This is a genomic window from Cellulophaga sp. BC115SP, assembly GCF_009905545.1.
In the GTDB taxonomy this organism is placed as follows: Bacteria; Bacteroidota; Bacteroidia; order Cytophagales; family Spirosomataceae; genus Flectobacillus; species Flectobacillus rivi.
The window spans coordinates 115,344-173,014 of sequence record NZ_JAAALB010000006.1 but is presented as its reverse complement, the minus strand read 5'-3'; the positions used below and the strand labels follow the sequence as shown (position 1 = coordinate 173,014).

The 57,671-nt window shown below is 36.9% G+C and carries 45 protein-coding genes (2 of these 45 cut by a window edge); 27 read left to right on the top strand and 18 right to left on the bottom strand.

Features of this window, described 5'->3' with window-relative positions:
• The 3 genes from GVN22_RS07165 to pheT form a co-directional block, all read left to right on the top strand.
• Positions 1-1,960 carry the 3' portion of a transglutaminase domain-containing protein gene (locus GVN22_RS07165; protein WP_166550357.1) on the top strand. Its footprint begins 5 nt before the window's first position, so the window shows 1,960 of its 1,965 coding nt (coding positions 6-1,965); the start codon falls outside the window, past its left edge; it ends in the stop codon at positions 1,958-1,960.
• Positions 1,961-1,964: 4 nt separating this feature from the next.
• Positions 1,965-3,881 (top strand): DUF3857 domain-containing protein, encoded by a 1,917-nt coding sequence (locus tag GVN22_RS07160; RefSeq protein WP_166550356.1) that lies wholly within the window; start codon positions 1,965-1,967, stop codon positions 3,879-3,881.
• A 231-nt stretch (positions 3,882-4,112) separates the two neighbouring features.
• Positions 4,113-6,536 (top strand): phenylalanine--tRNA ligase subunit beta, encoded by a 2,424-nt coding sequence (pheT, locus tag GVN22_RS07155; protein ID WP_166550355.1) that lies wholly within the window; start codon positions 4,113-4,115, stop codon positions 6,534-6,536.
• A gap of 491 nt (positions 6,537-7,027) precedes the next feature.
• Here the strand turns inward: pheT and GVN22_RS07150 are convergent, their stop codons facing one another.
• The 4 genes from GVN22_RS07150 to GVN22_RS07135 form a co-directional block, all read right to left on the bottom strand.
• A complete protein-coding gene (locus tag GVN22_RS07150; RefSeq protein WP_166550354.1) occupies positions 7,028-7,294 on the bottom strand; it encodes a hypothetical protein in 267 nt (88 codons plus the stop codon).
• Positions 7,295-7,392: 98 nt separating this feature from the next.
• A complete protein-coding gene (locus GVN22_RS07145; protein ID WP_166550353.1) occupies positions 7,393-8,334 on the bottom strand; it encodes a metallophosphoesterase in 942 nt (313 codons plus the stop codon).
• A 734-nt stretch (positions 8,335-9,068) separates the two neighbouring features.
• Entirely contained in the window at positions 9,069-9,884 is an 816-nt protein-coding gene (locus GVN22_RS07140) for an aldo/keto reductase (RefSeq protein ID WP_166550352.1), read from the bottom strand.
• Between the two features lie 98 nt (positions 9,885-9,982).
• Positions 9,983-10,963: a phytanoyl-CoA dioxygenase family protein gene (locus GVN22_RS07135; protein WP_166550351.1), complete on the bottom strand. Its 981-nt coding sequence runs from the start codon at positions 10,961-10,963 to the stop codon at positions 9,983-9,985.
• Between the two features lie 244 nt (positions 10,964-11,207).
• Here GVN22_RS07135 and GVN22_RS07130 point away from each other — a divergent pair, with 244 nt between their 5' ends.
• From GVN22_RS07130 to GVN22_RS07120, 3 genes are all read left to right on the top strand, one after another.
• Positions 11,208-12,053 carry an AraC family transcriptional regulator gene (locus GVN22_RS07130; protein WP_166550350.1) on the top strand — a complete coding sequence of 282 codons (846 nt, stop codon included), beginning with the start codon at positions 11,208-11,210 and terminating at the stop codon, positions 12,051-12,053.
• A gap of 41 nt (positions 12,054-12,094) precedes the next feature.
• Positions 12,095-13,573: an ATP-binding cassette domain-containing protein gene (locus GVN22_RS07125; RefSeq protein WP_166550349.1), complete on the top strand. Its 1,479-nt coding sequence runs from the start codon at positions 12,095-12,097 to the stop codon at positions 13,571-13,573.
• A gap of 123 nt (positions 13,574-13,696) precedes the next feature.
• Entirely contained in the window at positions 13,697-14,188 is a 492-nt protein-coding gene (locus GVN22_RS07120; RefSeq protein ID WP_166550348.1) for a MarR family winged helix-turn-helix transcriptional regulator, read from the top strand.
• A gap of 49 nt (positions 14,189-14,237) precedes the next feature.
• On the opposite strand, the gene GVN22_RS07115 is transcribed toward GVN22_RS07120, so the two are convergent.
• Both GVN22_RS07115 and GVN22_RS07110 read right to left on the bottom strand, forming a co-directional pair.
• Positions 14,238-14,666: a hypothetical protein gene (locus GVN22_RS07115; RefSeq protein ID WP_166550347.1), complete on the bottom strand. Its 429-nt coding sequence runs from the start codon at positions 14,664-14,666 to the stop codon at positions 14,238-14,240.
• Positions 14,667-14,825: 159 nt separating this feature from the next.
• Complete coding sequence (locus GVN22_RS07110) at positions 14,826-15,365, bottom strand: hypothetical protein (protein ID WP_166550346.1); 540 nt, start codon at positions 15,363-15,365, stop codon at positions 14,826-14,828.
• Between the two features lie 230 nt (positions 15,366-15,595).
• On the opposite strand from GVN22_RS07110, the gene GVN22_RS07105 reads away from it, so the two are divergent.
• Both GVN22_RS07105 and GVN22_RS07100 read left to right on the top strand, forming a co-directional pair.
• A complete protein-coding gene (locus tag GVN22_RS07105) occupies positions 15,596-16,381 on the top strand; it encodes a PhzF family phenazine biosynthesis protein (RefSeq protein WP_166550345.1) in 786 nt (261 codons plus the stop codon).
• A 247-nt stretch (positions 16,382-16,628) separates the two neighbouring features.
• The gene (locus GVN22_RS07100; protein ID WP_166550344.1) at positions 16,629-17,096 is read left to right on the top strand and encodes a GNAT family N-acetyltransferase; all 468 of its coding nucleotides are present in this window, start codon (positions 16,629-16,631) and stop codon (positions 17,094-17,096) included.
• Between the two features lie 175 nt (positions 17,097-17,271).
• On the opposite strand, the gene GVN22_RS07095 is transcribed toward GVN22_RS07100, so the two are convergent.
• Positions 17,272-18,717 carry a sulfatase gene (locus tag GVN22_RS07095; RefSeq protein WP_166550343.1) on the bottom strand — a complete coding sequence of 482 codons (1,446 nt, stop codon included), beginning with the start codon at positions 18,715-18,717 and terminating at the stop codon, positions 17,272-17,274.
• A gap of 232 nt (positions 18,718-18,949) precedes the next feature.
• On the opposite strand from GVN22_RS07095, the gene GVN22_RS07090 reads away from it, so the two are divergent.
• The 3 genes from GVN22_RS07090 to GVN22_RS07080 all read left to right on the top strand — a co-directional run bounded on the left by GVN22_RS07090 (position 18,950) and on the right by GVN22_RS07080 (position 22,002).
• Positions 18,950-19,855 carry an NUDIX hydrolase gene (locus tag GVN22_RS07090; RefSeq protein WP_166550342.1) on the top strand — a complete coding sequence of 302 codons (906 nt, stop codon included), beginning with the start codon at positions 18,950-18,952 and terminating at the stop codon, positions 19,853-19,855.
• 207 nt (positions 19,856-20,062) lie between these two features.
• Positions 20,063-21,433 (top strand): nicotinate phosphoribosyltransferase, encoded by a 1,371-nt coding sequence (locus GVN22_RS07085; RefSeq protein ID WP_166550341.1) that lies wholly within the window; start codon positions 20,063-20,065, stop codon positions 21,431-21,433.
• Positions 21,434-21,603: 170 nt separating this feature from the next.
• Positions 21,604-22,002 (top strand): NUDIX domain-containing protein, encoded by a 399-nt coding sequence (locus GVN22_RS07080; RefSeq protein ID WP_166550340.1) that lies wholly within the window; start codon positions 21,604-21,606, stop codon positions 22,000-22,002.
• Between the two features lie 79 nt (positions 22,003-22,081).
• On the opposite strand, the gene mgrA is transcribed toward GVN22_RS07080, so the two are convergent.
• From mgrA to GVN22_RS07055, 5 genes are all read right to left on the bottom strand, one after another.
• Positions 22,082-23,071: an L-glyceraldehyde 3-phosphate reductase gene (gene mgrA / locus GVN22_RS07075; RefSeq protein ID WP_166550339.1), complete on the bottom strand. Its 990-nt coding sequence runs from the start codon at positions 23,069-23,071 to the stop codon at positions 22,082-22,084.
• Between the two features lie 36 nt (positions 23,072-23,107).
• Positions 23,108-24,109: a Gfo/Idh/MocA family protein gene (locus GVN22_RS07070; protein ID WP_166550338.1), complete on the bottom strand. Its 1,002-nt coding sequence runs from the start codon at positions 24,107-24,109 to the stop codon at positions 23,108-23,110.
• Between the two features lie 446 nt (positions 24,110-24,555).
• Positions 24,556-25,638 carry an aminotransferase class V-fold PLP-dependent enzyme gene (locus GVN22_RS07065; RefSeq protein ID WP_166550337.1) on the bottom strand — a complete coding sequence of 361 codons (1,083 nt, stop codon included), beginning with the start codon at positions 25,636-25,638 and terminating at the stop codon, positions 24,556-24,558.
• A 198-nt stretch (positions 25,639-25,836) separates the two neighbouring features.
• On the bottom strand, positions 25,837-27,750 hold the full coding sequence (gene serA, locus GVN22_RS07060) for a phosphoglycerate dehydrogenase (protein WP_166550336.1): 1,914 nt from the start codon (positions 27,748-27,750) through the stop codon (positions 25,837-25,839).
• Between the two features lie 97 nt (positions 27,751-27,847).
• Positions 27,848-28,825 (bottom strand): YheT family hydrolase, encoded by a 978-nt coding sequence (locus tag GVN22_RS07055; RefSeq protein ID WP_166550335.1) that lies wholly within the window; start codon positions 28,823-28,825, stop codon positions 27,848-27,850.
• Between the two features lie 304 nt (positions 28,826-29,129).
• Between GVN22_RS07055 and GVN22_RS07050 the strand changes: the two genes are divergently transcribed.
• The gene (locus GVN22_RS07050; RefSeq protein ID WP_166550334.1) at positions 29,130-30,086 is read left to right on the top strand and encodes an Rpn family recombination-promoting nuclease/putative transposase; all 957 of its coding nucleotides are present in this window, start codon (positions 29,130-29,132) and stop codon (positions 30,084-30,086) included.
• Between the two features lie 74 nt (positions 30,087-30,160).
• On the opposite strand, the gene GVN22_RS07045 is transcribed toward GVN22_RS07050, so the two are convergent.
• Together GVN22_RS07045 and GVN22_RS07040 are read right to left on the bottom strand one after the other, a co-directional pair.
• Positions 30,161-31,513, bottom strand: coding sequence for a M20/M25/M40 family metallo-hydrolase (locus tag GVN22_RS07045; RefSeq protein ID WP_166550333.1), 1,353 nt, complete (start codon positions 31,511-31,513; stop codon positions 30,161-30,163).
• Positions 31,514-31,732: 219 nt separating this feature from the next.
• A complete protein-coding gene (locus GVN22_RS07040; protein WP_166550332.1) occupies positions 31,733-32,965 on the bottom strand; it encodes an isocitrate dehydrogenase (NADP(+)) in 1,233 nt (410 codons plus the stop codon).
• A 258-nt stretch (positions 32,966-33,223) separates the two neighbouring features.
• Here GVN22_RS07040 and GVN22_RS07035 point away from each other — a divergent pair, with 258 nt between their 5' ends.
• Positions 33,224-33,634, top strand: coding sequence for a GNAT family N-acetyltransferase (locus GVN22_RS07035; RefSeq protein ID WP_166550331.1), 411 nt, complete (start codon positions 33,224-33,226; stop codon positions 33,632-33,634).
• Between the two features lie 225 nt (positions 33,635-33,859).
• Complete coding sequence (purU, locus tag GVN22_RS07030) at positions 33,860-34,705, top strand: formyltetrahydrofolate deformylase (RefSeq protein ID WP_166550330.1); 846 nt, start codon at positions 33,860-33,862, stop codon at positions 34,703-34,705.
• 268 nt (positions 34,706-34,973) lie between these two features.
• Here purU and GVN22_RS07025 read toward each other — a convergent pair whose 3' ends face one another.
• Positions 34,974-35,429: a hypothetical protein gene (locus tag GVN22_RS07025; protein ID WP_166550329.1), complete on the bottom strand. Its 456-nt coding sequence runs from the start codon at positions 35,427-35,429 to the stop codon at positions 34,974-34,976.
• Positions 35,430-35,781: 352 nt separating this feature from the next.
• On the opposite strand from GVN22_RS07025, the gene ffh reads away from it, so the two are divergent.
• The 4 genes from ffh to GVN22_RS07005 all read left to right on the top strand — a co-directional run bounded on the left by ffh (position 35,782) and on the right by GVN22_RS07005 (position 40,662).
• Positions 35,782-37,107 (top strand): signal recognition particle protein, encoded by a 1,326-nt coding sequence (gene ffh / locus GVN22_RS07020; RefSeq protein ID WP_166550328.1) that lies wholly within the window; start codon positions 35,782-35,784, stop codon positions 37,105-37,107.
• Between the two features lie 224 nt (positions 37,108-37,331).
• The gene (locus tag GVN22_RS07015) at positions 37,332-38,258 is read left to right on the top strand and encodes an SMEK domain-containing protein (protein WP_166550327.1); all 927 of its coding nucleotides are present in this window, start codon (positions 37,332-37,334) and stop codon (positions 38,256-38,258) included.
• A 239-nt stretch (positions 38,259-38,497) separates the two neighbouring features.
• Positions 38,498-40,225 (top strand): DUF2326 domain-containing protein, encoded by a 1,728-nt coding sequence (locus tag GVN22_RS07010; protein ID WP_166550326.1) that lies wholly within the window; start codon positions 38,498-38,500, stop codon positions 40,223-40,225.
• Between the two features lie 77 nt (positions 40,226-40,302).
• Positions 40,303-40,662, top strand: a complete 360-nt coding sequence (locus GVN22_RS07005; RefSeq protein ID WP_095162051.1) for a VOC family protein — start codon at positions 40,303-40,305, stop codon at positions 40,660-40,662.
• A 53-nt stretch (positions 40,663-40,715) separates the two neighbouring features.
• Here GVN22_RS07005 and GVN22_RS27850 read toward each other — a convergent pair whose 3' ends face one another.
• The gene (locus GVN22_RS27850; RefSeq protein WP_166550325.1) at positions 40,716-41,231 is read right to left on the bottom strand and encodes a hypothetical protein; all 516 of its coding nucleotides are present in this window, start codon (positions 41,229-41,231) and stop codon (positions 40,716-40,718) included.
• Positions 41,232-41,795: 564 nt separating this feature from the next.
• On the opposite strand from GVN22_RS27850, the gene rhaT reads away from it, so the two are divergent.
• From rhaT to GVN22_RS06965, 7 genes are all read left to right on the top strand, one after another.
• Positions 41,796-42,848: an L-rhamnose/proton symporter RhaT gene (gene rhaT, locus GVN22_RS06995; RefSeq protein ID WP_095162058.1), complete on the top strand. Its 1,053-nt coding sequence runs from the start codon at positions 41,796-41,798 to the stop codon at positions 42,846-42,848.
• On the top strand, positions 42,845-43,876 hold the full coding sequence (locus GVN22_RS06990; protein ID WP_166550324.1) for a GntR family transcriptional regulator: 1,032 nt from the start codon (positions 42,845-42,847) through the stop codon (positions 43,874-43,876). Before rhaT ends, GVN22_RS06990 begins: the two co-directional genes overlap by 4 nt.
• A 219-nt stretch (positions 43,877-44,095) precedes the next feature.
• Positions 44,096-44,956 carry a LysR substrate-binding domain-containing protein gene (locus tag GVN22_RS06985; RefSeq protein WP_166550323.1) on the top strand — a complete coding sequence of 287 codons (861 nt, stop codon included), beginning with the start codon at positions 44,096-44,098 and terminating at the stop codon, positions 44,954-44,956.
• A gap of 271 nt (positions 44,957-45,227) precedes the next feature.
• Complete coding sequence (locus tag GVN22_RS06980; RefSeq protein ID WP_166550322.1) at positions 45,228-46,085, top strand: shikimate dehydrogenase; 858 nt, start codon at positions 45,228-45,230, stop codon at positions 46,083-46,085.
• A 166-nt stretch (positions 46,086-46,251) separates the two neighbouring features.
• Positions 46,252-47,508 carry an MFS transporter gene (locus GVN22_RS06975; protein ID WP_166550321.1) on the top strand — a complete coding sequence of 419 codons (1,257 nt, stop codon included), beginning with the start codon at positions 46,252-46,254 and terminating at the stop codon, positions 47,506-47,508.
• A gap of 123 nt (positions 47,509-47,631) precedes the next feature.
• On the top strand, positions 47,632-49,221 hold the full coding sequence (locus tag GVN22_RS06970; RefSeq protein ID WP_166550320.1) for an AAA family ATPase: 1,590 nt from the start codon (positions 47,632-47,634) through the stop codon (positions 49,219-49,221).
• 12 nt (positions 49,222-49,233) lie between these two features.
• Entirely contained in the window at positions 49,234-50,100 is an 867-nt protein-coding gene (locus GVN22_RS06965; RefSeq protein WP_166550319.1) for an HNH endonuclease, read from the top strand.
• Between the two features lie 148 nt (positions 50,101-50,248).
• On the opposite strand, the gene GVN22_RS06960 is transcribed toward GVN22_RS06965, so the two are convergent.
• Positions 50,249-52,168: a tetratricopeptide repeat protein gene (locus GVN22_RS06960; protein WP_166550318.1), complete on the bottom strand. Its 1,920-nt coding sequence runs from the start codon at positions 52,166-52,168 to the stop codon at positions 50,249-50,251.
• A gap of 488 nt (positions 52,169-52,656) precedes the next feature.
• Between GVN22_RS06960 and GVN22_RS06955 the strand changes: the two genes are divergently transcribed.
• Entirely contained in the window at positions 52,657-55,473 is a 2,817-nt protein-coding gene (locus GVN22_RS06955) for a TonB-dependent receptor (RefSeq protein WP_166550317.1), read from the top strand.
• A 180-nt stretch (positions 55,474-55,653) separates the two neighbouring features.
• Positions 55,654-56,976: a T9SS C-terminal target domain-containing protein gene (locus tag GVN22_RS06950; RefSeq protein ID WP_166550316.1), complete on the top strand. Its 1,323-nt coding sequence runs from the start codon at positions 55,654-55,656 to the stop codon at positions 56,974-56,976.
• Positions 56,977-57,430: 454 nt separating this feature from the next.
• Here GVN22_RS06950 and thiH read toward each other — a convergent pair whose 3' ends face one another.
• Positions 57,431-57,671 carry the 3' portion of a 2-iminoacetate synthase ThiH gene (gene thiH / locus GVN22_RS06945; RefSeq protein ID WP_166550315.1) on the bottom strand. It continues 872 nt past the right edge of the window, so the window shows 241 of its 1,113 coding nt (coding positions 873-1,113); its start codon lies off the right edge, out of view; it ends in the stop codon at positions 57,431-57,433.

Sequence of the window (57,671 nt, the reverse complement as noted above, 5' to 3'; positions counted from 1 at the left end):
AAAAGTAACTATTTTACTACTAATGCTTTCGATGGCTTTTATGGCCAATGCCCAACGAGAACTACCCACCTTTCCTGATGTAAAAGTAGAGGATTTGAAGAAAAAAGAATATGCCAAGGATTCTTCTGCCGAAGCTTATATCATGATGAATTATGGAAATGGATGGGTTTATAAAAACTCAGAAGGAGGATATGAAATCGCCTATCAATACTTTACCAGAATCAAAGTCTTGAAAAAAAGTGCTTTCGAACGTGCCACAAAAACACTCTTCCTCTACAAAGATGATAACCAACAAAATATAGAGACAATCGAAAACGTAAAAGGTAGAACCTACAATTTTGCAAATGATGGAATAACAATTGAAGAGCTCGATCCCAAGGATATATTTAAAGGAAAATATGATAAATCTTATGATAAAGTAAGCTTCACTTTACCCAAAGTAAAAGAAGGTTCCATCATTGAATATTCTTATGTTGTTCGGTCGCCGTATCCTTTCAAACCTAAAGATTGGTATTTTCAGTATAATATTCCTTGTGAGCGAAGTGAATATACCTTTAGCTCTCCAACCAATTTAGCCTATCGTATTTTGATGCAGGCTTGTGAAGGCAAACTTTCATTTGATAAATGCGCAACAGCCGACGAGTATCGCACTTGCCAATGGTTGATGTTGAATGTTCCTGCCCTGAATCGTGAAAAGTATGTTGCCAACTTAGATGATTATACGCGAAAAATCCACTTTGAGCTAGCTGAATACATTGTAGATGGTATGAGTAAGCCTAAAAACCTTTCGATGGATTGGCCTGCTTTTGACAAGCAATTATTGATTGACGAGGATTTGGGAGGAAGAATAAGCAAAATATCTGCTTTTGAGGCTACTGCTCAAAGTCTCAAAAGTCAAAAAACAGATACGCTTGAATTGGCAAAAGAAGTTTATAAATATGTGCAAAGTAATTTTACTTGGGACGGTAATAAATATCTATTTACCAAAAACCCATTGAAGGAGGTATTCAACCGTAAAACAGGCTCAGGTACTGAGCTGAATTTATTGCTTATTTCGCTACTTCGTCAGGTCGGAATAGAGGCCAATCCTGTAGTAATCAGCACCCGTGAGCACGGTCGGATATGGAAAGATTACCCTATGATTACTAGATTCAATTATACTTTAGCTCATGTCAATATCAAAGGAAAGGATGTCTTGTTAGATGTAACTGATAAAAATCTTCGCTGGGGATTATTACCAAGTTTTTGTATGGTGGGCGAAGGTCGTTTATTAATTAGTAATAAATCTCAATGGCTTCCTATTCGTACACCTGAGAAAAGTGGAGAGATGATTAATATGGAATTTACGTTCGGGGAAAAAGAATCAGAACTTGAGAGCCAAATTACTTATGCTGGGGTAGGGTATCAAGCCATTGACTATCGTACCGAATATAATGCATTAGGTAAAGAAAAGTTTGCAGAAAAGTTTCGTAAAAAACTTTCTACTATCGATAAAGCTTTGGTAGAATTTGAGGGCTTTTCCAATACAGATACGGATGTTCAACCTGTAATAGCCGTGACAGGGAAAAACCCAGAGGGATATAGTGTTACAAATGGTAAAATCTATCTTAAAACAATCCCTTATGATGGCACAACCGAACACCCTTTTGTTAGTACCGAAAGAGCTTTTCCAATAGATTTTACCTATCCTACCGAAGAGACTATTACTTGTAAATATACTATTCCTGATAATTATGCAGTCGTAGAACTGCCTAAGGCTATTAGAGTTACATTGCCTGAGGATGGTGGTAGATTTAATTTTACGGTGGCACAATATCAAGGCGGAAAAGTGATTATCGTAACCAGTCAAATACAACTCAAAAAATCTATTTATAGTGTGGACGAATATCAGGCCATTCGTACTGTTTATGACCATATTGTGGCCAAACACAATGAAATGATTGTTCTTCAAAAAAAATAATACTATGATGTTTACTACACGATTGCTAAAAGTTTTATTACTAATGTGCTTTTCTTATCCTATTGTAGCCCAAACAGTGGTTTGGAATGTACAAGGTATTCCTGATAAATTAAAGGAAAAGGCTCACGCTGTAATTCGTACAGACGAAAATCTATTAATTGTAAAAAATGAAGGTTTTTTAACTAGAAAAAAACATACAGTTATTACAATTCTCGATGAAGAAGGGCTCAAATATGGACATCTCTATATCGATTATAACAAACTCTCGAAAGTGACCGACCTCGAAGGCGTACTTTACGATGCTGCTGGCAATAAGCTTCGTAAGCTCAAAAAAGAGGAAATAAAAGACATAGGTAACGTATCAGAAACCAATCTATTCGATGATTATCGTTATAAATCGGTACAATTCAACTATGCGAACTTTCCATTTACGGTAGAGTATTCCTACGAAGTGTCCGATAAGAGAATGGCTTACTATGAATCATGGTTCCCTGGCGATGATACCGACGATGTGTCAGTACAAGCCAGTAGCTTACAAATAGAGATGCCTGCCAATATGCAATTACGATATAAGGAAATCAATGGCGTGGCATCGGTCGAAAAATCTCAGAATGGTGCTAATACGGTGTATAAATGGAAAGTTAGCAATCTCCCGATTAAGGCTCATGAGCCTTATGCTCCAGCTTGGTCTGAGCGTGGCCCGGGTGTATGGACGGCTCCTGCTACGTTTGAAATGGATGGTTATAAAGGTGATTTTTCTACTTGGCAAAAAGTTGGAGAGTTTGATAATTTGCTCAACAAAGGAAGAGAAACGCTACCTCCTAGAGTAGTAAATGAAATCCAGTCACTTGTCAAAGGAGAAACTACACAAGAAGCAAAAGTCAAAAAGGTATATGAATACCTTCAACAACATACCCGATATATTAGTATTCAGTTGGGGATTGGAGGCTTGCAACCTTTTGAGGCTTCTTTAGTAGCCGAAAAAGGATATGGAGATTGTAAGGCACTAAGTTTTTTTACAAAAGCTATGTTAAAAACTATTGGTGTCGAGTCGCATTATGCTTCGATAAAAGCAGGGGAAGCTACCGCCGATATTCTGACGGACTTTCCAGCGCAACAATTCAACCACGTTATTTTGTGTGTACCTATGCCCAAAGATACCATTTGGCTTGAATGTACTTCTCAGACGAATCCTTTTGGGTATTTATCCAATTTTACAGCCAATCGTCATACTCTTTTGGCTACACCTACTGGAGGCGTATTGGTCAAAACACCTGCTTTGTCTGCAAAAGACAATCAAGTTAGCCGAAAAGTCAAAATGGAATTAGGTGCTGATGGTTCAGCAAAGGCAAAAATTGATGCTAATTTCAAAGGGATTTTTTATGACGATGTCGTTGGTTTAATTCATGAAAATAATCAGGAAAAGACAACGACCTCTCTTTTAAAGAGCTTTTATTTGGGCAATGCACAGTTGAGTAAAATTGCATTACAAGAAAATAGAGATAAAATACCAAGTGTTCAAATTGCTTTTGATGCAGATTTGAAGAAGTTGACCTCCCCAAGCGGATCGAGATTATTTGTGACACCATCCATTTTTTACAAAGAAGATGGTGTACCATCATCAGGCTCCGAGCCTCGCACAATGGATGTTGAGCTATTTAATAATATATCCTATAATGACGAGATAGAAATTCAACTACCAACTTATCAGGCTGTGGAGGCGTTGCCAACTGATGTAAGCTTCACGTCAAAATTTGGTACCTTCCAAGTAAAGTACCAATTACAAGGTACTAAGTTGTTGTTGACTCGTAAGTTTACACGCAACAATGGAAAATATAAGGCCAATGAATTTGCTGAATTGATAGATTTTTACAAAAAAATCTCAAAAGCTGACCGAGCGCAGATGGTTTTGAAGTTATAAAAACCCCTGAATAATCCCTTAATGACCAACTCCGTAAGTTTTTCAAGGACTTACGGAGTTTTTGTTTTAATCAAGCAAGTACAAAAAGCGTAAAACTTGTAACTTTGCGCTCTCAAATACAAATACGGAAAAACAACAACTCATAATATCATTACTCAGGTGCTAAAGCACTTTCCCAATACTTGAGTAAACAAGATTGCACTAGCAAGGTATTATCTAATTTTATACACAATGAAAATTTCACTTAATTGGCTTAAACAGTTCATCGAAATTAATGAATCTCCCGAAGAGCTAGACCAAATGTTGACAGGTACTGGTTTGGAGGTAGAGGGCATCGAGCGTCACGATTCTATCCCAGGTGGGTTACAAGGCTTTGTTGTTGGCGAAGTACTTACTTGCGAACGATTTATGGTGAAAGAAAAGCAATTGAGCCTTACTACAGTAGATATTGGTCAAGAAACACCCTCACAAATCGTTTGTGGTGCAGCCAATGTTGACGCTGGTCAAAAAGTGATTGTAGCAACAGTTGGAACAACGCTTTATGACAAAGAAGGAAAACCTGTGTTTGCTATTTCTAGTAAAAAAACTTACGGACATTTGTCTGAAGGGATGATTTGTGCAGAAGACGAAATTGGTATCGGATCTTCGCATGATGGTATTTTGGTTTTGGATACAGATTTACCAAATGGTACGCCTGCCACCAAATACTTCAACCTTGAAGCAGATTATATGATTGAAATCGGTTTGACACCAAACCGTGCCGATGCTGCATCTCACTGGGGAGTAGCTCGTGATATTAAAGCTGCTACGGGTCGTGAGATTACCTTGCCATCAGTGGAGGCTTTCAAAGTAGATAATACAAATTTCCCAATCGAGCTTGTTGTGGAAGATGCACAAGCTTGTCCACGTTTCTGTGGAGTAACTATCGATGGCGTTTCGGTAAAACCTTCACCAGAATGGTTACAAAATGCGTTGATTACCATCGGTTTGCGTCCTATCAATAACATCGTTGATATTACCAATTTTATTTGTCATGGTTTGGGTCAACCCATGCACGCTTATGATTGGAGTGCCATCAAAGGTCAAAAAGTAGTGGTAAAAACTTTACCAGCAGGAACTAAGTTTACCACACTTGATGAAGTTGAGCGTACTTTAGGCGAAACAGATTTGATGGTTTGTAATGCTGAAGAGCCAATGGGTATTGCGGGTGTGTTTGGTGGTGCTACTTCGGGTATCAAAGACGAAACAACTCGTGTATATTTGGAGGTAGCGTATTTTGATCCTGCTTCTGTTCGTAAAACAGCACAACGTCATGGATTGAAAACGGATGCTTCTTTCCGTTTTGAACGTGGGACTGATCCAAATGCTAAATTATATGCTTTAAAATATGCAGCCTTGTTGATTCAAGAATTAGCAGGCGGTGTGATTGCTTCTGAAGTTTCAGATTTCTATCCAACTCCAATTCAAGATTTTGTGGTACCTGTTACTTATCGCAATATCGACCGATTGATTGGTAAACAATTAGGAAAAGACCTTATCAAGTCTATTTTGGTATCGTTAGATATTCAAATCACTGAAGAAACTGAAGCTGGTTTTACAGCCATTGTTCCTCCATACCGTGTTGATGTTACGCGTGAAGCTGATATTATTGAGGAAATTTTACGTGTGTACGGTTTCAACAATATTGAACTTTCAGAAAATTTAGGAACAGACTATCTTTCTGATTTCCCTGCAAAAGACCGTGATAAATTACAATGGAAAATTGCTACAGGATTGGCTGGAAGTGGTTTTTCTGAAATCATTACCAACTCTTTGACAAAGCCTTCTTATGCTGCTTTGATTCAAAGTGATTTACAAGGTGAAAATGTTGAAATTCTAAACAAGTTATCAGAAGATTTGGCGGTTATGCGTCAATCAATGGTTTTCTCAGGTTTGGAAGTATTGGCTCACAATATCAACCGTCGCCAGAAGGATTTGAAATTGTTTGATTTCGGGAAAACTTATCATAAAGTAAACGACAAATACGTAGAAAAACGCCATTTAGCGATTTACATAACAGGTAATATTTCGGCAGAGACTTGGCAGGCAAAATCTGAAAAGATTTCTTTCCACACTTTGGCGAATGTAGTTACTAAATTGTTGAAAAGTCTAGGTTTCAAAGATTTCCAAACAAGACCAATCGAAGGTTCTGCTACTTTTGAATATGGCTTGAACTATGTTATCAACAAAAAAGAATGTGTAAGCCTAGGTTTGGTAAAAGCAAAATTGGCGAAGGCTACCGACGTAAAACAAGCGGTATTCTATGCTGATTTGGATTGGGACTATTTGTTCAAACAATACAAAGAAAACGTGGTATTTACTGAATTGTCTAAATTCCCTGAAGTTCGTCGTGACCTTTCGCTAGTATTAGATAAAGAAGTTACGTTTGACCAAATTCAGAAATTGGCAAAACAGTATGAGAAGAACTTGTTGCGCCAAATCAACGTATTTGATGTATATCAAGGCGAAAACTTGGGCGAGGGTAAAAAGTCTTACTCGGTAAGCTTTATCTTACAAGACAATGAACAAACATTGACAGATAAAGTAATTGACAAAACAATGGAGCGTTTAATGGCTGGATTCGAGAAAGAAATCGGAGCAGTAATTAGAAAATAAATTTACTCGCAATAAGCAGTAGGCATTATGCCATAGACTAAGAGTATGTTTAAATTTCATAAGTCATTGAAAAAGAAAAGGTATGTATTTGTTTTCTGAAATCCTACTGTTTGAGCCGAAGGCGAGTTTAGGATTTCTTGACTTTCTTTTGCGGCCGCCGCTGCGGTTACTTTTCTTGTGTCAAGACAAGAAAAGTAAGGAGTAGCGAAAGGAAATTCTGTTTCTTTTACAAATGCCAAATAAAATTTTAAACATACTCTAAAAGTTTAAGAGTATTTTGCATAAAATAATGAAAACATTTATGCCTATTGCCTAGGGCTTACAGCTTAAGGAGTAATAATGCAATCTTTTTTGCATTATTACTTAGTAACAAAAAAGCTGAGAAGATTTGTCTTCTCAGCTTTTTTTGTAGTTCATTTTATCAGCACATAAAATCATTTAATAGTGTTTCTGATAACAGATATACTAATAACTTTTACTGCTGAATTGAACTATTGTAAGGCAGTACTTTTCTGGATGAGGTCTTCAATCTCCAACAAAAGCTTTTTACCAAATCCTGACCATGAGTTCATGGTGCCGTTCTGAAAAAGTTCAACCAACTGATCAAAACTCACTACATTGTGGTCTTGGAGGAAACGCTTTAAGTTTTTACTGGCGCTAAGCGTTTCTAAAAAATTTCCTGCGTTTAGTTTCTGCTCCTCGTACTCTTTAATAATCCTGAGTGCATTTAGATATTCAGAATGAGAAATTGTAGGCATTGCTGTTAATCAATAGTTTTTGTGTTACACCTAAAAAGTTGTACCGTGTGCTAGTTCTAGATTCCAATGTGCTAATATACGACATTTTATGGCACAACTTATGGAACAATTAGTTTATCTTTCGAATATAGCACTTTTCCGGTACTATCCACAAAGCTTGTGGTAATCAAATTATCCTTGATTTTGACTGAGGTAAAAGCTGGAGTATTAGTGCCAAAAAGCAAATAAGGATGTTCTTTTCGGACAATATCATTAGCATACGCAGCTCCGCCACTCACCAATAGTTCAGTATCTAGGTCTGGAGCCTTTAGATATTGGCTATTATGGCTATGGCTCGAAATATATAACTGTACTTTGTATTTATTCAATAGGGGTTTGATAATACTAATGATTTCTGCTTGGTCACCTCTACCTGTTCCTGCCGAATACATAGGGTGGTGTCCTATTACAATCTTGATTTTTTCTTTACTCACACTTAAGGTACTATCTAACCATTTTAATTGCTTTTGAGTATCCTGCGACAAAATATCCGAGTGCATAAAAGCATTCGTTCTGTGTTCGTTGATGAGTGGCGTAGTATCAATAATCACAAATCGAACATTGTTGTTATTGGCCATTTCACGCACAAAAGAATAATATCTATTAGGCAAAATCCATCGCTTATTGATTTTAGCGTAATCCAATTGTGCTGTAGGATTACCCATATAGTCATGATTACCAAGGGTGATATACCAGTTTTTCAAAATATTAGAACCGCTATATACCTGCTCAAAGGATTGTTTCCAGTGCGCATCGTTGACATCGGCTACACCATTTTCATAAAAATTATCACCTGTCGAGAAAATAAAGTCGATGGGTGTTAGCTTAGCCGATTTATCCATTTGCTTGGCAATAGAAGTCTGAGCATATTGTCCCATCCTTCCCCAGTCGCCTACGATATAAAATGAGGTCTCTTTGGGTAAATCCACGGTTACTTCTTGTTTACAGCTCCAGTAAATTCCAATAGCAAGAATAAAGAATAATAAGGTAAATTTTCTCATGTTGAATTTTCTTATTGGCAAATTTTATTTGAATGTAAAATTCGTTGCATTTTACAAAAAAAAGAAACGTAGATGCCTGAAAAACAATAAAAACTATTCAACGGAAGAGGAGAGAGGGAACAGGCACAAAGGCACAGAGGGGCAAAGGGATTTTCGGTAGAGGTGCAATGCTTGCGTCTGTGTAAGTGAACAGGCACAAAGGCACAGAGGGGCAAAGAAGTTTTCAGTAGAGACGCAATGCTTGCGTCTGTGTGAGGGAACAGGCACAAAGGCACAGAGGCACAAAGGGATTTTCGGTAGAGACGCAATGCTTGCGTCTGTGTAAGGGAACAGGCATAAAGGCACAGAGGGGCAAAGAGGTTTTCAGTAGAGGCGCAATGTTTTGCGTCTGTGTGAGGAAACAGGCACAAAGGCACAGAGGGGCAAAGAGATTTTCAGTAGAGACGCAATGCTTGCGTCTGGAGGGAACAGGCAAAGAGGCACAAAGAGATTTTCGGTAGAGACGCAATGCTTGCGTCTGGAGGGAACAGGTACAAAGGCACAGAGGGGCAAAGGGGTTTTCAGTAGAGACGTAATGCTTGCGTCTGGAGGGAACAGGCAAAGAGGCACAGAGGTACAAAGGGATTTTCGGTAGAGACGCAATATTTGCGTCTAGTGGTAGAGAGATTTTCTCACACTCTGTGCCTTTGTTCCTCTTTGCCTTTGTGCCTATGCTGCACCTCTGCCCCTAAAAATCAATAAAACATCTCCATAGGGTCATCGACTACTCTTAATTGTTCATCCAAACCATCAATCAATAGCATATCTTCAGAAGAAATAGCGAAATCAAAGACATCAAAATTTTCCTTCAAACGTTTGAGATTGGATGATTTCGGAATAGTAGAAACTCCATGTTGGAGTGCCCAACGTAAAATGATTTGGGCGGGACTTTTCCCATATTTTTCAGCCAAAGCAACAAGTCTTGGGTCATTCATCTTTTGCCCACGAACTAATGGCGTATAAGCCTGCAACTGAATACCTTTTACTTGACATTCGGTTAATAAATCTTCCAGAAATAAATAGGGACTGAATTCCACTTGATTGACCGCAGGGACGATATTTGCGTATTCAGAAAGCTCCTCTAAGAAAGGGGAAAGATAATTTGCTACCCCAACTGAGCGAACCATTCCTTCTTGATATAGATGCTCAAGAGCCAACCAAGTTTCCTTTCTAGTTGCCTTAACAGGCCAATGCACTAAATACAAATCAATATAGTCAATCGATAGTTTTTTGAGACTTTGCTCAAAGGCTCTCAAAGTAGAATCATAGCCTTGGTCGTTGTTGTGAACTTTGGTTGTTACAAACAATTCATTTCTAGCTATATCACTTCTTCGGATGGCATTCCCAATTTCGACCTCATTTTCATACATCGAAGCCGTATCTATTAATCGATAACCCGTTTCTATTGCCCACTCGACGGCTTGTTCAGCTTCTTGGTTGTACATATCATATACGCCAAGCCCCAACAAAGGCATAGTTTGTCCTGTATTTAAAGTTGTATATAACTGCATGGTTTTAGATTATTTGTGTGTTAGAGAATGAGTGATTTTATTAAATATTCCATCAATAGATTATTCAAAAATCACTCAGTCGGAATTCATTCAATTACTCAATAACTGTCAAGTCCAAGTAATTTTTTCCCTAAATTTGATAATACTGCTGTTTCGTAGCGGTCTCTTTCAAAGTTTCTTGGGTCGCCTGGGAATGCGTATCCTTCAGGAGCGATACGGTTTTTCCATGAGTTGATTCTCCAATTTTTCAAAGCCTCGTTATCTTCCTCGGCTGGCATCATCGAAATATATTGGGCAATACGTACTTTATCTTCACTTTTATTTGGACGAATACCATGTGGCTGTGTACTATTGAAAATAAGCAAATCGCCAGCTTCCAGTTTTACTTTTACAAAATGCTCTTCGAGACCAGTGGTGTCAGGCTTAAATCTATCTCTATCCTCTGGTTGAGTCAATTTCCAAGTATCATAAGTACGATAAAGCTCTGGAATACATTGAAAACCGCCCATATTTTCGTCTGTTTGGTCTGCTAATGCCAAGACTCCTTGTACATTTTGAGGGCGAGTTTCAGGGTCATAATCCCAGTGTATAAAGCCTTTGAAAATATGATTAGGACGCATCGGAAAGTTGAGGTTGGCTCTATCAATCGTTACCCACAATTTTTCGGTACCCCAAACGTCCACAAAGGCGTCATACACGCGTTGCGCCTGACGATTTTCCCATAACAACTGATGGTTATAAACCTCGACCATGCCACTACCCACTAGTTCCTTCATTTGCATTTCAGCTCTTGGTGCCGAATACCACGTGTCAGAATTATTAGGATCTTTTTCCTCAAACTCCCAAAGAAATGCTGCAGTTTTAGCTGCTTGCTCACGTGAGATAGCATTTTTGATGACTACATATCCATTATGAATCCAAAACTGCCAATCTTCCTCGCTCAATACACGTAAGGGTTTGCCATTGCTACGATCGTTCAAACCGATTTTGCTACTTGTCGCAGTAGAAGGATTGCCTGGAATATCTTTATGATTTTGATTGGCCATCATCGTTGGAGCCATTGTTGGAGTCATTTGCATGGTCTTGTTAGTTTAGTAATATCTGTTATTGAAATTGTTATACAAATTTAGCCTATTGCAATAGTCAAAATCTTGGCTAATAATTGCCATTTTTTGAACAATTTTGATTTTTTAATAAATAATGATTTGTAATTGGATAAATAAAGTTCAAAATTTGACAAATTCGTAGTAAGCTCATAAGCTAGTCGAATGTGCTTAAACTGTATTTTGAAGTTTTTGTCTTAAAACCCATTAGGAGTGAACTATGAAACTCATTCTAGAAGAATTTTCGCCAGACTCTAATAGCTCATTTCGGATTATGCAAAATCCAAGATTGAGTCAGATTTTTTATTGGCATTTTCACCCCGAAATCGAGCTGGTCTATATCGAGGGTACAGATGGAACTCGGCATGTGGGCGAACATATATCACGTTATCGTTACAATGATTTGGTGCTGATTGGCTCCAATATTCCGCATCTCAATTTTGATTATATGGTCAAAACAGAGGATTATGAGAAAGTAGTTTTGCAATTGAGTCCGTCATTTTTGGGAAATGGACTTAGCCAAACGCCCGAACTCAAAGGAATAGCCGAGCTGTTTGAGCGTTCGCAATATGGTATCGCTTTCGGCGAAAATGTGAAGTTAGCATTGGCTGAAAGGATGAAAAATATCCGTACAATACCACCATTTGAGCAGTTTTTGGAAGTACTCAGTATTTTTCAGTTACTCGCCAACACGACTGAATACGTACTTTTACATGAGAAGCCTGTCGAAAATCAGTACAACAAAAAAGACCAAGAGCGCATCAAACGCCTGTATCAGTTTATTGATGAAAATTATCAGCGTAAAATAGAATTGAGCGAAGTCGCCGAGATGACCAATCTTTCAGAAGCGGCTTTTTGCCGTTATTTTAAGAGAATGACACGACTGACTTTTATCGAATTTTTAAATCATTATCGGGTCAATCAAGCCAAAAATTTATTGCTTTTAGATAAAAATGTGACAGAAACCTGCTTCGATTGCGGTTTTGAAAGTATGTCTTATTTTAACAGAACTTTCAAAAAGCTGACTGGAGTCAACCCTTTGGCATTTAAAAAGCATTATTTTTGAAACTTTAGTAATGAAAAAGCATGGTTAACCAATAAAATATAATGACTCCTTTTATCAGTTTAGAAAATACAGCTCTCAGGAAATTTGAAAAAATTGTCGTTCGCAACCTTACTTGGCAAATAGAAGACCAACAGCATTGGGCTATTGTAGGTGAAAATGGTTCGGGTAAAACCACTTTGTTAGAAGCTTTGGCAGGTAAAATTCCATTTGTGGGAGGAAAAGTAAAATTCCATTTCTTGGAAGAAGGACAATTGCTGAAAGATAAAATCGAGTTGGTATCAAGAGATTATTCAGGAAACCGTATCCTGAATTCTGCCGCACAATATTACCAGCAGCGTTTCAACGTATATGATGCCGAAAATTCGCCAACGGTTCGTGAGTTTTTGACAGACCAAATGAAACCTATTGGTACAATTGATGAAAAATCGGTTCAATTACCACCTTCGCCATATACCGAAGAGGAACTCTTGAATGCTGCCAGAGTATTACGTATCGAACATCTGCTTGAACGTAAATTAATGACTCTTTCAAACGGAGAAACTCGTCGTACTTTACTAACTCGCTCATTTCTCAAACGTCCTAAAGTGATGTTGTTGGATACCCCATTTGTGGGTTTAGATGTTGCTTCCAGAGCAATATTGCATGAAGCTATCAATGCTATTTCGCAACATGGTACGCATATTATATTGGTAACTACACCCGACGAAATACCGACTTGTATTACCAATGTTTTTGAATTGAAAAAAAGCATAGAGGCAGAAGCGACACAGGAAGTAAAGTTAGATTATGCTTTGCTAGAAGAACTTTTGGCATCGAGTACAAGTCAAGATAACTTCGAATACGCTGTTCGTATGCGTAACGTAAACGTAAGTTATGGAAGTAAAAAAGTATTGAATACGCTCAACTGGGAGGTAAAACGTGGTGAAAAATGGGCTGTATTAGGACCAAATGGTTCTGGAAAATCTACACTTCTAAGTCTCATCAACGCCGATAATCCACAAAGTTATGCCAATGATTTTGACCTTTTTGATCGTAAGAGAGGTTCAGGAGAGTCGATTTGGGATATTAAAGGCAAGATAGGCTTTGTGTCGCCCGAACTACATTTGTTTTTTACCAAAAGAACAGAGGTGTTCAAAGCAGTAGCTTCTGGATTGTACAATACCAACGGGTTGTATCAAGCATTAAAGTCTGGGCAACAAGAGTTAGCCGAAAAATATCTTCGCTTATTGGGCATAGAACATTTATCTCAAAAGCGTTTTTCTGAAATTTCAACTGGTGAACAGCGTATGGTATTGCTGGCAAGAGCTTTGATTAAAAACCCTCCTTTATTGGTATTAGATGAGCCTTGTCAAGGTCTAGACCAACAGCATATTCGTTATTTTAGGGATTTGGTAGATGAAATTTGTGTCAAATTGAATAAAACATTGCTTTACGTAACACATTACGAGGGTGAGATACCTACCTGTGTTTCAAAGGTGTTGAAAATGACCGAAGGTAATGCCGAAATCCTAGATAGATAGTATCTGTGAGTCGGCTAGGAGCAGTCAACTTTTAGCCGACTATCATAAAATTCTCATCTTTTATTTTTTTAGTTAAAATAAATAATTAATTTAGTAACTAGTTACGTAACTGATTACATAAAAATGGATATTATCAAAGAATTAGGCCCTTTGGCGATTGCGAGTAGGATGAAACGTCTTGCCGAATTGGTTTTTAAGCAGGCCATTAATGTGTACCGTGTACACGGTATCGATTTTGAACCCAAATGGTTTCCGCTCTTTTATTTATTATCACAAAAAGAATCCATTGGTGTAATGGAGGCATCGGAGCATCTGAATATTTCACATCCTGCGGTGATTCAATTTGTAAAAGAATTAGAGAAGAAAGGCTGGGTTATGTCCGAAAAGTCGCCTGAAGATGCTCGTAAACGTATCTTGAAACTGACAGAAAAAGGCTGGGCATTTTTACCTCAGTTGCAAGAAATTTGGGACAATATCAAAACAGTTAACCAACAATTAATTAGCAAAGAAGCACATGATTTGATGCGTTCTGTGGAGGCATTCGAGCAGTATTTTTTGAAAGATGGTTTTTATATAGATTACTATCAAAAATATATTGATGAAAAATCGAAATAATGCGCCTCTAGCATTCAGTGATATTTGATTGTAGAAGGAAATAAAAACCTTACTTTCCTCCAATAGCGAGGGCAATAACCAAAAAGATTGAAAAAGAAACTGAAATAACCGTACTGATGGTTCTAAGAGTTCGTTCACTTTTTAATTTTCGGAGATCTTTTTCCTCTTGAGTCATTCCATAAAAAAGTTTTTTATTTCTGTCATATCCTGCTGGATAAATGATAATAGGAGCCGATTGTTTTATCGGAGAATCATTAGTGACGTTTTGTACCCGAGTGGTATCTGTGTGTTTTTGAGTGTAGTTTGTGGTGTCAGAAAGTACCTTTTTGACTTGGTTATAATTTGAATCAGATACAATTTCTGTAGAAAAGCCTGAGCAAAGCCCTAAGGTTTTTTCAGATATGAAAGTAGACGTTGTAGTTCCTGCTAGTTTGCCACCATCTAGGCTAGCTTTTTCGGCTAACAAAGATGCTGTCATATATGAAGAGTTTGTCAGTGAGATTACACTGGCACTTGAATTAGAGCATGAGAAAATAATCCCACAATAGATAATTATTAATTTAGTCATGGTAAACAAAAGTGATATTGGATTTGAACGTTGAATGTAGGGAATTCCTAGTTTATACGGCAATATTCTCTATTTAAAAAGATATACTATTGCTGCAATTGCTAGTAATGATATCTTTGCTATTCCAGTCCAATCATCTCCACTGAGTTTTCTATAATGGTATTGCTTTATATATTTTACACGACCACTTAGTTTGTAACGGGGACTCCTATTTTTATCATATCCTCTGGGATAGGTGATAATAATGGGACGATAGTTATGAGAAGATGTTTCCGTAGAGTCAATGGTTTGAGCTTGTAGCTGAGTGGTATCTGTGAGGTTTTTTGAATGAAGTGTAGAATCAATTTGTACTTTTTTAACATTTGTATTATTTGAATCAAGTAGCATTTCAGCTGAAATGCTGATGAAATCACAAATGGTATTTTGAAATAAGTAGCTTGATTTTTCACGTTCTTCTAGCATGAAAGTATTGTAACACAAGTGCGTGTTTTTAGATACTATAGATTTTACTTCTACCCTAGAAAATGAATATATAAGAGAAGTGGCGTTGGCATTTTTGCTATTAAAAAAGCATAGTAAGCCCAAGTAAAGCATACCGATTTTAAACATTCTTTTAAAGAGAATTATTGTTGAATAAGAACAAAATTAATCACTTATCAAATGACTAGATAACCGAAAAATAAGTTTTCCTATCGCTATTTTCTACTCATTTTATAAGGGAGTATTGACTTGTTCATTTTAAATATATAGAAAAGAAAAACCATGTGCTTCAGGATCAAGGAATTGAGAAAATACCACCATTCTTGAAGTACTCCATCGTAAACTTCAACTGTAATACAATGCAAATTCCTATTTATCAAGTAGATGCGTTTTCTTCTCAAGTTTTTGGAGGAAATCCAGCGGCAGTTTGTCCGCTAGAGTCATGGCTGCCTAATGATCTAATGCAAAAAATTGCATTGGAAAATAATTTGGCTGAAACTGCTTTTTTTGTACAAGAAACCGACACTCGTTTTCATATTCGCTGGTTTACGCCAACGGTAGAGGTTGATTTGTGTGGACATGCTACCTTGGCAACAGCACATGTATTATTTACTGAGTTAGGTTATAAGCATGAAGTTATCGAGTTTTTTTCAAGAAGTGGCATTTTAACGGTTCAGAAACAAGATGATTTATTAGAATTGAACTTTCCTGCGGACGAAATCAAGGAAGTAGAGCCATTGCCAGCTTTGAATGAATGTTTGGGCGTAAATATCCTTCATACTTATCGTGGCAAATCGGATTATATGGTCGTGCTCGAAAATGAAACATTGGTATTGGAACTTCGTCCTGATTTGCGACAAATGGCTACTATCGAGGCCAGAGGAATTATTGCAACCGCCAAAGGTAGCAAGGTAGATTTTGTGTCACGCTTCTTCGGACCACAATCAGGGATTGATGAAGATCCAGTTACAGGCTCGGCACATACGACTTTGACACCTTACTGGGCTGAACAACTCGGCAAAACAGAACTAACAGCTTGGCAAATATCTCCTCGTAAAGGTGAATTATGGTGTAAACTAGAAGGCGATAGAGTCAAAATTGCAGGAAAAGCAGTTCTGTATCTTAAAGGGCAAATCTTTGTGTAGGCTTTAAGCTCTCGGCTACAGGCATTAGGCAAAAGAGCTTAAATTATTTCATGAGAAATTCATTTCAACTTTTAGCCTACCGCATAAAGCCTAGAGCTTAAAGCGGGTAAAATTATTTTAATTTTGCCCACTAACTTAATTTGAAAGTACTAATCTGATGATGAGTACAATTCAATAACTGATATACCAATAACTGACAACTTTTTTTATAAAAGCCTACGGCTCAAAGCTATAGCATGATAGATTTATGTCAAAGGAATCAATACAAATCGAATCATATCAACCTCAGTATAAAGAGGATTTTAAGACTTTGAATTTAGAATGGATTCAAAAGTATTTCAAGGTAGAACCACATGATGTGGAGCAACTGGAAAATCCTGAAAAATATATTTTGGAAAGTGGAGGACAGATTTTCTTTGCCCTTTACCAAAATCAAGTAGTAGGAACAGTTGCCTTGGTTAAAAACAGCGATACCGATTATGAAATGGCTAAAATGGCTGTAAATCCGCAATATCAAGGTATAGGAGCAGGAAAGGTTTTATGTGCGCATACGATTCAGGCGGCAAAAGATTTGGGAGCAACAGTTCTATGGTTAGTTTCCTCGACTCAACTTACACCAGCTTTAACGATGTATCGTAAATTAGGCTTCGTCGAAGTTCCAATTGGCGAAACAGAATATTCTCGTGCAGATATTAAAATGGAGATAGTGTTTTAGAAATCTTATACAGATATTTCTGTTTGAGAAAAAGCGCCGTAAGTACGAAAGACTTCAATATAATTGGTGTTCTTTCGCACCTACGGCGCTTTTTTAGCTATACACTAAATTTAAAAGGCAACCTATTTTAGGCAAGGACAAAGGACAACTCCCCACTCACAACTCCTCACTTATTTTACTCTTTTCCTGCTTCTCGGTTATTTTTACCTGTCTTTTGTGTAATATCGTCGCCCAAATCTTCCCGCGCTTCTTCTGCTAACAGAAGTAGCTCTTCTACGATTTTAGGATATGTTTTCTGAACATCATAGCGTTCGCCTGGGTCACGACGTAAGTCGTACAAAGCCATTGGAACGGGTGAGTTCTCATTCACTTGCCCAGGATAACCATCGTTGCCTGGCTGAAAACCTTCGTAAGTACGACCATTGTGAGCCAACACTAATTTCCAATTGCCTTTGCGAACAGCTTCCAAAGAGTTTTTGCGATAGTAATAGTAAAACGATTTTCTTGGCTCAGCCGAAAGGTTGCCTTTGAGTAGTTCCGAAATATCTAATCCATCAATTTTGTTACTAGGAAGTTTAGCTTGACAGAATTTTGCAATTGTTGGTAAAAGGTCAATCGTCGAGCTCAATTTATTACAAACCAATCCCTCAGGCATAGTTCCTTTCCATCGCATCACGCAAGGCACACGTTGCCCGCCTTCATAGCTCGTCCCTTTTCCTTCACGGTATCCTCCCGACGAACCAGCGTGATTTCCATAATTTAGCCAAGGTCCATTATCGCTAGTAACAATCACAAGTGTATTCTTATCCAAGCCATTTGCTTTTAAGGCTTTCAATACCTCACCAATTGACCAGTCTATTTCCATGATTACATCGCCGTATAGCCCTTGTTGGCTTTTTCCTCTAAATCTTGGAGAAGCATTGATAGGCACATGAGGCATAGAATGGGGCAAATACAAGAAGAAAGGGTTATTCTTATTTCGTTTGATAAAATCAACGGCTTTTTCTGTATATCTGGAAGTCAACATCCCTTGTTGCTCAAGTGTCGTTATATCCTCAATTCTTTCATTATTTTGAATCAGCGGTAAAGTTGGATAAGCCTTTTTCTTAAAATGACCTTCTGGTGCGGGACTTCCATCATAATCAATTGGCCACATATCGTTGGAATAAGGTAGTCCAAAGTATTCATCAAAGCCATGCTGCAATGGTAAGAATTGTTTTTGATGACCCAAATGCCATTTGCCATAGATAGCAGTTTTATATCCTTTTTCTTTCAAAACTTCGGCTAAGGTTGTCTCATTAGCATTGATTCCGATAGTAGAGGTAGGCGCTAAGGCTCCTGAGAAACCAATTCTGTTGGGATAGCAGCCTGTAAGCAGTGCTGCTCTTGAGGCACTACAAACGGCTTGAGCTGCCAAAAAATTAGTAAACCTAATACCTTCTGATGCCATCTTATCGATATTCGGTGTTTGGTAATTGGTAGCACCGTTGGCACCAATATCTCCATAACCGAGATCATCCATAAATATTAAAACAATATTGGGTGTTTTGGGCTTGGGAGGGACAAATCCGAAGGTCATAAAACCTAATAAACAAAGGTTTAAGAGTTTTTTTCTTATCATAGTTGGAAGGGTTATATAGTTGTGGTTCGGGCAAGTGAATAATAGATACTCTGATCGTTACCAAAACACATTTGCTACAAATTACCAAGATTTCAAGAAAATCATTGCCAGACTCTATAGGTTTATACAAGAGAGATTTTAAAGGTATTGGACAAATGCATAGACAAAGAAACCCTTCTTTTCAAGAAATGGTTGTATTTTTAAAGTACTCAAAGAAAAATAGACCAAGAGTATGACTCAAAATACCTCATCAGTTTTATACGCCGTAGTGGTTGGCACTTTTCAACAGATAGAAATAGGAGCTTTTGAAAAAGCCTTTATCAACCAGTTGCAAAATCAATTTACTGAAGTGATTCTTGTAATAGCTTCAGCGCCTATTCCCTCTAGTAAAAATCATCCTTTGGATATAGATACCAGAAAGTTGATGTTGGAAAAGGAATTTCCAAACGCTAAGATTGCGTCCTTCAAAAAGCAAATATCTGCACAAGCAACCTCGCAAGCATTGGAAAATGCTATTATTAAGGTGGTTGGTGAAAGTAAAGATTGTCAGTTATTTGTCTTCAAAGAGAGCAATAACCTCACTCAATATGAACTTAGTTATCCTATCGAATGGGTTGATTTGCCCGAATATGCACCACACATTATCAGCGATGCCGACCGTTCTCAAGAAGCCTATCGAGTAGGAGTGTTTCAGACCGTTCGCGCGCAATATCCAAAAGTATTTCCTACTGTCGATGTAGCTATCGTATCTGGCGATAAAGTTTTACTTGGCAGAAAACCCCAACAAGCACTTTTTAGATTTATCGGTGGGTTTATCGACCCCGAAGATGATTGTTTCGAAGATGCAGCCATTCGAGAAGCCGAGGAAGAAACGGGTTTGAAATTAACCAAAGCGCGATACATTGGTACTGCCAAAATAGATGATTGGCGATACAGAGAAGAGGTTGACAAAATTATCACTAGCTTTTTTGTAGCTGAATACGAAGGGGGAACTCCCACAGCGCAAGACGATATCGAGGAGTTAAGATGGTTCGATATTGCTTCTCTGACTGAGCAAGACTTTGTAGAAGAGCACCGTGTGATTTTTAGGTTGTGGGAAAAAAAGGGATTTTCAGGATTGGAGATGTCGGATATTTGATTTCGGATTCTTTAGAGCTTGTTGCCCAAAGCCCCTAAGAAATATTTTTCTTGATAAGTTCTTTACTACATCAAGAATTCTATCTTTGTTTTTTAATAAAAACTTAACGTAAGCTAAATTCTCCAGACTTAAGAAATTGGGAAATGGCTTGATAGCCTTTAGTTTACTGCTATAAATACAGCTTTTCGAAGCTCAAACCGAGTTGATATGCAAAATAATATCCTCCTACTCACCGACAGCTACAAGCTAAGTCATTACAAACAATATCCTTCTGGAACCAGTCATATCTACAGTTATTTCGAGAGTCGCGGAGGAAAGTTCGAGCAAGTTACCTTTTTTGGATTGCAGTATTTGCTCAAAGAATATTTGGCAGGAGAAGTCGTTACGCAAGCTAAAATAGACCAAGCTGCTAAACTTTATGCCGCACATTTTGGCTCAGAAACGCTATTTAACCGTGAAGGCTGGGAATATATTCTCGAAAAATATCAAGGTAGACTTCCAATAAGAATCAAGGCGGTTGCCGAAGGGGCAGTCATTCCGACTCATCATGTGCTAATGACCGTTGAAAATACCGATCCCAAATGCTACTGGTTAAGCAATTTTCTAGAAACTTTATTGGTACAATTGTGGTATCCATGTACAGTTGCTACCACCAGTAAGGCCGTTCGTTCATTGATTTTATCTTATTTAGAAAAAACAGGTGACCCAAGCCTTATTGATTTCAAACTTCATGACTTTGGTTTTAGAGGAGTAAGTAGTGTTGAAAGTGCAGGTATAGGAGGAGCGGCGCATTTGGTAAACTTCATGGGTACGGATACCGTCACGGCATTGACATTTATCCAAGAGTACTATCAGCCCGACAGTATGTTTGGTTTTAGTATTCCTGCTGCCGAACACAGCACGATTACGAGTTGGAAACAAGAAGGCGAGCTAGATGCCTATCGCAATATGCTTGGCCAATATCCAGAAGGGTTAGTCGCTGTTGTGAGTGATAGCTACGACGTGTATTATGCCTGCGAAAAACTTTGGGGCGAAGCTTTGAAGGAAAAGATTTTAGCTAGAAATGGTACTTTAGTAGTTCGTCCAGATAGTGGTGTTCCAAAAGATGTAGTGTTGAAAGTAACAGAAATTTTAGGCGAGAAAATAGGATATACCATCAACGAAAAAGGATATAAAGTATTAGTGCCTCAAATCAGAGTAATCCAAGGCGATGGAGTCAACTATGAAAGTATTGGCGAAATCCTTGAAAATCTTGCTCTAAATGGTTGGAGTGCCGACAATATTACCTTTGGGATGGGAGGGGCACTTTTGCAAAAAGTACATAGAGATACCCAAAAATTTGCCTTCAAATGTAGTTGCGCTACCGTCGATGGGCAAGACCGTCTGGTATTTAAAGACCCTATTACAGACCACGGTAAAAAGAGTAAAAAAGGACGTTTGAAGCTCATTTTCAAAGACAACGAATATCATACAGTTAACCTTGACGAAGAAGGGGAGGATTTACTCGTAACAGTTTTTGAAAATGGTGAAATCTTGAAAGATTATACTTTTGACGAAGTGAAGGGGAATAGTTTATGAGTAATTGTACAAAATAATATTTATTTATGTGTTTAGGCACAAGGCAACAGGCACAAGGCAAAGAGTGTTAAAATGTTTTTAACGACCACAGACATGCATTTTTCCTAAAGCCCAAAGCTGAAAGCCGAAAGCTCAAAAATTGCCCACTAACTTAGTAATATATCTTGAATATGAAGGTTATAGATAAACTTGCTTGGATAGAGTTACAGAATCAAACTATCCTTTCTACGAAAAGCTATGGGAAGGATAAGTTCTATATCCCAGGTGGAAAAAGAGAGGTCGGAGAAACAGATGAGCAAGCGTTACTTCGAGAAATTGAAGAGGAATTGAGTGTAAAGCTTGACGTAGAAACGTTGCACTACATTGGTACTTTTGAAGCACAAGCGCATGGACATCCCGAAGGAGTTATGGTAAAAATGACTTGTTATGGAGGGAAATATGTTGGTGACTTGAAAGCAAGCGCAGAGATAGAAGAGATTCAATGGCTCAAATACTCAGACCAAGACAAAATTGCAGAAGTTGACAAGTTGATTTTTGACTATTTAAAGCATAAAGGTTTGTTAGATTAAACTCATTTTCAAAAATATAAAAACACCCTTCCTGATTCGCTCAAAGGCATTAGGAAGGGTGTTTTGCATTAGTGAAAATCTATTTCAAAATCGTTTCGATTTTTTCTAATTCTTCTGCTGAAAAGTTGGTGTTTTTAAGGCATTCCAACGAATCTAATAATTGAGCTGGTCTGCTAGCACCTACTAATACTGACGTTACTCTAGGGTCTTTTAAAATCCATGAGAGAGCCATTTGTGCTAAACTTTGTCCGCGCTCTTGAGCTAAAGCATTTAATTGCTGTATTTGCTCTAGTTTTTCAGGAGTAATCATCGCCGTTTTCAAGAAACCATGAGGCTTGGCAGCTCTGGAATCTTCTGGTACACCTTGAAGATATTTGTTGGTCAATAAACCCTGTGCCAATGGCGAGAAAGGAATACAACCAATACCTTCTTTTTCCAGAGTATCCAATAATCCTCCTTCTACCCAACGTTCAAACATCGAGTATTTGGGCTGGTGAATAACACAAGGCGTACCCAACTGCTTGAGAATAGCGCTTGCTTGAGCCGTTTCTTCAGCTTTATAATTAGAGATTCCCACATATAACGCTTTTCCTTGACGAACAATCAAATCTAATGCTGCCATAGTTTCTTCTAATGGCGTATTTGGGTCAGGGCGATGGTGATAAAAAATATCTACGTATTCTAACCCCATACGTTTGAGGCTTTGATCAAGACTCGCAACAAGATACTTTTTCGAGCCCCAATCGCCATAAGGACCAGGCCACATCGTATATCCAGCTTTGGTCGAAATGATTAATTCATCACGATAAGGCAAAAAGTCTTTTTTGAGAATTGTTCCAAAATTTTCCTCTGCCGAGCCTGGAGGAGGCCCGTAATTATTGGCAAGGTCAAAATGTGTTACACCTTGGTCAAAAGCTGTATGAAGGATAGCACGATAATTTTCGAAGGTATCTACCCCTCCGAAATTATGCCATAAGCCCAACGAAAGTGCTGGAAGTTGTAGTCCACTACGTCCACAACGACGATATGTCATGTCGCTGTAGCGTGTAGGGTTTGCAAGGTAAGTCATTTATGAAAAATAGAGTTTAGCTGTAAATCAATTATTTTATGCCTCTTGAGGGTATTTTAAGCCTACTTGAGCACGAATTTCATCCATAAGTTCCATCAATTCTAAGCTAAATTGTAAAGGAAGTTTATCGTTTTCGATACGTCCCTCTGCCAAACAACGTTGTACATCGATAGCTTCATAGCTATAGCCCCAGCCATTACGCTCAGTTGAAATCTCTTTTGGTTCTTCGCCTTCGATAGTCAGTGTAAAACCAAATGTTTCATGGAAACGACCGTGAATATAGATTTTACCTTTGGTACCATAAATGGTACAAGTTGTATCAGTTTGAGCTGCCAGAGTAGAGAATAATGAGGCAGTTGCACCACTAGGAAACGCAAGAGCAATAGACATGTTCATATCTACACATGTAGGTGCCATGACTCCTACCGCTTTTACTTGAGAAGGAACTCCTAAAAGTAGTTTGCTAATAAATAGAGGGTAAATTCCAATATCCATCAACGAGCCACCTGTCAACTCAGGATTAAATAAACGACCTTCTGGGTCATAATTTGCCAAGAAGCCAAAGTCTGCAACGATATGCTTGATTTCTCCGATGGTGCCATTTTCAATAATCCCTTTGATTTGATTAATAGCAGGGTGAAAACGAGTCCAGATAGCTTCCATCAAGAATACTTGTTTTTCTTGAGATTTAGCAATCATGCTTTTCACCATTTGGCTATTGATAGCGAATGCTTTTTCGCATAATACTGGCACTCCTGCTTCGAGACACATTAAGGTATTTTCACAATGTTGCGCATGAGGTGTTGCAATGTAAATCACATCTACAAGGCCGCTGTTGGCAAGTTCTTCATAGCTCCCGAAGGTATTAGGACATTGATAAGGCTTGGCAAATTCCTGAGCTTTTTCGAGATTACGAGACGCTACTGCATTGAGTACAGCGTTTGGAACATTCATAAGATCATCAGCAAATTTTTCAGCGATTTTTCCACAGCCAATAATCCCCCAGCGAGTAGGAGAGGTTGAGATTGTATTTTCCACGGGAGTAGGTAATTTGTTAAATTGAGGATGGATAGTTTGAAGAGTGATAATATTACAGAACCACTCGAAATACTTGCTTAAAGATAGGGACAAAGAAGGGAACAGACAAGCTACTTTAGCTAACAGTGATAGAAGAGATTTATCCTATGCAATTGAATGGTTGAGTGATTTTTATCTGTAAAGACGTAATCCTTTAGGTCTAACGCGATTGTATTCTCAAACATATTATCAAAAAAGGCGTTCGAAAAACTGATTTCGAACGCCTTTTTATCCTAAAACTCAGGATGATGCATTAGCGATATTTTGGCTATCTGCTGTTGGATTTCGGAAGTGTAGCTTACTTTTTTGACTGATATTTTGCGAAAAATCAAGAAATAAACCCTTGTTTCCGAAATCAGAAATCCCAAATTCACAATAGTTTGAATGCCTTAGCATTCGTATAAAAATTATAGCTTTTTCATTACTTCGATTAAGCTTTCAACTTGCTCAATATTAACCGCTGCAAAGTTGGCAATACGAAGTTGTGTAGCTTTAAAATCGCCATAACCAGAGCCAATTACCATATTGTCAGAAGCTTTTACCGCATCGATAATCTCAGCAGCAGGTTTTCCAACGGTATTTACCACTACTACTGTTTGCGAACGGTGTTCAGGGTTTTGCACAAAAATATCGAGGTAATCACACTTCGTTGCAAAATCATAAAGCATTTTGGCTTTGCGTTCTGTTTCTTTGCGAATCGTTTCGATACCGATTTTATTCATATCCTCGGCTACTTTTCCTAACACATAAATTCCCATTACATTTGGAGTTTCTGGTGTTTCGAATTTTTCGAAGTTTTTCCACAAAGAAGGTAAAGTATGATAAGTACCAATAATACCATCGTTTTTCTTCAATGCTTTGGCTTTATCAAGCATGCTCGGGTTGGCAATCCAACAACCTAATCCAGCAGGCATACCAAATGATTTTTGTACAGAGAAAAACGCTGTATCTATCAATTCAAAGTCTAGATCAGGATAGGGAGCCGACGATACCATATCCACAGCTACGAATTTATCTTTATTCCCACGTTTGAGTTTATGAATCTCGGCAGGACGCATCTGTACTCCCGAAGACGTTTCGTTAGCGGTTGTACAAATCAATTCTGAATATTGTGGTACTTGGATTTCAGCATAGTCAAAACCCTCACCAAAGGGTTTTTCGTATTTGTGAGCAAATTTGCCTAACTCGCTTGAAAAGTCGTAAAATTTCTTTGAAAAAGAGCCATTTACCAAGTGGAAGCTTTCAAACTCTACGGTGTTTTGGATGATTCTCTCCCAAATTTCTGTAGCAGAGCCAGTAAAGAAAATGCCCGATGATTCAGGGATATTCATCAGCGTACGAAGTTGCTCTACCGTATGCTGATAAATCTTACGAAACTGAGCAGAACGGTGCGAAATAGACCCTAATTGAAGGTCAAACGCATCGCGGTAGTGTTGTTCAACAGTTGGAAAAAGTTCGGCTGGACCTGGGGTAAAGTACGTTTTACGCATGAATTAATAGTTCTTTAATCTTGTTCAGTAAATAATGGATTTTTCAAATTGGTTTTGAATTTCAGTAACTTCAAACAAGAGTTTGAAACCCTGACTTCCACAAGCAAAATAGAATACTACTTAAAAGTCAACTTATGACTAGCGATAAAAAACTTGTGCCACGAAATACGTGGCACAAAGATATAAGAATACAAGATTTTAATACAACATTCTAAATTTGATGGTATTATCTAAGCCTTTTAGCTCTTCTACAATCTCGTCTGCGTATTCTTTTGCTACGTCAGTAATTACATAACCGATATTGTTGGTTGTTTTGAGATACTGACCTTTGATATTGACATTGTATTTGGCAAAAATTCCGTTGATTTTGGCCAAAATACCCGGTACGTTTTGGTGTACGTGTAACAAACGGTGTGCATCTTCCAAAGCTGGCAATTGTAATTCTGGGAAGTTTACAGAGCCGTAAGTGCTACCGTTGTTCATGAACTGTAACAATTTGCTTGGTACAAATTCACCGATATTTGCTTGAGCTTCTTCTGTTGAACCTCCAATATGTGGAGTCAAAATTACTCTTGGCAAACTACGCAATTCGTTCATAAACTCCTCGTCGTTAGTTTTGGGTTCATACGGGAATACGTCAACTGCCGCTCCCCAAACTTTACCCGACTTCAAGGCGTTTACTAATGCTGGAATATCTACTACATGACCTCTTGAAAGGTTGATGAAAATCACATTGTCTTTCATCATAGCAAATTCTTTTTCTCCAATAATGTTTGAGTTAGTCTTACGACCATCAACGTGCATAGAGATAAAGTCAGAAATGCTTAATAGTTCTTCAAGGGTCTTACACTTTTTAGCATTACCCAAAGCTAATTTATCAACAGCATCGTAGAAGTAAACCTCCATACCCATTGCTTCGGCAATAACCGAAAGTTGTGTACCAATGCTACCATAACCTACCAAACCGAGCTTCTTACCGCGAATTTCGTAAGAGTTAGTTGCAGATTTGTCCCAAACACCTTGGTGCATTTTATTTGATTTCGTGAAAATGTCACGAGTCAACATAATCATTTCACCAATTGCCAATTCTACTACCGAACGAGTGTTTGAATAAGGTGCATTGAATACTGCAATACCACGTCTTTCACATTCAGCTAAATCGATTTGGTTTGTACCAATACAGAACGCTCCAACCGCCATCAAACGACTAGCATTTGGATGCTCAAGCACACGTTTGGTAAGATTAGTTTTAGAACGTAAACCTAAAATCGAAACACCTTTGATACGCTCGATCAGTTCTTCTTCGTCCAAAGCACCCTTCAATAGCTCTACCTGAAAACCTTCATTTTTGAAAGCTGCAACAGCTTTTGGGTGAACGTTTTCTAACAATAAAACTTTGATTTTTGATTTTGGATAAGATTGAGAACGGCTCAAGCCATTGATATATAGGAATTCATCTAATGAAGCTACAACCTCATCAGCTTTTTCTACTACTTTCTGACGCTCTACGTTTTCGATGAAAGCGAAGAACTTATTCGCCAAACCAGACTCACGAAGTTCATAGTCAGTATACCCATCGCCGATCGCATACACATCGCCTTCCAATTGCAAGGCTTGAAGTAATTTTACTTTACCTTTATCTTGAGAAAGCAAGTTGCTTTCGTCGTATCCAATGATATTTCCTTCTGCGTCGTAAGTAAATGTATTTGCAAAAACATTTTCTTCTTTTACGCCCATTGACACGGCTACAGGAACAATAAAATCTTTGAAACCACTCGACACAATGTAGATATTTTCACGATACATCGAGATAAACTCTCTGTTACGAGCAAATGAGTCTGAGATTTTACCCATCAAAAACTCAATCAAAGTATTTACATGGTCGCGGTGTGCTGGCAATAAGGCAACTCTCGCCTTCAAGGAATCAGCAAACCCAATTTCACCCAACATACCTTTGTCAGTAATCGCTTTGATTTCACCGACAATTTTTTCGCTGTCTTTGTTGCCTGCCAATGCAATGGCCGCTAATTCGTCAAGACCTTCTACCTGCGTGAAAGTGCTGTCAAAGTCAATGACAAAATTTACTTGATGTTCTGCTGTTTTAGTCAACATGTTCTTACTGTATATCGCAAGTCAGGGTCAAAGCCTTTTCCTACGGATTTGAAACTCTAGTTATTTATGTATTGGTTAACCTGTTTGGTACTCGTTGCTAGTTTTTGGACAAAAAGCCTAATGCTTGATATTCCGACCAGAGGGTTTCCTCATAGCCTTTTTGCATAAACCCACAATGTCCACCTTTTTCGGGAGCTTGGAAAAATACTTTTTCTAAGCGATTTACCTTATCGAAAGGGAAACATTCTTTCGATAAAAAAGGGTCATTTTGGGCATTAATTATTAACGTGGGTATTTGGATTTTTTCAATAAAATATAGTGAACTATTTTTCTGATAATAGTCCTCTGCATCTTTGAATCCGTGAAGTTGTGAAGTGTAATAATTGTCAAAATCACGCAGGGTGCGTATTTTCGACAAATTTGTAGTGTTGATGTTTTCGGGAAAGTAAACTGCCTTTTCTTGGATTTTTTTGGTAAGTGTTTTATTAAAACGGCGGGTATATACCCAGTCTTGCCAACTTTCCATTTTGGAGCTACTTCCAGAAAGGTGCAAAGGTACGGAAAATGTTACAGCCTTTTTGATTTCAGGACGAAGATTTTCGCCATTTTCACCCAAATACTTTAGGGTAAGATTTCCTCCTAAGCTGAAGCCCATGAGGTATATTTCCTTATATTTTTGCGCTGCATACTTGATTACCAAGTCCAAATCATCGGTAGCACCACTATGATAAAAACGTACTTGCTTATTGATTTCTCCTGAACAACTTCTAAAATTCCATGCCAAGCAATCAAACTGGTGTTGGTTAAACAACCTGACCATGCCCGTGATATATTGTCTGGTAGAATCACCTTCGAGCCCATGTGATAAAATCAAAAGTGGGCGCTGTGAATGAGTTTCATGAGGATTAACTTTTGACCAATCCAAGTCCAAAAAATCATGGTCAGGAGTTGATAAACGCACACGCTGATAACTTATCCCATCTACTTTACGAAACAAGGAAGGATAAATGGTTTGGAAATGACCATTTGGCAGCCATAAAGGAGGCTGGTAATCAGAGTGTTTTACAACTGGCATTTTGTTTCAGAATTAACACTTGAATTTAGGAGTATTCTTTGAATAGTTGAATGTTTTTGCGGAATTTCATAATTTTTTATTGAAAAAGTATTATTTAATTATTAGAAAGAAGTTAGAGCAAAAGGAGACCAAGTAAAAAGAGTAGGATTTTACAAAAAGATCTATTGTTAAAAAAGGAAATACGATCTGCTCAAGAGAATAAGTCTAAATTGCTCAAGCAATTGGAAATCAAACTTGTATGCTAACAAATGTTTAGTCCTAAAAATTGTCTAACTTTGAATTTTAGAACTACTCCTTTATAAACATGAAAGCAAAATATCTTAATCCATTTACGGACTTCGGGTTCAAAAAAATCTTTGGTGAAGAAGCCAGTAAGCCACAACTTATTGACTTCCTGAACTCCCTTTTGCCCGAAAGAGACCAAATCGTAGAGCTCACCTTCAAAAACAATGAACAATTAGGCTTTACGCCTTATGACCGAAAAGCCATTTATGATATTTATTGCGAAAATCAAAATGGTGAAAAGTTTATCGTAGAATTACAAAAAGCCAAACAGAATTATTTCAGAGAAAGGACTATTTATTACTCAACTTTCCCGATTCGAGAACAAGCCGAAAAAGGTATTTGGAATTACAATCTCAAAGCGGTGTACTGTATTGGCGTGCTAGATTTTACCTTCGATGATTACGAATCTGAACCTGAAAAATCAGAGGTTGTACATACCATCAATCTCAAAAATCAGCATGGAAAGGTATTTTATGATAAGTTAACTTACATTTATCTTGAAATGCCCAATTTCAAAAAAGAAGAACATGAGTTAGCCACCAGATTAGATAAATGGTTGTATTTTATCAAAAACCTAGAAGACTTTCAGAACATACCAGAGTTGTTCAAAGACGAAGTGTTTACTCATGCTTTTCAGATAGCTGAACTAGCCAAAATGGATAGAGAGGATTGGGAAAGGTATGAATACAGTCTCAAAGTATTTAGGGATAATAAAGCCACATACGACTATGCCGTGGAAACTGCCCACGAAGAAGGACTCCTTAAAGGTATGCAAGAGGGCTTGAAAGAAGGTTTGAAAGAAGGTTTGAAAGAGGGAATGGAGAAAGGAATCCAAGAAGGAATGGAGAAAGGCATTCAAGAGGGACTGAAAGAAGGGCAACGAAATATTGCTCGGCAAGCTAAGATGATGGGACTTGATATTGCCAGTATACAAAAATTAACAGGACTTTCAGAGGAAGAAATCATGAATTTATAGTTTAAATGAAAGAGCCAAGAATATCAGCATTAACACTGATTTCTTGGCTCTTTTATCAACAAACCTACAGAATCTTACATTCCCACTTTCGGTAATATAGGTAAGCTCTCATTGCCATCTTCGCCTACTGCTTGTACGGCAAAAAAATAATGGTCTTTTGAGTAAGGAATATTAATGCCATTTTTAGTGGTAAAAATTTTCTTTTGCCAGAAAGGCTGATAGGTCTCACGTACTAATACATAATATCCTTTTACCTTACCTGATTTTGGTGTTTGCCAAAATAACGTAGTACTGTTGGTCAGGGATTTTGTATCAATTGTTACATTTTGAGGTGTGGCTGGAGCTTTTGCTAAGTTAGCCAACGTTGCTAAATTCATGGCAGTATTTTTTCTCAAATACTCAAAATCCATAAACTCTGGTAAATCTCCATATTGAGTACCTTTTTCAGTACGCAAATCTTGGTGCTGATGGTCAAAATTTTCGTTCATCTCAGTGACACGAACTGCTGCAAAACCACGATTGACAAATGGCGTATGGTCGCCACCACGTAAAAAACGGTCGTTGCGATACACCATTACTACTTCAAGATTATCGACATATCTTTCTCCAATTTCCTTAGCATAACGGGCTAACTGACGGGCTTTCCCATCGTTTTCTTGTCCCATATTGCGAATGCTAGTCGCTTTTTTGTCAAGTTCAAAAGCAGGAAGCCCTTCACTAAAAATACGAACACGAGTGTTGTCTATGATTCTAGTTTCATTACTGTTATTAGAACCTACAATATCATTATTCATGATAGCCTCGATATTCCATTTTTCGTTGACTGCTTTTTGGGCTAAATAATCAGCACCAAGAAGTCCTTGTTCTTCACCACTAACTACCAAGAAAATAACGGTTGCTGGAAATTGTGCTTTAGCCATCACACGAGCTAGTTCAATCACTGTAGCTGTACCCGAACCGTCGTCGTTGGCTCCTGGGGCGGTAGCTTCGCGATTCATGACATTGGTTACACGGCTATCAATATGCCCCGAAACGATAAAAATACGGTCGTCGTTCGGGTCTGTTCCTTTCAAAATCCCCATGACATTGCCCATATCTTGATCTTTGTCGACACGTTTGCCATCTGGTTTGAGTACCCACGAATCAATCATAGCTGTCATGCGACCACCTGATTGTTTGGCATATTCTTGGAATCTGCTTAATACCCAACGTCTTGCAGCCCCAATCCCACGTTTCTCTTCAGTAGTGGTACTCATGGTATGACGAGTGTCAAAACTTACCAATTTTTTGATATGTGATTGCAAACTATCAGCATTTACTTCAGCAACGAGTTGTTCGATGGCTGGATCACGCTGAACAATTTTTTGAGCGTTAGCTTCTGTAAAAAGTGCAAATGATAAAATTAGCGGGAGGTAGTGTTTTTTCATGAATGATGAAGCATTTTAATGAATGAAAATTCCAAGATAGCATTTTTCTCTAAAAAATCTGTCTGTTAGAGATATATGGCGTTGGTATAGAGATAACGATTGATAACTTGTAGATGTTTGAAAAAGACTACTAGTAAACTTGAAGATGAATATGCATAAAATAAAAAGCCAGCCTAATCATACGAATAGGCTGGCCTCTCAAAACTATTTTAGCAAAAATTATTTCGCCAAAGCAGCTTTCAAATTCTCGTCAATTGCTGCCAAGAATTCTTCAGTATATAAGTAGTGTTCTCCATGAGAAACTTTGTTTCCGTGGATACACACTGCTAAGTCTTTAGTCATTTTACCTGACTCAACTGTTTCGATACATACTTTTTCCAAAGTTTGGCTAAAGTTGATCAACTCTTGGTTACCGTCCAATTTACCACGGAATTCCAAACCACGAGTCCAAGCAAAGATAGATGCAATTGGGTTAGTAGAAGTAGGTTTTCCAGCTTGGTGGTCACGGTAGTGACGAGTTACAGTTCCGTGAGCAGCTTCAGCTTCCATTACAGTACCATCTGGCGTAACCAATACTGAAGTCATCAAACCTAATGAACCGAAACCTTGTGCTACTGTATCTGACTGAACGTCACCATCGTAGTTTTTACAAGCCCATACGAAGTTACCATTCCATTTCAAGGCAGAAGCTACCATGTCATCGATCAAACGGTGTTCGTAAACGATTCCAGCTGCTACAAATTTCTCTTTGTAGTCTGCTTGGTAGATTTCTTCAAAAATATCTTTGAAACGACCATCGTATTTTTTCAAGATGGTATTTTTTGTAGATAAATATAAAGGCCATCCTTTGCTCAATGCCATGTTGAAACATGAGTGAGCAAAACCACGAATAGACTCGTCAGTGTTGTACATTGTTAATGCTACACCGTCGTTTTTGAAGTTGAATACTTCAAAAGTTTGTGGTTCAGAACCGTCTTCTGGCGTGAAAGTAACTGTTAATTTACCTTTACCTTTTGTCAAAAAGTCAGTTGCTCTGTATTGGTCACCAAAAGCGTGACGACCAATCATAATTGGAGCAGTCCAGTTTGGAACTAATCTAGGAACATTTGAACAAACGATAGGCTCACGGAATACAGTACCATCCAAGATGTTACGGATTGTACCGTTTGGTGATTTCCACATTTGTTTCAAGTTGAATTCTTTTACACGAGCTTCATCTGGTGTGATAGTAGCACATTTGATACCTACACCGTATTTTTTGATAGCCTCAGCAGCATCAACTGTAACTTGGTCATTGGTTTCGTCACGGTACTCCATGCCCAAATCATAATATTTGATATCCAAATCCAAGTAAGGAATGATTAACTTATCCTTGATGAATTTCCAGATAATTCTAGTCATTTCGTCGCCATCAAGCTCAACGACAGGATTTTCAACTTTAATTTTTCCCATTTTTGTATGAAAACGTTATGCGTTATTAATGATGCGTGAATAGTTTGCGCATTTCGACTGCAAATGTACGGAATGTTATGATACGTAGGGAACATTATTGGGTGAGAATCAATAGTTTTTTCAGAAAAGCATTGCTAAAAAATATATAGTTAGCATTTTTTTCTTTAGGTTTGAGCTTTCTCAAATACCTTAAAATGCTAAAAGACAAGATAAATACAGAGGCTCATATTTAGCATATTTCAATTTTAAATACCAACTATGACATATATTATCAATCAAATATCAGCCGCTCAAACGTGGCAAATTCGTCATGAAGTTATGTGGCCAGAGTATCCTTTAGACTTTGTTAAAATCAAAAATGATGAGGAGGGACTTCATTTTGGCTTGTGGTTAGATGCTGAATTAGTATCTGTGATTTCTTTATTTATTGAAGGGCAAGAAGCACAATTTCGAAAGTTTGCTACACTCGAACATTTACAGGGCAAAGGCTTGGGTACAGCACTGTTAAGTCATTTGATTGATTTTTCGAAAAAACATAAAGTGCAATTACTTTGGTGCCATGCACGCACTTCAGCATTGCCATTTTATCAAAAATTTGGATTAGATGCCACTGGGGATACTTTCGTAAAAGAAGGAATCGAATATGTAAAAATGGAAATACAACTGTAGATGAATACAAATTTGCGGATTTGAAAATTTGAGAATGAGCTGAGGTTTTATTTTACAGAATCTAAACTTCCAGTGATGATTCAAATCTCTACACTCTATAGTTCTTGTATTTTAATTCTGTAATAATTAGCGATTTAGTAAAACGAATAAGTAATTTTGCAGGCTGTTAAATGCTATGTTGAAAAAGCATCATAGCTTGCTGTTAGCCATTATAATAATTTTGAAATGACGGATTATATTTTACGAATTGATTGCCCCGACGAAAAAGGGCTTGTGCATAAAATCACAGGAGTACTATTTTTTAATAACCTCAATGTAGAAAGAACCGACGAATTTGTCGAAAGAGATACCAATCAGTTTTTCATGCGTGTGGCTTTTTCTGGAAATTGCGACCCTGAAAAAATTGAAGATGGATTAAGGGGTATTTTGCCCAATGGCGCCAATATCAATCTTTCTAAAAAAGAGATTAAAGATGTCGTAGTTTTAGTAACCAAAGAGCACCACTGTATCAGTGATTTATTGATTAGAAATGAGTTCAAAGATTTGCCAATCAATATTTTAGCAGTAATCGGCAATCATGAAGTATTACGTTCTTTAACTGAGCGTTTTGGCATACCTTTTCACTATATTCCTGCCAAGGGAACCGATGAGGCATCGAGGTTGGAGCACGAAAACCAAATCCACGAATTGTTAGCTACTTACAGTTTTGATTATTTGGTATTGGCAAAATTCATGCGTGTACTAACGCCATCTTTTACCGAGCGTTATACAGGAAAAGTCATCAATATTCATCACTCATTTTTACCTGCTTTTATTGGTGCTAATCCATATCGTCAGGCGTATGAACGTGGGGTAAAGATTATTGGTGCAACTGCCCACTTTGTGACAGATGATTTGGACGAGGGACCGATTATTTTCCAAGATGTGATTTCGGTAAATCACACTAAAACTGCTATAGAAATGGCTGCTGCTGGACGAGATGTAGAGAAAATTGTTCTTGCCAAAGCACTTAAGCTAGTACTCGAAGATAGAGTATTTATTGCTGGTAATAGAACAATTATTTTTGAGTAAAAATAAAAAGTTGATAGACATAAAGTAACAAACATGAGTCATCCCGAATTTTTAGAATTGGGATTATTCTCCATAATTTTCATCAAAAAGCGGTCGAAAAATATTTTTCGACCGCTTTTTGATGCTACCATGCTAGATTTTACTCGACTTAAGACGCAATCATTGCGTCTCTACTACTAGAATACAAATTTTAACATAATCACTCATCCGCTCAATCACTAAATTCGGGATGACTCATGTTTGTTACTATAACGCTTTGTCCCTTTATTTAATCTACCGTCTGAATTTGTCTATTGATGGTTAATACCTCTTTTCCTCCAACCTTTTCACAGACTAAATCTCCACTGGTGAGCAGAAAATGTTTAATGAAAAATTGATTTTCAGTTTTTACGACAAAAGTATATTCACCGTCTTCTAAGCCAGCCAAATGTAGGTTGAGCATCACATGGGAATCTTTTAAATTAGCATCCTTTTGTTCGATGAAATCCGCAGAGTTGCGAGGGCGTAAGTAAGTCATAATTGACTCAGCCTGTGTATGGTTTATCAAAATTTTATAAATCAATGGATTTTTTTCGTCTTGATGAATATCTACAAAAAGACCCGCTTTACCTGCTTTTTTTACTTCTTTATGGCGAGCTTCGTCGATACTAATAAATTGAGCTTTTGATAAAAAACTTGAACAGATTAGGCAAATTACGTAAAGGATGATTTGAGGTGCTTTCATATTAGTATTGTATGTGTTTGGTGAAACAAATTTGTTTTGTTGGTGCTTTAAATAGTTGTAATACAATAAATTGAGTGCACAAAATTATTTTAGGGAGATAGGTATATCAATGACAATAAAAGGTGGACAAAAACAATAATTATCAAGAATGATAGCAAGCCAAACTCATTGTTTGTCTGCAAGCCTCTGTAAATCTGATGGGAAGGATATAAAGTTTGTAAGTATAAATTGGAGATAGGTATATCTATTACAAGATAATAATTAGCAATTTATGAAACTACTAATGCTTAATTTTTTTTGTACCTTTGCGGTTCTATAGAATGAACTATAAGATTTTTAGCTATAACCGACAATGTTTGAGAATTTAAGTAATAAACTTAATACCGCAATGCGTACCCTTAAAGGTAAGGGACGTATCACGGACGTTAACGTAGCCGCTACAGTGAAAGAAATCCGTCGCGCTTTGATGGATGCCGATGTTAACTACAAAGTAGCGAAAGAAATTACCGACCGCATCAAGGATGAAGCGATGGGTCAAAAAATCGTGATTGCAGTTGACCCAGGTCAGATGTTGGTAAAAATTGTACACGACGAGCTCGTAAAATTGATGGGTTCGCAAGTACAAGGTATCAACCTCAAATCAGAACCTTCTGTTATCTTGATTGCTGGTTTGCAAGGTTCTGGTAAAACTACATTCTCTGGTAAGTTAGCTCAATACCTCAAAAAATCGGGTCGTAACGTACTATTGGTAGCTTGCGATATTTACCGTCCTGCGGCGATTGACCAGTTGAAGGTACTAGGAGAGCAAGTAGAAGTAGAGGTTTATTCGGAACCAGAAAATAAAAATGCTGTCCAAATTGCCCAAAATGCATTGGAGTATGCTCGCAAAATGGGTAAAAAAGTAATCATTGTCGATACTGCGGGTCGTTTGGCTGTAGATGAGGCGATGATGAACGAGATTGCAGCGGTAAAAGAAGCTATCAAACCATCTGAAACCTTGTTCGTAGTAGACTCTATGACAGGTCAGGATGCAGTAAATACTGCAAAGGCATTCAACGACCGTTTGAATTTTGACGGGGTAGTATTGACTAAGTTGGATGGTGATGCTCGTGGTGGTGCGGCGCTTTCGATTCGTCACGTTGTTGAGAAACCAATCAAGTTTATCTCGACAGGTGAGAAAATGGATGCTCTTGACCAATTCTATCCAGATCGTATGGCTAGCCGTATTTTGGGTATGGGTGACGTGCTTTCCTTGGTTGAAAGAGCTCAAAATGCCTTTGACGAAGAAGAAGCAGAGCGTATCAATAAGAAAATCCGTCAAAACCAATTTAGTTTTGAGGACTTCTACTCTCAATTGCAACAAATCAAGAAAATGGGTAATATCAAAGATTTGATGGGTATGATTCCAGGGATGGGGCAGGCTATCAAAGACGTTGATATTTCGAATGATTCTTTCACACCAATTGAGGCAATTATTCAGTCAATGACTCCAAAAGAGCGTCAGAAACCTGAGTTATTGGATATGTCTCGCAAGAAACGTATTGCTGCTGGTTCGGGTACTTCGGTTCAACAAATCAACAACTTGTTGAAGCAGTTTGAAGAAATGCGCAAAATGATGCGTATGATGAACCGTGTACAAGATGGTAAAATGAAATTGCCTAATTTCCCTAAAAGATAGGTCAAAATCATATAAATACGCTTTCGGCTTTAAGCCGTATGCATTAGGCAAGCACCTTATTTTGCTTCTAGCATAAATCATAAGTAATATCAGTCCTTTAGCAAATGCACATACGTTTTGGCGTGTGTGCATTTGCTAATTAGAAGAATACCTGTTTATGACTGATAAATTTAAATACAAATTTTCAAGACACCTTTTAAGAAATTTCTTTTCTCATAACTCAAATGGACAACAGACAAACCTATATATCAATAATAACAAAGAGATTAACATACCTTCAAAAAGAAGTAGAAAACTTCAATTCTCTAAACTTAACTGATATCAATGTTTTTGCTGAAAACTTCTATAGAGACCTATTTAATCTAATTGGATTTACTTTCACTAATACAAATTTCGAAAATAATAATTTTGCTCATATAGACCTAATCGATACTGCAAATAAGCAAGCTATCCAGGTAACCGCTCAAAATGACAACACCAAAATAAAAGATGCAATTGATGGTTTTTTCACAAAGCCTGAAAACAAACAATATAAGTTACAAATATTACTCATTTCTAAAGATGCTAAAGAATACAAAACCAAATTTGGAAAAAACTTTAATCACAAGGAGGACGTTTTAGACATTAAAAGACTTCTTGCAATTATTAATGACATTTCAGAAATTGATATGTTAAGAGAGTTAGCAGACTTTTTAAATAAGAATATATTAACCGAAAGATACAAAACAGAATGCTCGGAAGTTGAAACAATTATGGCTTTGATAGAACATCTTAGTAAAGATGAAAATAGAAAGCTATCTGATTTTTCTGATAATGTCGATCCAGAATTCAAGATTTACCAAAGATTTTCCGACCATAGTGATTTTATTACAACCCAATATAAAGAATTGCTCTCAGTTTATCAGATTCCGTTATTTGAAGCTAGCAAAAGCATAGATAGCGTTACTTCTTTGAAAGTTTCCAATTACTTAAAAGATGAAAGTGATATCATACTATCAAAAGAAAATAATAACCCAAAACTTGCTCTTCATTCCCTTGTTGAGCTATTTTACGGAAAACTTTCTTCTAATGGAGTTAAGTTTGATAAACAAGCCATCAAATTTTACTTACTTGATGAGTTAATAAAATGCAATGTTTTTCCAAACAAATAAAAGTATGTTGGTATCCAAAGACGAAAATATAAAAACTTCTTCAGTTTATGTCGCCTCTCTGATTTTGAAACAAATTCAAAAGCAAAAGGTCGATAAAATTTCAATTTTCGAAATATCAAAAGAACTAAAGAAGAAACACAATATATCTCGTTATAGGCATTTATTTTTTGGCCTTGCATTTTTGTATTCATCAGGTATAATTGATTTTAAAGAACCATTTATCTACATCAAAAACAAGAATGATTAAAATCAATAGACTTTATAGTGAGCCCGAAATTTTTACCCCGATTTCTTTCGATTTTGGAGTTAATATCATTATGGGTGAAAAATCAGAAAAAACAAATAAGAAAATTGGCGTTGGAAAATCAGTTTGCATAGAATTTATCAACTTTTGCCTTTTAAAAAGGATATCTGACAGCCGACTAAACCTAATTCCCAAAAAGAATGCTGAGATTATTGATAGTCAAATAAAATTGAACTTTGATTTCAATAATAAGAAGGTAATCATTTCTCGTTCAATTAGTAAACCCGAACAGGTATCAATTCAAATAGATGGAGAACATATTCATTTCGACAAACTTGATGACGCTTCAGAATATCTTGGTAATCTGTATTTTGAAAAATATCCAGCAAACACAAAAAGACTGAGTTTTAGAAATCTATTACAACCTATTATTAGAGATGAACGCTCAGAGTTCAAGGATTTAATACAATGTTTTGACACAATTAAAAGAATTCCTTTAGATTATAGTCCTCATTTATTTTTTCTCAATCTTGGTCTTGAAAAATATGCAGAGCTAAAAAAGCTTAACAAGGAAATAGATGTAAAAAATACGGTTTTTAAAGAAACCAAAAAATTTGTCACTAATAACAATGAAATTAAAATTCAAGATGCAAAAGCACATCTAAATGAATTAGAAAGTGAAGTTGGAAAAGTTAATAAGGCAATTGAAAACTTAAAAACCAATGAATCATTCGAATTAATACAAGAAGACTTAGTGAAGTTAGAAGCAAAGCTTGCAGATTTGAGGACTAAACAACAAGCAATTAAATTTGAGATTAAGCAAATAGATTCATTTCCGAAACCTGAAAGTATAGATGATAATGACCTCAAGATAATTTTTAACCAATTTAAGAAAGGACTTGGAGACTTAGTTGAGAAGTCTTTAGATGATTTAAAAGAGTTTAAAAATAAAATTGATGGTTTTAGAAATTCAATTGTAAATGACCGCTTGACAAGTTTGAAGTCTGAACTTTCTGAGATTAATTCAATTGTAAGGAAACTTGATGAAGAATATTCTGAAAAGATTGCCTTGTTGGATAATGGAGAAGTTCTTAAAGATTTAAAGACGTCAATTAGAGTGTTTAATGAAAAGAATAGAGAACTAAATAATTTACGTTCATTGATTCAAAAATATGATGAATCAGAAAGGATTAAGAAAAAACTTGAAACGGAAAAATCGGTTTTGATTTCAGACTTGGAAGAAGAGCTCTACAAAAATCAAGAAATGTTAAAAAGTTTTAAAGAGTCTATTCTAAACATTCATGAGAGAATAATGGGTAACCGTGAAGCTCACTTTGAAATAAAAACAACAAAAAATCAAAATGTAATTGATTTTATAATGAGAATTGATGATGATGGTAGTCATTCAACAGAAAGAATGAAAGTCTTTATTTATGATATTTCATTAATGTTAAATGAATATACCCGAAACAATCATCCAAGATTTCTTATTCACGACAATATCTTCGAAGACGATGATTCAATAGAGAAAAGTTTGAATTTTCTATTTGAATATAATCGTAAAACGCCAAATGAATTTCAGTATATTGTTACACTCAATAGTGATTTAATCGAATCTGCATCAGAAAATAGAAGATTGCAATTTGATCTTGATGATTTAAAACGAGCAGTCTTCACTAAGGATAATAGATTTTTAGGTGTAAAATATAACGAAACCCAATAGGCAATAAAAGTTTAAGGTTATTCAGCGGTGAGGTATACTAAAATATTATTTTGGGAAATCTTAGTGCTTACAACACTATGAAAATCAAAGAGATTAATCATATCGCCCTTTTTGTCAAGGACCTAGAGGCGTCGAAAGAGTTTTATGGAAATGTATTAGAATTGCCAGAAGTAGCTCGTCCAGCTTTTGATTTTGAGGGAGCTTGGTATGCATTGGGTACGCATACTTTACATCTGATTGCAGGTCGTACCGATGACATTATCGTTGGAGGCACAAGACGTAATCATTTTGCTTTAGAAGTAGAAGATATTGAAGAGTGCGAAGCCTTTTTGAAGGCTAAAAAAATACCCATGGTAGGACCCAAAATGCGCCCAGATGGTGTCCCCCAAATTTTTATCCAAGACCCTGACGGTTACTGGATGGAGTTTACTTATTGAGTGACTGAGTGGTTACTTTAATTGAATTTTAAAGTAATCACTCAACCACTCAATTATTCTACTTGCGACAAATTGATTAATGTTAAAGCTTTTTGGGCTTCTTCTGGTTTTTGCGTCCCTATGAGTAAAGACATTTTATCTTTAAAAACTAATTGAATTCCCATATCTCCAGCTATATTCAAAGCGCCACCTGCATTTCCAAATCCTACTCGATAGCCCCAGCCTCCATATTCTGATAGTGGAGCATATTTTCGTACATAAACTTCCTCAAGCATATCCCATTGATAGATTCTGAAGCTTTTTTGAAGTGGAACAAATCGTACGTAAATACCATCCTCATATATGCTTGTTTCTAGACAAAAAGAACGCATAAAGACTGTAAATGCCAACATAACTAGTACCGCAATCCATAATCCTGTATTGCTCATGGGGTGGTCGCCGAAGGGAATATTTAAATAAATTTGCTGTATCCAGCCATAAATGAAAATACCATTGGTACCCAACAATATCAACCACATCCACCATTGGTTAAAGCGCTGTTTTTCAATAAAAAGAGGTTGTTTTTCCATAGATTCAACAAAATGACTTAGTCCTGAAACCAATTGAGTAGAATAGGGAGGTTTTTATCAAAAATAAATTAGCGTTTTAGATACTCAATACTACGGTGTATATAAATGAATGCATTAGAGTATCGTTATTTCAACTTTTTATTTCTTCTGTAAAAACTTTATTAGCACCCTAGAAAAATGATATTTATTTTATGCCTGACCATACTTAATGGAATATACAAAAAATTGTTTTTCAAAAGAATAGCTTCTAAGGATTAAAAACTAAATACTTATTAAAGTACAATTCCCTTCTAGTCTCAGTGATATAACGTTTTGATAGATGGTTAAATTATAAGATAAATATCGAGTAGAAATATAACTATTAGTTATTTTATATATAATTTTTGGTAATTAAAAAACTGCAATATTCAAAGATGCCTTAGGACAGTTGTAAGGTGCATAAAGGGTTATATTTGTAGAATAATATTTGTTTTTCAATAATCAAACTTCATATAATCACAATTTTAAGGTTTGCAGATTGTTCCACATACATGTAAATCTTAGACTATGTAAAAAGACCTTTTTATGGAATCTATTCTTGGCGTTATTTTCCACTCGGTAGGTGGTTTTGCTTCTGGGAGTTTTTATATCCCTTATAATCGTGTTAAATCATGGGCATGGGAGAGTGCTTGGATTGTGGGTGGTGTGGTATCGTGGCTATTAGTACCATATTTGGCTGCCTATCTTACTATTCCTGATTTTATGACGATTATCAAAACTACCGATCAAGGTGTGATTTTTTGGACATTTTTGATGGGCTTACTTTGGGGTATCGGTGGCTTGACTTTTGGTTTGGCTATGCGTTATTTGGGTATGTCTTTGGGTATGTCTATTGCCTTGAGTTTATGTTCTACATTTGGTTCTTTGTTACCTGCCGTATATCGTGATGTATTTACTAATGACGTTGAGGGAACTTTCTCATATATGATTAGTCATACTGGTGGGCAGGTCGTATTATTAGGTATTTTGGTTTGTTTGGGCGGTATCATGGTTTGTGGTAAGGCTGGAATGATGAAAGAAAGAGAACTTACCGAAGAACAAAAAACAGAAACGATCAAAGAATTTAACCTTACCAAAGGACTTATCGTAGCTACGATTTCTGGTATGATGAGTGCTTGTTTTAACTTTGGTATTGAAGCTGGAAAGGCCATGGCCGAAACAGCAGTAGCAAAAGGCTGTAATCCATTATTCCAAAACAATGTTATCTTTGTAGTTGTACTTTGGGGTGGATTTGTGACCAATTTTGTATGGTGTATGTATCTTAACACACGTAACAAAACATTTGGTGACTATTTAAACTCAAAAGCTCCTTTGAAGAAAAACTATGCTTTTGCAGCGGTTGCTGGTACAACATGGTTTTTGCAGTTTTTCTTCTATGGAATGGGCGAAAGCAAATTAGGTAATGGCGCTAGTTCATGGATTTTGCACATGGCAACTATCATCCTTACGTCCAACTGTTGGGGTATTGTATTAGGCGAATGGAAAGGCGTTTCAAAATCAATTTTCCGTACGATTTTAACAGGTATTGGTATTATCCTTTTATCGGTGATTATTGTCGGTATCGGTAATTCTCTATGAAAAAAGAGCGTTTTTTAGAACATTTAAATATTGATGAATTTTCGGCAACCCCGAAATATCAGCAACTTGTCAACTCGGTACTTAGTGCTATTAGACAGGGGATCCTCACCACTGGGGATTTATTACCCTCGATAAACGAACTAAGTATCGAGTTCGATATTTCACGTATTACTGTCGAAAAAGGCTATAACGAACTGCGCAAGTTGGGCGTATTGACTTCTTCGCCAGGAAAAGGCTATTTTGTGGCAAGTACTTTTTTGTCACAAGAACTTAAGATTTTCTTGGTATTCAATAAGTTGAGTCCACACAAGAAAATCATTTACGATGCTTTTGTCAAAACACTGGGCGACAAAGCGGCTATTGACTTTTATATTTACAACAACGATTACGTACTTTTTAGTAAACTACTGGGACAACAAAAAAGCAATTATACACATTATGTTGTGATTCCACATTTTATTGATGAGGAAGAAAAAGCGTATAAATTGCTAGATCAGCTCCCAAAAGACAAACTAATTATTATTGATAAAAAAGTCAAAGAGATTCAGGGGAATTATGGGGCTGTGTATGAAAACTTTGAAAAGGATATTTTTAACTCATTGAGCCAAGCTTTGGATGCTTTGAGTAAATATCATACCATTAAATTAGTCTTTCCTGAGCATAGTTATTATCCTCAGGAAATCTTGAAAGGCTTCAAAACTTTTTGTAGTAACTATGCCTTCAACCATCACATTGTGCATGATTTGGCTGAGGAACCTGTCAATGAAGGAGAGGTATTTATTAGTTTGATGGAAGATGATTTAGTACAACTTTTAGAAAAAATTATCACGCTTAATCTCACGGTAGGGGAACACGTAGGGATAATTTCTTATAATGAAACCCCACTCAAAAAGTTTATTATGAAAGGCTTAACAACCATTTCTACTGACTTTGAGGCAATGGGGGTTACCGCCGCTAAATTGGTACTTAACTCTTCGAAAGAACATATCGAAAATCCTTTTTACTTGAATATGAGAGGCTCTTTATGATTTTAGATTTCGGATATTTGATTTTGGATTTTTAGGAAAATCAAATATCCGAAATTAGTACTGTACAAAGGTTTTTAAAATATTGCGGATTTGAATTTCAGATTTCAGAAGTGTTGAAAGATATCTTTATCTTTTGTAAAAAAGTAAGTTACAATTCCGAAATCAAATATCCGAAATCCAAAATGAATTGCCCCTTTCTATCACTCAATTAGTATCCAGATGGAGTTACGACAGCTCAAATATTTTCTTGAAGCCGCACGAGAGTTACATTTTGGTCGAGCTGCCGAAAACCTTTGTATATCTCAACCAGCCCTAACCAAACAAATCAACCTCATTGAGCAAGAACTAGGAATTGAGTTGTTTGATAAAACAAAAAGGTTACTTCACAAAAAAGTTGAATTAACTGAAGCTGGACTTTTTCTCCTAAAAGATGCTTCCCGATTTACGGAACAGTTTGATAGAATGCTTGAAAATACCAAGAAATTAGGCTCTAAAGCAAAACAAATTAATCTTGGATTTTATCGACTTTTACCCAAATCACAAGTTATTGAGCTTACCCAAAAAGTACAAGAATGGTATCCAGATTCACCGATAAAGTTGGTCGAATATAATACAGCTGAAGGTGTACAAGAAGGATTAATCCGTGACGATATAGCTTTGGGTATTACTCATTTTCCACTCCTTTTTCCCAGCCTTTCGCCTCGATATACCGAGTCAAATTGTTTAAAGGTTCTTTTACCTAGCAAACATCCATTAGCTAATTATAAGAAAATCAAGATTGAACAGCTTCGTAGCGAGCGTTGGATAGAAGTTCAGCGCAATTTATATACCCTCTACGACGAAGTAGAGCGCCGTTGTAAGACTGCTGGTTTTCATCGTGAGCCACAAATTGTCCAAGAAGTATCGAGTACCGAGCTGCTAGTTGGTTTAGTCGGTATGGGAATGGGCGTAGCATTGGTAAGTTCGTCTTTGCCTATTACAGGTGATTCAGTAGTATTGAAGGATCTTACATTTAGTGACAACCCAACTTATGCTACCTTCGACATTACTCATGCGATTGTCTTCAAGAAGGTTGAATAATCGATTTTGAACTTTTACAAAACGTGTTTTTTCTCCAAAGTAATTTATAAAGACATCCAAAAACTCCTCACTCGCAACTCATCATTCCAAACTCTATAATGTATCATTTTGATTTATTAAATCGATTTCATGATATTATTTAGCGAAAAGATTCTATATTGAGCGATTAATCATGTAATTTTAAAAGCTAAAACTGTTCCCAATTCTAACTAATAATTATTCCTTTGCTTAAAGGATAGACAAAGACTTTCGTTTTTGTTCTTATTCACACATGGATACAATCGATACATTTGCTCCCGAAATTGACGGTAAAACTTTGGTATTTGCAACCCCAGGCTATCCTGTCAAACAGATTCGCTTACCTATTTTGATGAATCAAGTTTTTCCTGCATTAGGCATCAATGCCATTTGGATTCCTATAGAAGTTGAACCTGCCAATCTTTCTAGCATTTTTACGGCTTTTAGACATTTTAATAATTTCAAAGGAATGACGATTGCGATTCCATATAAAAATCCTTTGGTAGATTTGGTGGATGAAGCTACCGAGCGTGCTAAGCGTTCTGGAAGTGTCAATTTGATTCGATTTGACGAAAATGGTCGTTCATACGGAGATACCGTTGACGGTCTTGGGTTTGTGGTTGGTCTTGAAGCCAAAGGAGTTATTTGTAAAGGTAAAAGCGTGTATTTGGTTGGTACAGGAGGAGCAGGTTGTGCCTTAGCTGTGGCACTTTGTGATGCAGGGATTTCTACCTTGTATTTGAGTGATATTTTTCCAGAAAAAGCAGAAGCTTTAGCTGAAAGACTACGTTCTTTTTATCCTGAAAGTACAATATTAGCACAAGAAGTACCCCCAACTCACATTGATTTGGCGATTAATGCGAGTAATAGCGGATTACAACCCAACGACCCATTACCTTTTGACCCAACGTTTTTTGAAAAACATACAGTCATTGCAGATATTATTATGAAACCTAAGGAAACTGCTTTGTTACAAAAAGCGGCATCTTTGGGCTATCAAATCCATCATGGACATCATACACTCGACTATCAGGTTTCGCTATATTTGGACTATTTTGGGATTGAACACGACCCCAGTGTAGTGCTAGAATTGGTACAACAAATACCCTAGAGCTAGTGACATGCACAGTTTTCAAACAATTGCGGATTTGAGATTTCTGATTTCGGAAATATTGAAAAATACCTTTATAAGTTTAGAAAATGTATGTTAGACTTCCGAAATCCAAAATCCAAAATCCGATATAAATATAAAATTCATATATTCCTAAACTAAAACTATGCAAACCAAACCACAAGGTAAGATACGCTGGACAATCTGTGCGATGATTTTTGCTGCTACTACTATCAATTTACTAGATCGACAGGTGCTGGGTATTTTGGCTAGTGACTTACAAAAAAAGATTGGTTGGAACGAAATGCAATATGGCTATATCGTAAGTGCATTTCAGTTATCTTATGCGATTGGAATGGCAGTTGTAGGGCGTATTTTGGATAGTATAGGCACACGATTGGGCTATACACTTACCATTTTGTTGTGGAGTTTGGCGTCGATGGCACATGCCCTTGTAGGGACGCCCATGGGATTTGGATTGGCTAGAGTATTTTTAGGTTTATCAGAGTCTGGAAATTTTCCTGCGGCCATCAAGGCTACTTCAGAATGGTTTCCTGCACATGAGCGCTCGATTGTGGCAGGTATTATCAATGCAGGCTCGAACATGGGCGTAATCGTAGCAGCTTTATTGGTTCCTTTATTGACCATACAGTTTGGTTGGCAAGCCACCTTTATTATGACGGGTGCATTGGGGTTTTTGGTTGTCATTTGGATGTGGAGCTATTATCGCACACCCGACCAGCATGCAAGTGTAAGCGAGGAAGAAAGGAGTTATATTCAGTCAGAACAACGAGCCGTAAAACCTATTGCTTGGCGAGAATTATTGAATTATAAAGCCCTTTGGACTTTTACCATCATGAAGTTCTTGATTGATCCTGTTTGGTATTTTTATCTGTATTGGCTACCTAAATTTTTGGACAAAACCTTTGGCATTCCTCTTGGCAAACTGAGTTTGCCATTAATGACAGTTTACTTATTATCCGATGCAGGTAGTGTGATAGGAGGGTGGTTTCCCACATGGCTGATTCAAAAGAAATCATATAGTATCGACAGCGCACGCAAAACCGCATTTTTGGTATGTGCTTGTGCAGTATTACCCATGTTTTTCGGAAGTTATTTTACCAATTTATGGTTTGCTGTCATAATGGTAGGTATTGCCTTGGCAGCACAACAAGCTTGGTCTTCCAATGCTTACACGCTTGTGTCAGATATTTTTCCGAGCAATGCTGTGGCAACCGTTGTAGGATTTGGCAGTATGGCAGGTGCATTGGGAGGCGTATTGTTTTCGATGATTATAGGATGGGTATTAGAAAAAACGGGGAGTTATACTCCTCTATTCGCCTATGCAGCAAGTGCCTATATGATAGCCTTTACGCTACTGAAATTGCTGATTCCGAAGATTGAGAGGATAGAGATAAAGTAGAAAATAGAAAGTCCCCTTAGCAAGCTTACTAAGGGGACTTTCTATTTGTATATGTTCTTGAAAGTGCCAAATAAATTATTCAAATTTGTGTAATGACTAGGATTCTAAAGCGATAAATAGCACATGAATAGAAAAGAATTACCCAAAGGTGTAATAGATTTACTAAAAGATATTTCTGAACAAGTTAAGAAGTTTAACTTGACCACAGATTATCCATTAGTCGCTAAACAAGCCACTGACGATTGCCTATTGTTAATTTATCCAAAAGGACACGAAGAATTATTTTTTAGGATAGACAGTATTGCGAAATATGAGTCGTATGATTTTGAAAATAAGACTCAGTTGAATTTAACATTTAATAAGAAAAGCGCCACATTTATCTACAGCATAAGGGGAATTTATTCATTCTCAACAAATATGAATGATGTAATAAATGTATTACTACTTTATTTGAAATCTCTTCATGCTTTAACCCCAAGTATTACAGCGACAGAGACTTCAAGTATTGACTATTCAGATTTATTTGAAATAGACTCCCCAGTATCTGAGCCTCTAGTCAATGAACCTAACGTTTACCTACTTCCTGAGCAAAAGGAGTTACCATATACTTTAAAGCAGCTATCTGTTTCAAACTTTCAAGGTATTCTACAGACCAAATTAGAAGCTATCCCTGTAGATGCACAATGGATTTTCTTGGTAGGCGAAAATGGTTTTGGCAAAACCACTGTTTTACAATCTATATTTTTAGGGTTAAACGGACGCTTGGATGGTAATACTAATCTGGTAGAAGAAGCTAATTGTGTAATACAGGTAGAATATAAAAGTCAAGAAGAAAGCTTCATAAATGATATTTTCAACAATCACCACCCACTAAAACATCTAGTGGCTTATGGCCCTATTCGATTAAATTTGTCAGGTACACAGAATGACGAAGAGGGCAAAAGTTCTATTTCATATAATCTCTTTAACTCAGATGGTTGGTTGCTCAATATTGAATATGAATTAGTTAAATGGACCCTAAAAGATGACCCTCGATTTACGTTAGTAAAAAAGGCATTTTGTACTTTAATTCCTCAACTTGATGATATACGATATAATCCAGATACTGATAAAATTGAGTATATAGAAAAAGAAATAGATGCTTCTGGAGATGCTATATATCAGCCTTTGCCCTTTAAAAAATTAGCCTCTGGTTTTAAAGCGATAATAGCACTGGCGGGAGATATTATATTGAGACTTTCTCGTAAACAGCCTGATATTAAAAATCCACACGACTTGAAAGGGATTGTACTAATCGATGAATTGGATTTACACTTGCATCCTAAATTACAACGTGAGATAGTAGGGAAGTTTTCATCAATTTTTCCCCAAATACAATTCATCGTTACCACGCATAGCCCCATCCCTCTGTTAGGTGCTTATGCCAATAGTATTATCATCAAAGTTACGAGAACAAAAAAGAACGGTATTGAACTTGAAAGAGTAAACATAGATTTAAAAAATCTTACGCCAAATTTGTTGCTTACTTCAGGGGTATTTGATTTGGAAGACTTTGTTTCTGTTCAACATCAAAATTTAGGAGAAGTCAGAACGGAGGATTCGTATGAAGAACTAGAAGAAAACCTCAAAGTGGAAGAATATCTGAAAGAGTTTGAGGAAAGTAATCAACAATTCCCTGATGAATTATTTTTACCCAAAAGCAATCCTAAATAGTTTTCTACCTGTATGATTAGTGTTAAAAAAGAATTTGATAACCCTCCTGAAGGTCTTCTAAAATCTGTTACAGATGCATTATTAAAAGAGGTTTTGGGAACAAAAAATGAACATAAGTTCAAGAAGAGCATTTACAGAGATAAGACATATAAAGAGCTGTTGGCGATTTATAAAAACAAATGCGCTTATTGTGAAACAAACACCTTGGCTGGTGCAACTTTACAAGTAGAGCATTACAGACCCAAAGCTAAGTTAATTGAAGATACAGACCATTTAGGTTATTATTGGCTTGCATACGAATGGACAAATTTGACATTGGGGTGTAGTACTTGTAATGGGAATAAAAGTAATAGTTTCCCAGTGGAGGGTAATAGGGTGTTTGCTCCAAATCTAACGCCTGAAGGAGTTGCTCATTGGGACTTTGTGTCTATCAATTCTGAAGTGCTTTTTGCCGAGAAAGCCTCATTTTTAAATCCAGAGGTTGACAAGGTGGAGGAGCATCTTATTTTTATGCCTGATGGAACAATCAAAGGATTAACAAATCGAGCAGAAATTACCATCGAGAAGTTAAAGCTCAATAGAGAACCGCTTGTTTTTGCAAGATATAAATCATTAAAAGAAATCATTGCTGAAATCAAAGAGTTATTACGTGAGTTTTTACTCGATATGAGCAATAACTCAGCTCAGGATAGATTTCGTGGAGGTTTAAATGTAGTATTTAAACGAATTGTCAAACTCCAAGAGCCTGAAAATAACTATTCTAGATTTGGCTATTTTGTATTTTACAAGTTTGACATATTTGTTGCAAATCAGTTTGAGCCAAAGCAAAAGGAGCTATTACGGAAAATGTTTGAGCTTTTTAAAAATAATGAACTGTAACATATACAATATCAAAAACGGCGATCTAAATTAGTTTTTAGACCGCCGTTTTTGATATTATAATTTTTAGAAGGATAAGTCTTTAGACGCAAAGCATTGCGTCTCTACAGCTAGAATACAAATTTTAGAATATTCACTCAATTAAAATTTACCTCTTCACTCCTAAAAGACTCAATGCCTGAGTGGCTTGTGGATGGTCTGGTTTTAATTGTAGACATCGTTTAATATCAATAATTGCGGCCTCTAAATGACCTAATTTATGATGAGTTACACCTCTATTATAAAAATGCTCAGGGTTCTGACTACCATATTGATCAATAGCGATATTGAAGTTTTTGAGGGCTTCTTCTGTTTTGTTGGTATTAAGTTGTGCCGTTGCCAAAGAACCGTAGTTGACCCCAATGCGCTTGTTTTCGGGCATCGTGAGTGCTTTTTCTAAATCAGGAAGTGCCTTGTCTGGCATCTGGGCATTGAGATACGTATTGCCTCGATTCAGATAGGTATCTGCGGATGGAAATTGCTGAATGGCTTTTGTCAAATATTCTATTGCTTTAGGATAGTCGCCTTTACGTTCATAAGCCGAAGCTAGATTGCCCAATGGCGTAACATCAATTTTGTAACCCAACTGAATCGCCTTTTCGCTGTAGGCAATAGCCAAATCCAGATTATTTTCTTTTGCACCATAATATTGCCCTGCGGCGCTATAGGCTCTTTCATCTTTTTCTGGTGCTAGTTCTATTCTTCGAGAAAAAAGCGTTCCGGAGTTTTGCCATGTACCTACTTGTTTTCTAGTAATGACAAGCAAAATTCCTAACCAAATGATACAGCCTGCCCATACAGCCTGCTGCATTTTGGGATTTTCTGTTAGTTTTGAAATACCCACCGCTAGCATAAAAAACAAACCTATATAGGGCAAATAAGTATATCGGTCGGCCATAATAGCGCCACCCACTTGCAGAATTTGAAGCACTAGAATGATAGTTACCGTAAAAAAGCCAATCCCAAAGGCGATGAGTTTATTGCGTTTGATATTAAATATTCCCCAGCCCAAAATTCCGAGCATTACTACTAAACCCAAATAATACTCAGAATGAAATAGTGTTGGGTCTTCATACATGTACATTGAGCGTAATCCAATAGGAGCCACCAAGTGTACCCAATACATCATAAAACCGTATCCTGCGTAGGTAATCGTTTTGAAATAGCTAATATCTTCTGGTTTGAATGCTACGCCTGTTGCTGCAATTGGATGAATCATTCCTCCCAAATTTCCTCCTCCTTGTATATTAATGGCTATTAGACCGAATACAACAGATACCACGAAAAACGGAATTTTTTCTACAAAAACTTTGACAGAAAATTCTCTATTTCTCCAATAGTCAAAAAGAAATAGGACTAATGGAAAAATAACAGCTTGTCCTTTTGACAAACATGAGGCTAGATATAGTAAGAATGCAAAAATCAAATGAATCACTTTTTGACCTTTATCCACATATTTGAAATACTGCAAGCTACCCAACAGTAGAAAAAATACATATAAAACGTCTTTGCGCTCCGACACCCAAATAACTGACTCGACACGCATGGGGTGAATGGCAAAAAGTAGCGCAGTAAGAATGGCAATGAATTTCTTTTGACGTTCACCTGTCTCATAACTTTCAAGAAGTTTTTGAGCCAAAAGCCAAACCAGAATAACATTAAGAAAATGTATAAAGGTATTGGTTACGATAAAAGCTCTTGCTGATTCTGCTCCTGACATTACAGCGTTGAGCATCAGTGACCACATCGTTAGGGGATGATAGTTACTGGCTACGTGGCTTTGCCAAGCTTCAAGCCAATGTCCTGATGGATGGGTAACAAGGATATTTTCGACTACATACACGTGGTCGTCCCAGTCAACAAATTGATTACTAAAACCTCCGCTAAATCCAAGTAATACAACAACTGCAAATACAATGATGGTTAAAATAGTATTTTTTGAAGTGTTTGATGGCGTTGTGATTACCGTTTCTGAAGTCGCTTTGGGGGACTGTGTTTCTACTTTGGGCGATTTATTTTTCTTTGACATTTTTTGAAAAAGGTAAAAAGGCAGGCTAATTCTGAGGTTATTCCCCTCATTGTTCTTACAAATTTAACTTTTACTACAATACAATAGTAGTAAAATATCCGAGCAAGAACCATGCTAAAGCGGTTTTTAATCACCAACTGATTTATGAGGGAAAAATACAGCAGTGTGATAATATAGACACCAAACAGTATCTCTTTTACTAAGATTGTAACAAAATAGTTAAACTCTTTTTCGTCATTTGTCGATAATTCTTAACAGACTTAATTTTTCGGTAATGACTCTTTTGAGTACTTTTTACTAGAAATAGTCTAATAAAATACCCTAAAAGTACTTTATGTTAAGTGATTGTTTCTAATGTTAAGATAATGTTATCAAATAGAGGATATCCTTAACAGTTTGTTTAAAATTCACAAACACATAGGTAATATTCAAGTAATAATTTTGTTGCGTCGAAGATATAGAGACATTTCTATTTAATACACATACACATGCAACGAAATTTATTACTCAGTACTCTTCTATTTTTATTCACTGCTTTAGTGTCTTTTGCTCAAACAGGAAGCATTAAAGGTAGCCTTAAAGATGCAAAATCTAACGAGCTAATGTTAGGAACTGCGGTAAGAGTAGAAGGAACACAAATCGGTACACAAACAAATATGCAAGGCGAATTTGAATTATCGCGTGTACCTGCTGGAGTTCACACTGTTATTTTTTCATTTGTAGGTTACGAAAGCAAAGTAATTTCAAATGTAAGAGTTGAAGCAGGAAAAACAACCTTAATAAACACAACGATTGCTGAGGCCAACACTACACTCGATGCAGTGGTAGTACGTGGTACTAAAAATAAAGGAACTGAGGTTTCGGTTATTACAGAAATTAAAAAAGTAGAACAAATAGCTGTTGGTATTTCGGCACAGCAAATCCAAAAAACACAAGACCGTGACGCTTCGGCTGTTGTACGTCGTGTGCCAGGGGTATCTATCCAAGATGACCGTTTTGTGATTGTACGTGGTTTGAACGAACGTTACAATACCGTAATGCTCAACGATGCGATTACGCCTTCTACTGAAGTAGATACAAAAGCATTCTCATTCGACTTGATTCCTTCTACAGCCATCGACCGTATGTTGATTTTCAAATCGGGGTCTGCTGATCTTCCTGGTGAATTTGGTGGTGGTGTGATTAAGATTTATACTAAAACCATTCCAGATGGAAATTCTTTCACAGCTGGTTTTTCATTAGGACATCGTAGTAATACAACTTTCCAAACAGCTACTACGTATAAAGGAAGCGGTACAGACTTTTTAGGTTTCGATAACGGTTTGAGAGGTTTGCCTTCTTCTATCCCTAGCACAAGTACAATCTTATCTGGTGCTAATACTCCTGCTGTAGTAAATGCTTTCAAATCTTTGCCAAGTTATTTCAACCAAAGCTCACTATCGGTATTGCCAGATTTTAGAGGTAACTTAGGAATGACACGTCGTTTTAATGTTGGTAATTTAGAAGTAGCAACTATCAATGCTGTTAACTACAGTCTTACTCACCAAAGAACGCCAAATATCGAGTTTTATCGTTATGCTTACAACGCTGATGCTGGTAATACAGCTAGTGAAAAAGAATTTGCTTACAACGATAACGCTTATGCTGAAAACGTTAGAGTAGGTGTAATGTCAAACTGGGCTTTGATTATTAACCCTGCTAACAAAATTGAATTCCGTAATTTGTTTAACCAATTGGGCTCTAAAGAAACTGTTTTGAGAAATGGTTATAACAACAATAATATTGAGTTGAAAAACTACTCGATGACTTACGAGCAAAAGAGTATTTACTCTGGTCAGTTGAGTGGTACGCACGAATTGTCAGATATGACTAAGTTGACTTGGACAGGTGGTTACGGATACACAAACCGTCAGGAACCAGACAACCGTCGTTTTACTTCGAGCCGTACATTGGGTAGCAACGATCCATTCACCATCAATATTCAACAATCGCAAAGTCCAACTTTACAACAAGCGGCACGTTTTTACTCAGCATTAACTGAAAATGTAGTATCGGGACGTATCGACTTAGAGCACCGTATCGGTAAAGCAGATGCATCTGAAAAAGAATTGATTAAGCTTCGTGCTGGTACATATCTCGAAAAGAAAGACCGTAATTTTGCTGCTCGTTGGTTTGGTATCGTAAATGCCAATAATGTAGGAGATGCAATTTTGACGCAATCACCAGACAAATTCTTCGACCCAGCCAACCTATCTACAACAGGATTGTTTTATAACGAAGGTACTGGTTACGAAGATGCGTACAAAGCTCGTAACGAATTGTACGCAGGTTATGTAAATGCTTATGTGCCTTTCTCAAGTAAATTCAACGCTTCGTTTGGTGTAAGAGCAGAACAAAACCGTCAGCAATTAGTAACCTTGAAACGTGGTAGTGGCGAGAAATTAAACGTAGACAGACCATTATTAAGCTGGTTGCCTTCTGTAACACTTTCTTATGTATTGAACGACAAAAACCAGATTCGTGCAGCTTACAGCCAAACAGTAAACCGTCCTGAATTCCGTGAGTTAGCGCCATTTCCTTATTATGACTTTAACTATGACGTAACTCGTGTAGGTAACTCTGAGTTGAAAACAGCAACCATCGCTAACTACGATTTACGTTACGAATTCTATCCTTCAGAAGGTGAAGTAATCTCACTTGCGGCCTTCTACAAGCAATTTACAAACCCAATCGAAGCTAGAATTTTGAATGCAGGTTCGGGTATTGCCTTCGGTGTTGGAAATGCAGAAAAAGCATTCAGTAGAGGTTTGGAATTAGAAATGCGTAAATCATTGAAGGGCTTAGCTAGTTCAAAATTTGTGGATAACCTAACACTTTTGTTGAACGCTTCAATCATTGATTCAGATGTGAAAACAGGTTTTAGCGGACAATCTTCAGACAGCCGTTTCTTACAAGGTCAGTCTCCATACTTGATTAACGCTGGTGTTTATTACAACGATAACGAAAGCAACCTTTCTGCCAACGTTCTTTATAATGTTGTAGGTTCTCGTATTTTCTTGGTAGGTGATGGTGTTGTATTCCCAACAGTATATGAAATGCCAAGAAATGTAATCGACTTAAACGTTACAAAAGGTTTCGGAAAGCATATCGAAGTGAAAGTAGGTATCCAAGATTTGTTGAATCAGCCATTTAGATTCTATAACGATACTAACAACGATAAGAAGATTGAAACTGGAAAAGATGATGTGTTCAGAACTTACAAACGTGGTACAACATCAACGATCGGTATCAATTACAAGTTCTAATCCAGTGAGAAGATTGGTTAATTGTATATCAGTTATCAGTAAATTATCAAAATCCATTAGCTGAGTGGTAGCTTCAGGAGTGAAACTAAATTCAGCTTTGTAAAACCGTACACAAACTTTTTTAACAGAATAAACATAAGCCATCGCTTAGCTATTTTGTGAAAGCCAATATCAGAAATCATGAAAAATATACATAAACTTCTTTACATCACTGCCATTGCTTTAGCAACTACTTCATGTGGTAAATTGGAAAACGATTTTCAAGAACCAACACCAGTAGCAAGTCGTGAAATGGTGGTAGTAAAAGGTTCTATTACATCAAATACAACTTGGACTGCCGATAAGAAATACCTTTTAAATGGTTTTGTTTACGTAGAAGAAGGCGTAACCCTAACGATTCAGCCTGGGACAATCATCAAAGGTGATTTGCCAACAAAAGGTACTTTGATTATCAAGCCAGGGGCAAAAATTTTAGCAGAAGGCACAGAAGATAAACCTATCGTATTTACGTCTAACCAAGCAATCGGTCAACGTAAAGCTGGTGACTGGGGTGGTGTAATTATTTTAGGAAAAGCTAAAGTAAATAAGACGCCTATCACAATTGAAGGTGAAAACGTAACAACTTTTGGTGGAACCAACGATGCTGATAACTCTGGTATTTTGAAATATGTACGTATCGAATTTGCAGGTGTTGCTTTCGAAACAGATAAAGAAGTTAACGGTTTGACGCTTGGTGGTGTAGGTTACGGAACAAAAATAGACTATGTACAAGTTTCGCATTCTGGCGATGACGCTTTCGAATGGTTTGGTGGTGCTGTAAATGCCAAACACTTGATTTCATACCGTACTCTGGATGATGATTTTGATACAGACAATGGTTTCTCAGGAAATGTACAATATGCAGTAGCACTCCGTGACCCATTAGTAGCTGACCAGTGTAGTTGTTCTGACTCAAATGGTTTTGAATCAGATAACGATGGTTCTGGTTCAACGGCATTGCCACAAACCTCTGCCAAATTTGCAAACGTGAGTATCTATATTGCTAACGGTACTGTTGACAAAAAATACCGTTCTGCTTTCCGTATCAGACGTAACTCTGCTTTGAGTATTTATAATACCGTTGTAAATGGTGCATTTCCAAAAGCTGGTTTAGAATTAGAAGGAACGTTGTCACAAGACAATTTCAAAAATGGCAAGTCGGATTATAAAGGAGTTGTAATTACAGGAACAACTGCTCCGATTTTGAACGTTGAGACAGCCATGTTTAATGATGCGAACCGTAAAAATGCTATTAGCTGGTCATTAACAGATTTAGGTTTACAAGCAGATTTCAACCTTTTGGGTGCTCCAAAATTCAGCCCACAAAAAGGTTCAAGAATATTAGCTGATGGCGTAGTATTGCCAACAGGTTTCGATTCAGCGAGTTTCAGAGGTGCTTTTGATGGCTCAAATGATTGGACTCAAAAATGGACGAATTTCAATCCTCAAACTACTGAGTACTAAAAGACAAGAAGTCCGTTAGGATTTTTTATATTGGTGTAATGAAGAAAAGCTTAAGGCCCTGCCTTAAGCTTTTTTGGTTTTGATGAATGATAAGTAAGTATTAATGCTGAATTATGAGTTGAGAGTTTTGAGTTGTCCTTTGTCCTTGCCTAAAATAGGTTGCTTTTTAGATTTAGCGAATAGTATTATTATTGCTGAGAAAAGCTCCGTAGGAGCGACAGTTTGGTAGAATATATAGAAATAAAAGTCCCTTTAGAGCGCCGTAGGTGCGAAAGACTTCACGATAGTTGGTGTTCTTTCGCACCTACGGCGCTAAAGTAAATGGTGTTAGTTTTCCTTACGATTTTCTGAGTCAATACACTTTTCTCTTCAAAAGAATTGAATAATGTTGAAAATTTACTGAAGATAAGGCAACCTATTTTAGGCAAGGACAATTCACAATTCAACATTATTCTCATTGCAAAAGTCTATCCCAATTCTTCCAAACAGGTTCATAACCTTGCGCCTGAATAACAGAGGCGATTGCCTGTGGTGAGCGCTCATCGCTGATTTCAAATTGTTCCAAAGATTCTGGTTCAACCACATATCCACCTGGGTTGGTTTTGGAACCAGCACTCATCGACGTAATACCGAGTTTGATAATATTGTCTCTAAAAATCTCATTTTCTCGGGTAGAAATAGATAATTCTACTTCT

Excerpts from the sequence above, each read along its gene's own strand:
- mgrA (WP_166550339.1), bottom strand. The coding sequence starts at position 23,071 with ATGACTTACCTTGCAAACCCTACACGCTACAGCGACATGACATATCGT.
- GVN22_RS06960 (WP_166550318.1), bottom strand. The coding sequence starts at position 52,168 with ATGTCAAAGAAAAATAAATCGCCCAAAGTAGAAACACAGTCCCCCAAA.
- GVN22_RS07035 (WP_166550331.1), top strand. The coding sequence starts at position 33,224 with ATGACATATATTATCAATCAAATATCAGCCGCTCAAACGTGGCAAATT.
- GVN22_RS07090 (WP_166550342.1), top strand. The coding sequence starts at position 18,950 with ATGACTCAAAATACCTCATCAGTTTTATACGCCGTAGTGGTTGGCACT.
- GVN22_RS07010 (WP_166550326.1), top strand. The coding sequence starts at position 38,498 with ATGATTAAAATCAATAGACTTTATAGTGAGCCCGAAATTTTTACCCCG.
- GVN22_RS07015 (WP_166550327.1), top strand. The coding sequence starts at position 37,332 with ATGGACAACAGACAAACCTATATATCAATAATAACAAAGAGATTAACA.
- GVN22_RS06955 (WP_166550317.1), top strand. The coding sequence starts at position 52,657 with ATGCAACGAAATTTATTACTCAGTACTCTTCTATTTTTATTCACTGCT.
- GVN22_RS07150 (WP_166550354.1), bottom strand. The coding sequence starts at position 7,294 with ATGCCTACAATTTCTCATTCTGAATATCTAAATGCACTCAGGATTATT.
- GVN22_RS07040 (WP_166550332.1), bottom strand. The coding sequence starts at position 32,965 with ATGGGAAAAATTAAAGTTGAAAATCCTGTCGTTGAGCTTGATGGCGAC.
- GVN22_RS06980 (WP_166550322.1), top strand. The coding sequence starts at position 45,228 with ATGGATACAATCGATACATTTGCTCCCGAAATTGACGGTAAAACTTTG.
- GVN22_RS07045 (WP_166550333.1), bottom strand. The coding sequence starts at position 31,513 with ATGAAAAAACACTACCTCCCGCTAATTTTATCATTTGCACTTTTTACA.
- GVN22_RS06950 (WP_166550316.1), top strand. The coding sequence starts at position 55,654 with ATGAAAAATATACATAAACTTCTTTACATCACTGCCATTGCTTTAGCA.
- serA (WP_166550336.1), bottom strand. The coding sequence starts at position 27,750 with ATGTTGACTAAAACAGCAGAACATCAAGTAAATTTTGTCATTGACTTT.
- GVN22_RS07055 (WP_166550335.1), bottom strand. The coding sequence starts at position 28,825 with ATGCCAGTTGTAAAACACTCTGATTACCAGCCTCCTTTATGGCTGCCA.
- pheT (WP_166550355.1), top strand. The coding sequence starts at position 4,113 with ATGAAAATTTCACTTAATTGGCTTAAACAGTTCATCGAAATTAATGAA.
- GVN22_RS06990 (WP_166550324.1), top strand. The coding sequence starts at position 42,845 with ATGAAAAAAGAGCGTTTTTTAGAACATTTAAATATTGATGAATTTTCG.
- GVN22_RS07095 (WP_166550343.1), bottom strand. The coding sequence starts at position 18,717 with ATGATAAGAAAAAAACTCTTAAACCTTTGTTTATTAGGTTTTATGACC.
- GVN22_RS07105 (WP_166550345.1), top strand. The coding sequence starts at position 15,596 with ATGCAAATTCCTATTTATCAAGTAGATGCGTTTTCTTCTCAAGTTTTT.
- GVN22_RS07050 (WP_166550334.1), top strand. The coding sequence starts at position 29,130 with ATGAAAGCAAAATATCTTAATCCATTTACGGACTTCGGGTTCAAAAAA.
- GVN22_RS06975 (WP_166550321.1), top strand. The coding sequence starts at position 46,252 with ATGCAAACCAAACCACAAGGTAAGATACGCTGGACAATCTGTGCGATG.
- GVN22_RS07115 (WP_166550347.1), bottom strand. The coding sequence starts at position 14,666 with ATGACAGCATCTTTGTTAGCCGAAAAAGCTAGCCTAGATGGTGGCAAA.
- GVN22_RS07025 (WP_166550329.1), bottom strand. The coding sequence starts at position 35,429 with ATGAAAGCACCTCAAATCATCCTTTACGTAATTTGCCTAATCTGTTCA.
- GVN22_RS07005 (WP_095162051.1), top strand. The coding sequence starts at position 40,303 with ATGAAAATCAAAGAGATTAATCATATCGCCCTTTTTGTCAAGGACCTA.
- GVN22_RS07065 (WP_166550337.1), bottom strand. The coding sequence starts at position 25,638 with ATGCGTAAAACGTACTTTACCCCAGGTCCAGCCGAACTTTTTCCAACT.
- GVN22_RS07130 (WP_166550350.1), top strand. The coding sequence starts at position 11,208 with ATGAAACTCATTCTAGAAGAATTTTCGCCAGACTCTAATAGCTCATTT.
- GVN22_RS07120 (WP_166550348.1), top strand. The coding sequence starts at position 13,697 with ATGGATATTATCAAAGAATTAGGCCCTTTGGCGATTGCGAGTAGGATG.
- GVN22_RS27850 (WP_166550325.1), bottom strand. The coding sequence starts at position 41,231 with ATGGAAAAACAACCTCTTTTTATTGAAAAACAGCGCTTTAACCAATGG.
- GVN22_RS07160 (WP_166550356.1), top strand. The coding sequence starts at position 1,965 with ATGATGTTTACTACACGATTGCTAAAAGTTTTATTACTAATGTGCTTT.
- GVN22_RS07080 (WP_166550340.1), top strand. The coding sequence starts at position 21,604 with ATGAAGGTTATAGATAAACTTGCTTGGATAGAGTTACAGAATCAAACT.
- GVN22_RS07110 (WP_166550346.1), bottom strand. The coding sequence starts at position 15,365 with ATGTTTAAAATCGGTATGCTTTACTTGGGCTTACTATGCTTTTTTAAT.
- GVN22_RS07135 (WP_166550351.1), bottom strand. The coding sequence starts at position 10,963 with ATGCAAATGACTCCAACAATGGCTCCAACGATGATGGCCAATCAAAAT.
- GVN22_RS07085 (WP_166550341.1), top strand. The coding sequence starts at position 20,063 with ATGCAAAATAATATCCTCCTACTCACCGACAGCTACAAGCTAAGTCAT.
- GVN22_RS06970 (WP_166550320.1), top strand. The coding sequence starts at position 47,632 with ATGAATAGAAAAGAATTACCCAAAGGTGTAATAGATTTACTAAAAGAT.
- GVN22_RS06985 (WP_166550323.1), top strand. The coding sequence starts at position 44,096 with ATGGAGTTACGACAGCTCAAATATTTTCTTGAAGCCGCACGAGAGTTA.
- purU (WP_166550330.1), top strand. The coding sequence starts at position 33,860 with ATGACGGATTATATTTTACGAATTGATTGCCCCGACGAAAAAGGGCTT.
- GVN22_RS07125 (WP_166550349.1), top strand. The coding sequence starts at position 12,095 with ATGACTCCTTTTATCAGTTTAGAAAATACAGCTCTCAGGAAATTTGAA.
- GVN22_RS06965 (WP_166550319.1), top strand. The coding sequence starts at position 49,234 with ATGATTAGTGTTAAAAAAGAATTTGATAACCCTCCTGAAGGTCTTCTA.
- GVN22_RS07140 (WP_166550352.1), bottom strand. The coding sequence starts at position 9,884 with ATGCAGTTATATACAACTTTAAATACAGGACAAACTATGCCTTTGTTG.
- rhaT (WP_095162058.1), top strand. The coding sequence starts at position 41,796 with ATGGAATCTATTCTTGGCGTTATTTTCCACTCGGTAGGTGGTTTTGCT.
- GVN22_RS07100 (WP_166550344.1), top strand. The coding sequence starts at position 16,629 with ATGTCAAAGGAATCAATACAAATCGAATCATATCAACCTCAGTATAAA.
- ffh (WP_166550328.1), top strand. The coding sequence starts at position 35,782 with ATGTTTGAGAATTTAAGTAATAAACTTAATACCGCAATGCGTACCCTT.
- GVN22_RS07145 (WP_166550353.1), bottom strand. The coding sequence starts at position 8,334 with ATGAGAAAATTTACCTTATTATTCTTTATTCTTGCTATTGGAATTTAC.